Annotated in this window: 45 protein-coding genes and 1 tRNA gene (1 of these 46 running past the window's edge); 13 read left to right on the plus strand and 33 right to left on the minus strand. The window is 60.7% G+C overall.

Annotated features, from left to right (window positions below):
* From FGQ61_RS04285 to FGQ61_RS04345, 13 genes are all read right to left on the minus strand, one after another.
* The coding region (locus FGQ61_RS04285; RefSeq protein ID WP_171021504.1) for a sugar nucleotidyltransferase at nt 1-448 on the minus strand (448 nt) is incomplete at its 3' end.
* 311 nt (nt 449-759) lie between these two features.
* Nucleotides 760-2,019: a nucleotide sugar dehydrogenase gene (locus FGQ61_RS04290; protein ID WP_138374680.1), complete on the minus strand. Its 1,260-nt coding sequence runs from the start codon at nt 2,017-2,019 to the stop codon at nt 760-762.
* 60 nt (nt 2,020-2,079) lie between these two features.
* Entirely contained in the window at nt 2,080-3,537 is a 1,458-nt protein-coding gene (locus tag FGQ61_RS04295) for an oligosaccharide flippase family protein (protein WP_138374681.1), read from the minus strand.
* Nucleotides 3,538-3,543: 6 nt separating this feature from the next.
* Nucleotides 3,544-4,839, minus strand: a complete 1,296-nt coding sequence (locus tag FGQ61_RS04300) for an O-antigen polymerase (protein WP_138374682.1) — start codon at nt 4,837-4,839, stop codon at nt 3,544-3,546.
* A gap of 1 nt (nt 4,840) precedes the next feature.
* The gene (locus tag FGQ61_RS04305; protein WP_138374683.1) at nt 4,841-5,983 is read right to left on the minus strand and encodes a glycosyltransferase family 4 protein; all 1,143 of its coding nucleotides are present in this window, start codon (nt 5,981-5,983) and stop codon (nt 4,841-4,843) included.
* On the minus strand, nt 5,980-6,834 hold the full coding sequence (locus FGQ61_RS04310) for a glycosyltransferase (RefSeq protein WP_138374684.1): 855 nt from the start codon (nt 6,832-6,834) through the stop codon (nt 5,980-5,982). The genes FGQ61_RS04305 and FGQ61_RS04310 overlap by 4 nt, the downstream gene beginning before the upstream one ends.
* Nucleotides 6,827-8,038, minus strand: coding sequence for a glycosyltransferase (locus FGQ61_RS04315; protein WP_138374685.1), 1,212 nt, complete (start codon nt 8,036-8,038; stop codon nt 6,827-6,829). The genes FGQ61_RS04310 and FGQ61_RS04315 overlap by 8 nt, the downstream gene beginning before the upstream one ends.
* On the minus strand, nt 8,039-9,241 hold the full coding sequence (cps2T, locus tag FGQ61_RS04320; protein ID WP_138374686.1) for a beta 1-4 rhamnosyltransferase Cps2T: 1,203 nt from the start codon (nt 9,239-9,241) through the stop codon (nt 8,039-8,041).
* Nucleotides 9,241-10,035, minus strand: coding sequence for a sugar transferase (locus FGQ61_RS04325; protein WP_212745436.1), 795 nt, complete (start codon nt 10,033-10,035; stop codon nt 9,241-9,243). The genes cps2T and FGQ61_RS04325 overlap by 1 nt, the downstream gene beginning before the upstream one ends.
* 54 nt (nt 10,036-10,089) lie before the next feature.
* Complete coding sequence (gene loaP / locus FGQ61_RS04330) at nt 10,090-10,635, minus strand: antiterminator LoaP (protein ID WP_249360935.1); 546 nt, start codon at nt 10,633-10,635, stop codon at nt 10,090-10,092.
* A 772-nt stretch (nt 10,636-11,407) separates the two neighbouring features.
* Nucleotides 11,408-11,483, minus strand: a tRNA-Ala gene (locus FGQ61_RS04335).
* Nucleotides 11,484-11,599: 116 nt separating this feature from the next.
* Nucleotides 11,600-12,241 (minus strand): thiamine diphosphokinase, encoded by a 642-nt coding sequence (locus tag FGQ61_RS04340; protein WP_138374688.1) that lies wholly within the window; start codon nt 12,239-12,241, stop codon nt 11,600-11,602.
* A gap of 9 nt (nt 12,242-12,250) precedes the next feature.
* Nucleotides 12,251-12,940 carry an HAD family hydrolase gene (locus tag FGQ61_RS04345; RefSeq protein WP_138374689.1) on the minus strand — a complete coding sequence of 230 codons (690 nt, stop codon included), beginning with the start codon at nt 12,938-12,940 and terminating at the stop codon, nt 12,251-12,253.
* 331 nt (nt 12,941-13,271) lie between these two features.
* Here FGQ61_RS04345 and glgB point away from each other — a divergent pair, with 331 nt between their 5' ends.
* The 7 genes from glgB (at nt 13,272) to FGQ61_RS04380 (ending at nt 26,893) form a co-directional block, all read left to right on the plus strand.
* Nucleotides 13,272-15,533 (plus strand): 1,4-alpha-glucan branching protein GlgB, encoded by a 2,262-nt coding sequence (glgB, locus tag FGQ61_RS04350; protein ID WP_171021506.1) that lies wholly within the window; start codon nt 13,272-13,274, stop codon nt 15,531-15,533.
* Nucleotides 15,534-15,627: 94 nt separating this feature from the next.
* On the plus strand, nt 15,628-18,054 hold the full coding sequence (locus FGQ61_RS04355) for a glycogen/starch/alpha-glucan phosphorylase (RefSeq protein ID WP_138374690.1): 2,427 nt from the start codon (nt 15,628-15,630) through the stop codon (nt 18,052-18,054).
* Nucleotides 18,055-18,162: 108 nt separating this feature from the next.
* Nucleotides 18,163-19,311 carry a glucose-1-phosphate adenylyltransferase gene (locus FGQ61_RS04360; RefSeq protein ID WP_006233920.1) on the plus strand — a complete coding sequence of 383 codons (1,149 nt, stop codon included), beginning with the start codon at nt 18,163-18,165 and terminating at the stop codon, nt 19,309-19,311.
* A gap of 4 nt (nt 19,312-19,315) precedes the next feature.
* Nucleotides 19,316-20,443: a glucose-1-phosphate adenylyltransferase subunit GlgD gene (glgD, locus tag FGQ61_RS04365; protein ID WP_138374691.1), complete on the plus strand. Its 1,128-nt coding sequence runs from the start codon at nt 19,316-19,318 to the stop codon at nt 20,441-20,443.
* A 90-nt stretch (nt 20,444-20,533) separates the two neighbouring features.
* Nucleotides 20,534-22,840 carry a glycogen synthase GlgA gene (glgA, locus tag FGQ61_RS04370; protein WP_171021507.1) on the plus strand — a complete coding sequence of 769 codons (2,307 nt, stop codon included), beginning with the start codon at nt 20,534-20,536 and terminating at the stop codon, nt 22,838-22,840.
* Nucleotides 22,841-23,271: 431 nt separating this feature from the next.
* Complete coding sequence (locus FGQ61_RS04375) at nt 23,272-26,568, plus strand: 4-alpha-glucanotransferase (protein ID WP_138374692.1); 3,297 nt, start codon at nt 23,272-23,274, stop codon at nt 26,566-26,568.
* Nucleotides 26,569-26,656: 88 nt separating this feature from the next.
* Complete coding sequence (locus FGQ61_RS04380) at nt 26,657-26,893, plus strand: FmdB family zinc ribbon protein (protein WP_138374693.1); 237 nt, start codon at nt 26,657-26,659, stop codon at nt 26,891-26,893.
* Between the two features lie 86 nt (nt 26,894-26,979).
* On the opposite strand, the gene FGQ61_RS04385 is transcribed toward FGQ61_RS04380, so the two are convergent.
* The 6 genes from FGQ61_RS04385 to gltX all read right to left on the minus strand — a co-directional run bounded on the left by FGQ61_RS04385 (nt 26,980) and on the right by gltX (nt 35,324).
* A complete protein-coding gene (locus FGQ61_RS04385; RefSeq protein WP_138374694.1) occupies nt 26,980-27,915 on the minus strand; it encodes a hypothetical protein in 936 nt (311 codons plus the stop codon).
* A gap of 190 nt (nt 27,916-28,105) precedes the next feature.
* Nucleotides 28,106-29,506 (minus strand): RsmB/NOP family class I SAM-dependent RNA methyltransferase, encoded by a 1,401-nt coding sequence (locus tag FGQ61_RS04390; protein WP_138374695.1) that lies wholly within the window; start codon nt 29,504-29,506, stop codon nt 28,106-28,108.
* The gene (fmt, locus tag FGQ61_RS04395) at nt 29,503-30,423 is read right to left on the minus strand and encodes a methionyl-tRNA formyltransferase (protein WP_138374696.1); all 921 of its coding nucleotides are present in this window, start codon (nt 30,421-30,423) and stop codon (nt 29,503-29,505) included. The genes FGQ61_RS04390 and fmt overlap by 4 nt, the downstream gene beginning before the upstream one ends.
* Nucleotides 30,424-30,750: 327 nt before the next feature.
* The gene (gene def, locus FGQ61_RS04400; RefSeq protein ID WP_138374697.1) at nt 30,751-31,287 is read right to left on the minus strand and encodes a peptide deformylase; all 537 of its coding nucleotides are present in this window, start codon (nt 31,285-31,287) and stop codon (nt 30,751-30,753) included.
* 18 nt (nt 31,288-31,305) lie between these two features.
* Nucleotides 31,306-33,759, minus strand: coding sequence for a replication restart helicase PriA (gene priA, locus FGQ61_RS04405; protein ID WP_229025847.1), 2,454 nt, complete (start codon nt 33,757-33,759; stop codon nt 31,306-31,308).
* Nucleotides 33,760-33,848: 89 nt separating this feature from the next.
* Nucleotides 33,849-35,324, minus strand: a complete 1,476-nt coding sequence (gltX, locus tag FGQ61_RS04410; protein ID WP_138374699.1) for a glutamate--tRNA ligase — start codon at nt 35,322-35,324, stop codon at nt 33,849-33,851.
* 322 nt (nt 35,325-35,646) lie between these two features.
* Here gltX and metK point away from each other — a divergent pair, with 322 nt between their 5' ends.
* The 6 genes from metK to FGQ61_RS04440 all read left to right on the plus strand — a co-directional run bounded on the left by metK (nt 35,647) and on the right by FGQ61_RS04440 (nt 44,311).
* Complete coding sequence (gene metK, locus FGQ61_RS04415; protein ID WP_138374700.1) at nt 35,647-36,927, plus strand: methionine adenosyltransferase; 1,281 nt, start codon at nt 35,647-35,649, stop codon at nt 36,925-36,927.
* A 344-nt stretch (nt 36,928-37,271) separates the two neighbouring features.
* Nucleotides 37,272-38,879, plus strand: coding sequence for an L-serine ammonia-lyase, iron-sulfur-dependent, subunit alpha (gene sdaAA / locus FGQ61_RS04420; protein ID WP_138374701.1), 1,608 nt, complete (start codon nt 37,272-37,274; stop codon nt 38,877-38,879).
* 149 nt (nt 38,880-39,028) lie between these two features.
* Entirely contained in the window at nt 39,029-40,762 is a 1,734-nt protein-coding gene (locus FGQ61_RS04425; RefSeq protein WP_171021508.1) for a L,D-transpeptidase, read from the plus strand.
* 131 nt (nt 40,763-40,893) lie between these two features.
* Entirely contained in the window at nt 40,894-42,327 is a 1,434-nt protein-coding gene (locus tag FGQ61_RS04430; RefSeq protein WP_138374703.1) for an efflux RND transporter periplasmic adaptor subunit, read from the plus strand.
* On the plus strand, nt 42,327-43,100 hold the full coding sequence (locus FGQ61_RS04435) for an ABC transporter ATP-binding protein (RefSeq protein WP_138374704.1): 774 nt from the start codon (nt 42,327-42,329) through the stop codon (nt 43,098-43,100). Before FGQ61_RS04430 ends, FGQ61_RS04435 begins: the two co-directional genes overlap by 1 nt.
* Complete coding sequence (locus FGQ61_RS04440) at nt 43,097-44,311, plus strand: ABC transporter permease (protein ID WP_138374705.1); 1,215 nt, start codon at nt 43,097-43,099, stop codon at nt 44,309-44,311. Before FGQ61_RS04435 ends, FGQ61_RS04440 begins: the two co-directional genes overlap by 4 nt.
* Nucleotides 44,312-44,522: 211 nt before the next feature.
* Here the strand turns inward: FGQ61_RS04440 and cobK are convergent, their stop codons facing one another.
* The 14 genes in view from cobK to FGQ61_RS04505 are tightly spaced (each overlapping or abutting the next) and all read right to left on the minus strand, a layout consistent with a single transcriptional unit that may run on beyond the window.
* Nucleotides 44,523-45,296: a precorrin-6A reductase gene (gene cobK / locus FGQ61_RS04445; RefSeq protein ID WP_138374706.1), complete on the minus strand. Its 774-nt coding sequence runs from the start codon at nt 45,294-45,296 to the stop codon at nt 44,523-44,525.
* On the minus strand, nt 45,293-45,934 hold the full coding sequence (locus tag FGQ61_RS09635) for a precorrin-8X methylmutase (protein WP_055310664.1): 642 nt from the start codon (nt 45,932-45,934) through the stop codon (nt 45,293-45,295). The genes cobK and FGQ61_RS09635 overlap by 4 nt, the downstream gene beginning before the upstream one ends.
* Nucleotides 45,935-46,450, minus strand: coding sequence for a cob(I)yrinic acid a,c-diamide adenosyltransferase (locus tag FGQ61_RS09640; RefSeq protein ID WP_055310663.1), 516 nt, complete (start codon nt 46,448-46,450; stop codon nt 45,935-45,937).
* Nucleotides 46,447-47,946: a cobyric acid synthase gene (locus tag FGQ61_RS04455; protein WP_249360938.1), complete on the minus strand. Its 1,500-nt coding sequence runs from the start codon at nt 47,944-47,946 to the stop codon at nt 46,447-46,449. The genes FGQ61_RS09640 and FGQ61_RS04455 overlap by 4 nt, the downstream gene beginning before the upstream one ends.
* Nucleotides 47,939-49,162, minus strand: coding sequence for a pyridoxal phosphate-dependent aminotransferase (locus tag FGQ61_RS04460; protein WP_161144929.1), 1,224 nt, complete (start codon nt 49,160-49,162; stop codon nt 47,939-47,941). The genes FGQ61_RS04455 and FGQ61_RS04460 overlap by 8 nt, the downstream gene beginning before the upstream one ends.
* The gene (gene cbiB, locus FGQ61_RS04465) at nt 49,159-50,133 is read right to left on the minus strand and encodes an adenosylcobinamide-phosphate synthase CbiB (protein ID WP_138374722.1); all 975 of its coding nucleotides are present in this window, start codon (nt 50,131-50,133) and stop codon (nt 49,159-49,161) included. Before cbiB ends, FGQ61_RS04460 begins: the two co-directional genes overlap by 4 nt.
* Complete coding sequence (locus FGQ61_RS04470; RefSeq protein WP_138374708.1) at nt 50,133-51,134, minus strand: histidine phosphatase family protein; 1,002 nt, start codon at nt 51,132-51,134, stop codon at nt 50,133-50,135. Before FGQ61_RS04470 ends, cbiB begins: the two co-directional genes overlap by 1 nt.
* Entirely contained in the window at nt 51,131-51,898 is a 768-nt protein-coding gene (cobS, locus tag FGQ61_RS04475) for an adenosylcobinamide-GDP ribazoletransferase (RefSeq protein ID WP_161144930.1), read from the minus strand. Before cobS ends, FGQ61_RS04470 begins: the two co-directional genes overlap by 4 nt.
* The gene (locus FGQ61_RS04480; RefSeq protein ID WP_138374710.1) at nt 51,895-52,443 is read right to left on the minus strand and encodes a bifunctional adenosylcobinamide kinase/adenosylcobinamide-phosphate guanylyltransferase; all 549 of its coding nucleotides are present in this window, start codon (nt 52,441-52,443) and stop codon (nt 51,895-51,897) included. The genes cobS and FGQ61_RS04480 overlap by 4 nt, the downstream gene beginning before the upstream one ends.
* Nucleotides 52,440-53,582 carry a nicotinate-nucleotide--dimethylbenzimidazole phosphoribosyltransferase gene (locus FGQ61_RS04485; RefSeq protein WP_138374711.1) on the minus strand — a complete coding sequence of 381 codons (1,143 nt, stop codon included), beginning with the start codon at nt 53,580-53,582 and terminating at the stop codon, nt 52,440-52,442. The genes FGQ61_RS04480 and FGQ61_RS04485 overlap by 4 nt, the downstream gene beginning before the upstream one ends.
* Nucleotides 53,575-54,957 carry a cobyrinic acid a,c-diamide synthase CobB gene (locus FGQ61_RS04490; RefSeq protein WP_238022974.1) on the minus strand — a complete coding sequence of 461 codons (1,383 nt, stop codon included), beginning with the start codon at nt 54,955-54,957 and terminating at the stop codon, nt 53,575-53,577. Before FGQ61_RS04490 ends, FGQ61_RS04485 begins: the two co-directional genes overlap by 8 nt.
* A complete protein-coding gene (gene cbiE, locus FGQ61_RS04495; RefSeq protein ID WP_138374712.1) occupies nt 54,954-56,303 on the minus strand; it encodes a precorrin-6y C5,15-methyltransferase (decarboxylating) subunit CbiE in 1,350 nt (449 codons plus the stop codon). Before cbiE ends, FGQ61_RS04490 begins: the two co-directional genes overlap by 4 nt.
* Nucleotides 56,291-57,034, minus strand: coding sequence for a precorrin-3B C(17)-methyltransferase (gene cobJ / locus FGQ61_RS04500; RefSeq protein WP_138374713.1), 744 nt, complete (start codon nt 57,032-57,034; stop codon nt 56,291-56,293). Before cobJ ends, cbiE begins: the two co-directional genes overlap by 13 nt.
* Nucleotides 57,034-57,671, minus strand: partial view of a cobalt-precorrin 5A hydrolase gene (locus tag FGQ61_RS04505; RefSeq protein WP_249360940.1) — the 3' portion only. Its footprint extends 448 nt past the window's final position; 638 of the gene's 1,086 nt are visible here — the last part of the coding sequence; the start codon falls outside the window, past its right edge — the gene reads right to left on this strand; its stop codon occupies nt 57,034-57,036. The genes cobJ and FGQ61_RS04505 overlap by 1 nt, the downstream gene beginning before the upstream one ends.

A 57,671-nucleotide genomic window follows, 5' to 3' on the forward strand; every position in this document is an offset into this window, starting at 1 on the left:
ACTCCACGACGCCGAAGCGCTCGGGGTCGTCCACGTGGTAGCCGAAGACCGTGGCGCGGCCCGACTCGGCGTTCTGGACGGCGCGCGTCAGGTGGCGGGACAGGCCGTTGCCGTAGAAGATGTTGTCGCCCAGCACCAGGGCGCACGGCTCGCCGGCGATGAACTCCTCGCCGATGGTGAAGGCCTGCGCGAGGCCGTCAGGGCTCGGCTGCTCGGCGTAGGAGAGGTTCACGCCGTAGCGCGAGCCGTCCCCGAGCAGGCGCTCGAAGTTGGGCAGGTCGGTCGGCGTGGAGATGACCAGGATGTCCCTGATGCCCGCCAGCATGAGAGTGCTAAGCGGGTAGTAGATCATGGGCTTGTCGTAGACCGGCAGCAGCTGCTTGCTGGTGACGAGCGTGAGCGGGTACAGGCGCGTGCCGGAACCTCCGGCGAGGATGATGCCTTTCATATAATCTGTCCTCTACAATCGAAATGCGTTTAAATCGTGCGATAAATAAGACTTAGATATCCTATTTTGCTAAACGACTGAGGCTTCGGTAGTTTGTGTGGTTAGGAAGCTGACTCACTAAGCCGCTTTTCTTATCGACGTCGACTGATTCCACGGCAGCTGCGGTTTCGCGTCCGAGCATCTCAACATCAGCAGCGCTATGAGATTGTCCGTGCTCCTGAAGCCGTAGTCCATCTTCACCGTGGCTTTTACTCCTGAAGCCTCTAAATAGTTCATGTAAAAGCCCGGCAGGAATCCCAGGCGGGGACTATCTAGTCCCTCCTGAAAAGGTCCCTCGTGTAGACCTTGGCCGAGACGTCCGCGAGCTCGTCGCTCCAGCGGTTGGCGACGATGACGTCGCAACGCGACTTGAAGTCCTCCAGGTCGTGCGTGACCTCGCTGCCGAAGAAGTCCCCAGCGTCCAGCGTGGGCTCGTAGACCACCACGGGCACGCCCTTGGCCTTCACGCGCTTCATGATGCCCTGGATGGAGCTCGCACGGAAGTTGTCCGAGCCGCTCTTCATCGTGAGTCGATAGACGCCCACCGTGGGCGCCGCGGTGCCGGAGTACACGAGCTGGTTGACGCGCTGGAGCACCTCGTCGGCCACGTGGTCCTTGCGCGTGCGGTTGGAGGCCACGATGGCGCCGATGAGGTCCTGCGGCACGTCCCTGTAGTTCGCGAGCAGCTGCTTGGTGTCCTTTGGCAGGCAGTAGCCGCCGTAGCCGAACGATGGGTTGTTGTAGCCCTCGCCGATGCGAGGCTCGAGGCACACGCCCTCGATGACGTCGGCGGTGGCGAGGCCGCGGAGCTCGCAGTAGGTGTCGAGCTCGTTGAAGTAGGAGACGCGCAGCGCAAGATAGGTATTGGCGAATAGCTTCACGGCCTCCGCCTCGGTGGAGCCGAGCACGAGCTCGGGGATGCCCCGCGTGCCGTCGGCGTTCTCGCGGGAGCGCTCCTCGGGAGCGGCGCCCTCGGCAAGCAGCGCCGCGAAGCCCTTGGCGGCCTCGACCGCTGCGACATCGTCCTTGTCGCAGCCGACAACGATTCGGCTCGGGTGCAGGTTGTCGTAGAGCGCCTCGCCCTCGCGCAGGAACTCGGGAGAGAAGAAGATTCGCGAGTCGCCACGCTCCTCGCGCAGCTGCGCGGTATAGCCGACGGGAACCGTGGACTTAATGACAATCCAGGCGTTCGGGTTCACCGAACGAACTGCGTCGACGGCCGCCTCAACGGAGCTGGTGTCGAAGAAGTTCTTGTTGGGGTCGTAGTTCGTGGGCGTGGCCACCACGACGTAGTCCGCCCCCGCGTAGGCCTCGGCCGGGTCGAGCGTGGCGCGGAGGGACAGCTCCCTCTCCCCCGCCTCCGCCTCGCGCATGAAGCGCTCGATCTCGCGGTCCCTGATGGGCGAGCGCCAGGAGTTTATCTTCTCCACCTTCCCCGGCACGATGTCGAGCGCCCTGACCTCGTTGTGCTGCGAGAGCAGCACCGCCATCGAGAGACCGACGTATCCGGTGCCTGCGACTGCTACCTTCATTGCTGGTTCCTTCCTATACGGTTATCAAGTGAAAAACAAAATTGTGGTGCCAGTGAGTGCTCACGCCTTGCGGCGGAACCTCGAAACGGTCCCTTTGAGCATGGGCAAGACGAAGTCGAGCCAGTAGCGGTTACCGCTGGCCGCAAGCCACGCCCAGGAGAGCAGGGCGAAAAGCATCCCGCCGACGAGAACCTGGGCCGCGAGCGTCGCGACACGCAAGCCCATGAGAGAGCCGAGCCAGCGCACCGCGACGAACATCGCGGCGCCGACGGCGACGAAGGGCAGGTTCTCCCCGAGCCAGCGCCGCTGGGGGAGCATCCCCCTCACCTCAACCACCTGGACGACGCAGACGGCGACCTCGGCGAGCGTGGTGCCCCACGCCGCCCCGAGCGCGCCGAGCCTGGGGATGAGGGCAACATTCGCGGCCACGTTGACCGCCGCCCCGACGACGACCGAGAGCACGTAGGCTCTGTCCATGCCCTTGGGGATGAGGTACTGTGTCCTCAGGACGTTGGCCCAGGCCATGAAGGGCATGTTGAGCACGAGTACGCAGAGAACCGGCACGCACGCCTGGTAGCCCGGCCCGAAGTAGACCGGCGCAAGGACCGGAGCCACCCCGGCGATGCCGAAGGAGAACGCCAGGGAAAGGCCGAGCGCGAGCCACATCGACACGCCCAGGTAACGCCTCCCCTCCCCCTCCCTGCCGGACGCGATAAGGTTAGACATCCTGGGGAGCATCACCGTGCCGAGAGCGGTCACGAGCGTGAAGGGCATCTGGGAGACCTTGAGGGAGTTCTCGAAGAACCCGGTCTGCTCGAGCGTGCTCATGTGGCCGAGCATCACCTTGTCGAGGACCGTGTAAAGGGAGACCGCGACGACCGGGACAAATAAAACAAGGTTTGGAACTATATGTGTTGTCACCCCACGAATTGTGGGACGAACCCATATTATTCGCGCTCTCAGAAAGGGCCAAAGAATTAATACAGATACGAGAGTGGACCCACTAATTAGCATGCAATAAGCAAAGACGGCATGCTCACCGCGAACCACTATAAACATTAAAACAAATGTGAATAATTTAATTAAGAAATTACGACCGACTGTTACCTTAAACTCTTCAAGGCCAAAAAAGAACCAGTTAATATCAAAAATAGAAGAGATGACGTAGAATATCCAAGAAAATGCAATGGACCCAAACGAAGAGCTTAACGAGTACAACAAATAAAAGAATACAGCAATTAAACCTAGTAACGCCTGAAGCGTCCAGACTTCCCAGAAAGACTTGCTCATCTTAGTTTTGTCTGATCTAAGCCTAGCGATTAAGCGATTGCCATAGTTATTAATGCCAAGCATCGCAAACAAAACAAAGTAATAAGAAACAGAATAGGTAAATGAATATGTTCCCAAACCAGAAGGACCAACTACACGTGATAAATAGGGGGCGGTGATTAAGGGAAGAAGGAGCAATAGAACTTGATAAGCTATATTATAAATAAAGTTCTTTTTCACTGAAGGCATAAGGAATCACCTAGTCGTTAATTGTCTTGAGGAACTAGTATTTCCTTGCTTTGATCCTCGTCCGTAAAAAACAAAAACCAACAGGACAATCATCAAAGCATAATTCGGCAGGGTAAACTGCAAACGAACAAAGGAAAAGACGATAGTGCTAAACATGAGTAGGCAAAGAGAGAGCTCGAAAGATCCTTTATTATTTAAATAAGAAAGGTAACACCAGTTGCACCACATGCCGAATAAAAGCGAGCCTAGAAATACACCGAAGACACCGAGATCGGCGTAGAAATACCAAAACAGACTTACATATGCATTAGCGGGAACTCCTGAACCGACAATAATCCAATCAGAAACTGTAGAATTTACCAGGTCATATACCTCTTGAAAGCCAAGCGGCATTAAAGGTAGCCTTAGTAGCAGCTGAACGGGATAGAGAATAATAAAAAAGAAACCACCTAAGGATGCTTGCCCAAATGAATAGCCAGTAACGCTGTCGGACCATTTCTGAAACATGATTGGAGGAATGGCTAAATCAAGATAGAGACTTCTCCAAACTTGCATATTGCGAGAAAGCGTCATTGCGACGAACAATACAATTCCTAAAACAAGAACCGCCAATAGCTTTAGGCTAATTCCTTTTTTTATCCTCTTTACTTTATAAACTTTTTCTACATTTTTGTTGATATTGTAGGCGATAATACCGTACATAAAAAGGAACAGAAGTGTTGAGCGACTGCCAGTCGCGAGCATTTTAATAGTTAAAAGCAGAGCGGTCTCTACAATTGATCTGCTTTTAATTCCTTCGGTAAAAAATAGAGCTATAACAACGATTGGGGCTAAGCTAGATACCGGTCCCGCAATAAATGATCCAAATAATCTTATCGAAGATGAAGATATTAAAGACTCGATATCCATAGTCCTGTTATATCTTTGGATTGAGTAGAGATCAATGCTGCCAAGGTCAATGTATATCCTGTATAAGAGGTAGGCATAAAAAAGGATTGATAAGCATATGAGTATTTCAACAATCTCTGTCCTGATATGGTAGCTATGAGTGTTGGCATTGCGCTTTACTGTAATTGGACGAGCAATGCCGCATCCCAACGAGAATCCAAACAAACCTAAGGCGATCAAGAGGTATGACCGCGTCTCTGTTTCATAGAGACCGTAGAGATGTATGTAGGAGAAGAGGGAGATAATCATCCACAGTATTGCGAATACTCCTAAAGGTGTCAAAATAGTTCTATTAAAATAAGTCGTCAAAATTATGCTAGTCAAGCAGACCAAGCTGATAAAGAGCAGCTCCATTTTATTTATCCAGATTAATTATAATTGTTGATATATCATCATAAGTATGCGAAATTGAAAAGTTACTCGCATATAAGAAGGCAGCATCTGACAATCTTTTTCGTAAACTATCATCGAGCAGCATGTGTATCTTTAGAGCCAGATCATTTTCGTCTTTATTCTTATAAAGCAGACCATTCATGCCATTAATGATAAGCTCTCCCGTGCCAGCAGTATCAGCACCAATAACCGGCAGGCCGCTTAGCATCGACTCAAGTGTGACCCTTCCAAAAGCTTCTGATGAGGAGCAGACAAGTGCTGCATGCATATTAGCTCTAACTTCTGCCAGGTTTTCAACCTGCCCAAGATAGTGAATATAATATGGACTTCCTGCTTTTTTCATTTCTGATTGCAGAAAGTACTGGTCTCCTCTACCAGCTATAAATAGGCTAGCTTTGTAGTTCGGAGAGTATTTTTCATTAAATAATTTGACGGCTTTGATTGCCTGATCTTGTCCTTTGTTCTTAGAGAGCTGTCCGACAATTAGTAGGTTGAGACTATTATCTACCCTTGGTATAAACTTATTTTTAAATAAGCTAATGTCAAGTCCATTATAGACAGTCTCTATATCACAGCTCGAACTAATTCCCTTGTAGTAATCACTTATCGAATTCGAAACTGCTATCAACTTACCATAATTAAGCCTGTTAACAAAACTACTTCGCGGCAACAGCCTCCTAAAATTAAAGTCTTTGTCCCCAAATTCTCTTAAGTGCCAGACATGTGCAACATTGGCCTTTTGCGCAGCCCTTGATGAAAAGGTAATCGTACTCGTATTTGTATAGACAACCCCTATATTCTCGTCTTTAATTAGTTTGACAAGCTTTCGAACTGCGACTTCATTTTGCAGAAGCCTCAGATAGCCACGGGAAATAACTGCGACATTGCGCGCCACCGATGACCTCGTTGGCACACATGACCACCAGTAACGCATTCTTACTACCTGTATGCCCAGCTTCTCCAGGACATCAGGCAGATTCCCCTCAGTCTTGTTTACAAGAACTACAACTTCGTAATCTTTATTGAACCGCTCAATTAGACTTATAATCGAACGGTTTGCCCCACTCTTTTCATTATTGTTATGAGTAACAAAGAGTATTTTCATTCCATGCTCGTATCATTCAAAATATCTTTAAGAACCCGCAACGACTTGATCTCATTCTTGAACACGAACAGGTTCTTCTCGCGCTTGTTCTTAACCGTGCTGTTTGTCGAAGAATCCTCTGCGTGCCAAATGCGCAGGTTGGGGTTATAGACCATCTTGAGACCCGTCTGCTTCGCACGCCAATAGAGGATGTCCTCCTCAAAGTACAGGAACGTCTTATCGCAGAAACCCTCATACCTCTCGAAGTACTTATCCGAAAAAATGAGACAAGCCCCATGAAGCTTCACGTCTTCATACCGGCAGTTATAGTCATAGAACACATCGACCATCTTGCCAGTACCAGCTTCCTTTACAAGTCCCTCAAGGTGTGCCAAGCACAGCGCGTACTTAATCATTCTCTTGTAAATAAGCTTGAGAGCTTGCTGACGACTTGTGATAAGCCCCGGCGCCGGACTGGAATCCACCTTGCCGTCCCAGGTCTCAATCTGGGGTCCCAATACGGCAAATTGGCTTTGAGCGTATTCGTCGTTGACGAGCTTCTCGAAGTCATCCTGCAAGAGCTTTGTGTCGTTGTTGAGCACGACTACAAAACGCACACCCGGAATGGAACGCGCAACCTTGATGCCCACGTTGTTACCGCGGGCAAACCCCAGGTTCCGCTCTTCAAGAATTACCCGTACATCCTCATCAGCCTTGTACTCTGACGCAAGCAATTTGCCAGATCCGTTACCAGAGCCGTTGTCCACCACGACAACATGGGCACCTGGAACATGCTGTCGAATAGACTCGACGCAGGCCCGCGTATCATCCGCCGTCTTGAAGTGCAGAATCACAAACCCGAGGTTAGACATTCGCCGCACCCCCAACTGCAGCCTCGAGACAATCGACAATCTGTCCGGCACGATGCTCCCACGTGCACTCTGACGGAATCGATGCCGCTACCTTGGCAGGATTGACGCAGCCAACTCTCACCGCAGCAGCAACCTCGCCAACAAACTTTACAAAGGTATCCGGCGAGCCAGCAACCTTCACAAAATCAGAAATGTCGGATACGCCCGCAACGCTCGTAGACACTACAGGCTTCCCTGCCGCAAGATACTCATAGAGCTTGAGCGGGTTCATGCTTGCCGTAAACTCATCAACCTTGTGGGGGATGAGCGCGAAATCGACCTCCTGCAGAGCCTCGGGCAGGTTCTCATACCGCACGTCACCGGTAAAACTGATGTTGGCATAGCTCCTCTTCAGCCCGTCAATAACATCTTGTTGGGAGTAAGCCGGCCCGATGAATTTAAAACTGATATCAGAATAAGTCTCGAGACACCGACGCACAAGATCAAAGTCCACACGATCCTGGATTTTTCCCATGTAGCCAACAGTAATTGGACCGCCTTCGTAGGCATGTCGAGCCGGAGCGAAGAAGTCCGGATCCACGCCATTGGGAATCCAGTTCACCGACTTGGTGTGTGCGTCAGAGAAATCGTCCGCAAGGGCTTTGGAGACGGTCGTGATAACGTTCGCACACTCACGAATGAACTCGTAGCTCTTCACCACTTGCTCATGGTTCGACTTCATCTGCGGGTGGTGAAGCCAGTTGTCTATGGCATCAAACGCCAGTAGCGAGTGGCCAAGGTGCGGAACGACAGCGACAGACATGGGATTCTGAAGCAGCAACACGGGCTTTTCGATACCGAGCTTGGCCATTGCCCACTTGATGGCCTCAATCGTCTTTGGATTCTCCAGTGCAGAGAACCACCACGCCTTTTTCTCGCGAGCAACCCTAAGGAAGTCGGGAAGCTTAGAATCCAAGCAATAGGTCTTGTCGCCAAGCTGCGAGAGGGCTCGAGAGGACTCCTCGGCAATTGCTCGCGTACCTGGGGCTCTCCAGTCCTGCCTCTTGACCACTATCTCCGCCAGGGAAACCGGCCGTTCCACGACAAGCATCTTACCAATGCGTGGGTCCTTCTGGAAATGCTCCACAAGGTGGGCATCGCGCGTTCGCCATCCCTCGCTGGCCCACTTTTTTGCTCCCTGGAAGGGGAAGATGACGAGGTCCATCTACTCCTCCCCCTCGCCCTTGACCGCCAGCGGCCCCTCGAGGAACAGGCGCTCGTACTCGTAGGCGATGTGCTGCCAGCTGTAGGCAATGGCGACACGTGCCTTGGCGCGGCGACCCAGTTCGGAAATCTCGACCGCGTCCATGGCATCCGCACGCGCAATCAGCGCGGCAAGATTGCCAGGCTCCTTGGTCCAGTACAGGGCCGCGCCCTCGGCCACCTCATGGTTGAAGCCAACCCCAAGTAGCAGATTCAGGTCGGTGGAACCCAGAGCCTCGAGCAGGCTCGGGTTCGTGCCGCCCACCTCGTGGCCGTGGAAATAGCCGTAGGCCTGCTCACGGATCTTCGCGAGGAGGTCACGGTCGTAGACCGTGCCCACGAACTTAATGCGGGAGTCGCGGCTGTAGTGCGTCCGCTCCTCAAGCTCGGCGAGGAACTTGTCGTTGACGTTGGTAATCAAGGCGAAGTCGCGCTCGGTGCTGCTAGACATGAACTCGCGGATCATTGTCTCGTAGTTGTTCTCCGGCACAAAGCGGCCAACCACGAGGTAGTAGCCCTTGGGCGAAAGCCCGTGCTCGGCACACCAGCCAGTAAAATTCGGGGCGTCGTCCGCAAGCGGGCTCCTATGTGTATCCGCACCGTAAGCGATAAACTTAGTGGCCGGTCTATAGGTCGGCGAATCGTACTCCTCGTGGATGTACCTCTCGATGTTCTTAGAGTCGCAGACCAGCAGATCGCAATTGCGGACCATCATGGACTCGGAGACCTTCCAGTAGCGGCGCACGGGGGCGCTCCACTTGGCGCGCTTCCACTCGTGCCCGTCTGGGTTCACGTAAAGTCTTCCACCCAAAGCGTGGATACGCTTCTGGAAGTGGGCGCAGAAGGGCCCGATGCGGCACGCCAAGACGTAAACAATCGGGTGCTTGACGTGGTTGTCCTCGACGTAGCGGCAGACGCGGCCGAGCGCCGCAACGTCGTACAAGATTGCCTGGGCGGGTCCCACGTCGGGAACCTTCACGTTGAAGCAGCGGGCGCCGTGATACTCGAACTCGCCATCCTCGCTGGCCTTGCAAGCCACATGGTACCTGATGCGAGGGTCGCCCTCGTGCGCCTCGGTCAACCGGTCGACAAAGGTCTCGTAGCCACCGTAATTGCCCGGAATGCCCTTAGAGCCTACAATGAAGATGTGTTGTGTTTCCGACATTAAGCTGCACCTTCCCCAGAGAGCATCGCCTTCAGCGTTCCGAATATCAACCGCAGGTCCTGGAGCAGACTGCGATTCTCTATGTAGCGAAGATCCAGCTCAACCATTTCGTTGAAGCCCAGATAGCTGCGGCCCATTACCTGCCAGGGCCCGCCGCAGCCGGGCTTTACGGCAAGGCGCTTCATGTCATGCTCGCTGTACAAGGCAACCTCGCGCGGCAGGCCGGGGCGCGGGCCAATGAGGTTCATTTGGCCCAAGAACACGTTGATAAGCTGGGGCAGCTCGTCGATACTGTGCTTGCGAATGAAGTTGCCCACGCCGGGAATAATGCGCGGGTCGTGCTTCATTTTAAACATGGGGCCGGTGGCCTCGTTTTGAGCCTGCAAGTCCTTGAGCATTTGGTCTGCGTTGGGCACCATGCTGCGGAACTTATAGATCTTAAACAGGTAGAATGTGCCGTCTTTGCGCACGCGGCCCACGCGCCACTGCGAATAAAGGGGGCTGGCGCCCGGGCTCTTAATGCAAATGACCATGCTCAGAATTACCCCGGGTATAAAGAGCAATACCAAGGCTCCGCCGGCGGCGACAATGTCCACCGTACGCTTAACAACGCGGTAGAGTCTGCGCCCAAGCTCGGGCTTCACGCCGGAGTTCGCACCGCGCAGCATCTCGGTGGCCTCTTCGTTTGTAAGGTAATCCCCCGCAGCACCCGCTGCGGCAGGGACGGAATTCGCCATGGCAGCGGCGCACGTCTCCCGTGCACCCTGCTCCATGGTCATTATCGTAGGCTCCAAGAGCCCCTCCCCCGATACTTTTTTGCTTTCGGTCGTCCGCTTGCGAGCTTGCAGCTAGGCGATCGCTTTTCTGTGATTGCGCATGACGCGCTGTTCGTTTGAAAGCACCGCGAGGCCAACGCGGGTGGTTACGCGTCGGCCGCACAGGTTGAGCTCCAGATAAGCAGTGCATTTACGTCTATTAATGGTTTTGATGAGGCCCTCGTGGCCCAACAGCGGACCAGCCGTCACTACGACCTGGTCGCCCTCTTTTAAGGCCTCGCTCATGGGCACCACGCGGTCTCCCCTATTGGTAAAACTGCCAATGAGCTGGGTCTCTTCTTTTGCCAACGGCACAAACTGACCGTCCTGGGAAAGCACCCGGGCAAAGTCATCCATGCGCAGCAGGTACTGTTGCACGGTACGGGGATCTGCCGTGTCGCAGATAAGATAACCGGGAAAGAGCGGCTTGGTCGTATTGACCCATTCGCCGTGTACTTTGATCTCCGTTTGATATTGGGGATAAAAGAGCTCTTGCATGGCACCAGCCGGCACCATACGCTCGATGCGCTCGCGCATTACGTCTTCGCGACCGTTAATGACCTGAATCACATACCACACGAGCACCACCCCCTTGCTGTCTTACGTGTGGCTCACGGGGTTTTGGTATGGCTTCGCCAGTGCGCTTGTGCGCGAAGGCGCTCCATATTCAAACCCTGAGCCCAGTCAGACAAGCACGTGGCTCTGCCCCACCGTGAACGGTATATACAAAAGCAGCGCTGAGGTTGTTGGCATGTATCGCAAATACACCAACGACCTCAGCTGGCTGCGTGCGATCCAGTCAAGCGAATTCGAAACTGGACCGCACGCAAACAGCTGAAAGACTGCTTCACTTTGGCATACAAGCTATTAATGCATCTTAGAATTAAAGCAATGCAAATTAATAACGTCGCATGACTTCTTTATTGGAGCTCGTGGTGTTTCTGGCACCGCCGTTACGGCCGGATGCTGATCGACCCTGCGCTTTGCAACTTGCTGGAGCCGCGAGCACAGTTGAACTCATGTAACGTTAGGTATCCTAGCACAAGCTGTTAGTGAAACTGATTTGGCTTGTGGAGGACAACTTATCGTTCATTTAACGTGTTCAAGGGGGTTGTTTTGGGATGTTGTTCACATTGATGCAGGTTATTGAGGTACTGACGGTGATTAGGCGCGTTCCTGATGCCCAAATGGAACGGCGATCTACACTGATAATCGCGTTTGGCTAACAAACTATGTACAGACACGGGAAAAAATTTGTGCAACTTTTTGTTGGCGTAGTTGGGGTTTGTGGCGCATGGTGTTTTGGCATTAAAAAAGGCCTTCGGAATTCCGAAGGCCTTTGCATTCACAATGGTGGAGACGAGGGGGATCGAACCCCTGACCTCTTGACTGCCAGTCAAGCGCTCTCCCAGCTGAGCTACGCCCCCGTGACGAGGTAGTACTATAGGGGAAGATCTTCGGGGATGCAAGTGGGAATTTTGGATTGATTTTCCGTCTTACGGGTTTTCCTGGGGCGGCGGTTAAAACCCTGATGCGATAGACCTTACTTGTAGAGGTAAGCGATGGCGGTACCGGTGTGGACTTGGATCTTTGCTGTACCCCTGACGACGTTGCTAATGCCCATGTCGGCTAGCAGGCCCAGGGGGCTGTGGTCAAGCTCCCATTCTAGGCCGTGTTCGCTTACCACCGTTCCGGGGGCAATGGCGATGATGGAGAACGTCTTGCCTTCGGCACCCTCGATGGTCCACGTCTCACCTGCGTGAAGGATGCGGGCGACCACCTTGTCCTCGGCGATCCAGATGGGGGCATCCTCATAGCCTGCAAGCAGCCCCAGTACGGAAAGCGCCATATCCGGGCGGCCGCCGGTGGCGCAAGTCGCAACTAATTCGGCACCAGGCCAGCGGCGGCGCACGGACTCCAAAGCCAACGCTAGGTCGGTATAGTCCTTATAGGGGTCGTGGCGCTCAACTTCAAAGTCGGTGGCGGCATCGACCAACGCACGACCCGCATCACTCACCGTGTCGGCATCCCCCACATACACGTCGCAGCCCAGGCCGGCGCCCAGCAGCGCGTCGAGTCCGCGGTCCACGGCGACAACGTGGTCGCACTCCCCTGCTAGCCTACGCAACAGACCCGCGCTTGCCACCACGGGCGAGCCGCAGACCACTAATACTTTGCAAGCCACAGCCCTCGCCTATCCCTCAAACGAAAGCACACGGTCAAGGTCCAGCTCTTCATAGCTGTCGATAAAGATATCGCAGTTGGAACGCACCTCGTCGCGCTTCATGCGGCCGTGCGGGTCATAGATGCCCACGCGCTTAAAGCCGGCGACCCCAGAGCTCTTAAGGCCAAAAACGGCGTCCTCAAACACCCATGCGCGCTCAAACTTGTGCCCATGGCGCTCTTCCAGGCGGCGCAGCGCCAGCTCGTATACGTCGGGGAACTGTTTGGAGCGTCCTGCCTCGCCCGTCGTGGTAACAAATTCCATGTAAGCGTCGAGCCCGGCACCAGCGAGCGCGGACTGCACCAGCTCGGCCGGCGTGGACGTAGCCACGCACATGGCAATGCCCGCCGCCTTCGCCTGCTCCAAAAATGCCAGGAGACCCTCGCGCGGCGGCACCTTGGAGTACCCATCAATCAAAATCTCGCCCAGCTCGCGATACAGCTCCTCGCCATTCGCGCCAATGCCCCACGTGTCGTGGTAGGCCTGGCACTCGTCCTCCAGCGACAGGTGCTCAAATTGGGCAAAGTCATCCACGGTCACGTCGACACCGTGGCGGTGCAATAACTCGGGCTGTGCATAGGCCCAAACGGGGGTGCTATTAACCAGCGTGCCGTCGCAATCGAAAATAAAAGCAACCTTGGGAGCGGCGGTATGGGACATAAACGAACCTTTCGATATCAAATGGTAAACATCCTGCTAAAAACGTTTTACCAAACGTCAGCCAAACAATTTTGAAACCCAAATTGGTAAAACTGTCAAGAGTTTTACCACGTCAATTCTGCCAGTGGTATAAACATGTCGCTTACCGATTAAACGCCCCCGCAAATCCGCTTTCGTCCATAAAACTAACGCACAGGTGTTATCGTAGTTTCTGCCGAAAGTTCCACCGAGCACGCGAGGTGGAACGAATCATAGAACTATCGCCGTCCCTTCGATTCGTGCAGCCTTGGACCTTTCGCATCTAGTCACCAAGGCAACACGCTGCCGCGTCATGATGGGATCAAACGTGAGCGATACAAAGCTAAAGCCAGCAACCAAAAAGCCTGCTATCCGTAAAGCCGCCCCGCACGCGCCGGAGCTCACCAAGGACGATGTCTATCTGTTTGGCATCGGTACGTGGGAGCGCAGCTGGGAAAAGATGGGCGCGCACCCCGACACGCAGAACCGTACGCGCGGCTGGCGTTTTTGCGTTTGGGCTCCCGACGTAAAGAGCGTCCATGTCATTGGTGAATTTAACGACTGGGACGAGGAAGCCAACCCACTGGCGCCCATGCATACGAGTGCTATTTGGGAAGGTTTTATTCCTGGCGCCGAGCAGGGCCAGCTCTATAAGTATCTCATCGAGACCAACGAGGGCGAAAAGCTCTACAAGGCCGATCCGTACGCCTTTAAGGCCGAGTGCCCTCCGGGTACCGCGAGCGTGCTGTGGACCCTCGATGGCTACAATTGGAACGACGCCGCATGGCTCAAGCGCCGCGCCAGCCATAACCACATGTCGCAGCCCCTTAACATCTACGAGGTGCATATTGGCTCGTGGAAGCGCCACGGCGACGCGCCGCAGGGCGAGCCCGACGAGTACGGCAACTACCCCGGACCCATGGATCCCTTCCCCGCGCAGCGCGGCGAGTTCTATACCTACGACGACCTGTCGGTGGAGCTCGTGGACTACGTACGCGACATGGGCTATACGCATATCGAGGTCATGCCGCTTATGGAGCATCCCTTCGATGGCTCCTGGGGCTACCAGACGTCCGGCTATTACGCCGCAACGTCGCGCTACGGCAACCCGCAGCAGCTCATGCACTTTATCGATGCATGCCACGAGGCAGGCATCGGCGTGATCATGGACTGGGTACCCGGCGGTTTTTGCGCCGACTCCCACGGCCTTGCCACCTTTAACGGCCACATGCTGTTTGAGCACGAGATTCACCCCAACTGGGGCACGCACAAGTTTGACTTCGCCCGCGGCGAGGTCCGCTCCTTCCTGGTCTCCAACGTGCTGTACTGGCTTGAGAACTTCCACGTGGACGGCATTCGCATGGACGGCGTGTCCAGTATGCTGTACCTCAACTTTGGCATTGACGATCCCAGCCAAAAGAAGTTCAACAAGTACGGTACCGAGGAGGACCTGGACGCCAGCGCGTTTATCCGTCAGGTCAACTGTGCCGTAGAGGCGCACTACCCCGACGTGATGATGATGGCCGAGGAATCCACCGCATGGCCGCTCGTGACCTATCCGCCGCAGGACGGCGGCCTGGGCTTCCACTACAAGTGGGACATGGGCTGGATGAACGACACCCTGCACTACATGCAGACCGATTTTCCGTGGCGCCCCGGCAACCACGGCCTGCTCACGTTCTCCATCATGTACGCCTTTACCGAGAACTTCATCTGCCCGCTGAGCCACGACGAAGTCGTGCATGGCAAGTGCTCGCTCATCGGCCGCATGCCGGGCGACTGGTGGCGCCAGTTTGCCGGCCTGCGCACGCTGGCCTTCTACCAGATGACGCACCCCGGTGCCAAGCTCAACTTTATGGGCAACGAGATCGGCCAGTTTATTGAATGGCGCTACTACGAGTCCATTCAGTGGTTCTTGACCGAGGAGTACGAGACCCACCGTCATCATCAGGCGTTTATCAAGGCGCTTAACCACCTGTATACCGCCGAGCCCGCCCTGTACGAGCGCGGCTACACCGACGATGGCTTTACCTGGATCGACGCGGACAACTCCAAGCAGTCCATCGTGAGCTTTGTCCGTCAGGGCGAGGACGTCGATGACGACCTGGTGATCCTGATCAACTTTGACCCGGCGAGCTATGAGAGCTTCCGCGTGGGCGTGCCGCGCGAGGGCGATTGGGAGGTCATCTTCGATTCCGACCGTCCCGAGTTTGGCGGCAGCGGCTACGCCGGCGAGGAGCCCTACACCTGCTCGAGCGAGCCCTATCCCTGGAACGGGCAGATGGACTCCATCGAAATTAAGGTGCCCGGCCTGGCAGGCGTGGTGCTTAAGCGCCGCGGTCCCAGCAGCTATAAGCCGCCCGTGGTTAAAGAGCCCAAGAAGGCGACGCGCAAGCGGACGTCCTCGGTAAAGCCCAAGACCGCGGCTGCTAAGAAGGCTCCGGCTAAGACGAAGGCTGCCAAGTCTGCTGCCAAGGCTTCGGCCAAGTCCAGCACGGCCAAAAAGGCATCCACTAAAAAGGCTGCTCCCAAGGCCAAGGCAGCTGCTGTTAAGCCATCTGCCAAGGATGCGTAACAAAAGCGTTACAGCTGTAATTACCCGCCCCGCGGGGGCGTAGGATACAAGTCATAACCGTTCCGGGAGAAACATCCCCGGGGGAAAGGAACGTATGAATAAGATCTTCGACAACAAGCAGGAGTTTACCGAGCTCTATCGCGATGCCGTCATGAGCATCAGCGGCAAGAGCGTCGAGGCTGCCAGCGATCTGGACCGCTTTAACGCCCTGGCCAAGCTCGTGGCCGAGAAGGCACGCACCGTTGCCACCAAGAGCGACGCCCGCGTCACCGCCGAGGGCAAGAAGCGCGTGTACTACTTCTCGATCGAGTTTTTGATCGGCCGCCTGCTTGACAACTACCTGCTCAACTTTGGCGTGCGCGACATGGTCGCCGAGGCGCTCGACGACATGGGCTTCGACCTGTCCGTCATCGAGAACCAGGAGCCCGATCCGGCTCTGGGCAACGGTGGCCTGGGCCGTCTGGCCGCATGCTTCCTGGATTCCATGGCAGCCGAGGGCATTGCCGGCTACGGCAACGGCATGCGCTACCGCTACGGCCTGTTTAAGCAGGAAATCGTCAACGGCAGCCAGGTCGAGGCCACCGACGAATGGCTCACCCACGGCTATCCCTGGGAGGTCCGCCGTCAGGACAAGGCCGTGACCATCAAGTTTGGTGGCCATGTTGAGGGCTTTGAGGAGAACGGCCGCACGTTCTACCGCACGGTGGACACGCAGGATATCCTGGCCGTTCCCTATGACATCCCCGTTGTGGGCTATGCCGGCGAGACCGTCAACAAGCTGCGCGTCTGGGCCGCCGAGCCGGTTGAGGAGCACTTTGACCTTGAGGCCTTCAACCGCGGCGACTATGCCCTGGCCGACGCCGAGCGCGCCGAGGCCGAGGCCATCAGCGCCATCCTCTACCCCAACGACGCCGGCGAGCACGGCCGTCTGCTGCGCCTGAAGCAGGAGTACCTGTTTGTCTCGGCCGGCATCTACAGCCTGCTCGACACCTTTGAGAAGGAGCACGGCGAGAACTGGGACCTGCTGCCGCAGTTTGTGGCCATCCACACCAACGACACGCACCCCGCCATGTGCGGCCCCGAGCTCATGCGCATCCTCATCGACGAGAAGAAGCTCGAGTGGGACGACGCCTGGAACATCGTGACGCAGGTCGTGAGCTACACCAACCACACCATCCTGCCCGAGGCCTTGGAGAAGTGGCCCATCGGCACGTTCTCCAAGCTCCTCCCCCGCGTGTATCAGATCATCGATGAGATCAGCCGTCGTTGGCACGAGTCGTTCGACACCACCCAGGAGGGCTGGCAGGAGCGTTTGCGCCAGACCGCCATTCTATGGGACGGCGAGATTCGCATGGCCAACCTGTCCGTGATCTGCAGCCACAGCGTCAACGGCGTGGCCAAGATTCACTCCGACATCATCAAGAACATCGTGCTCAAGGACTTCTATGCCCTGACGCCCGAAAAGTTCAACAACAAGACCAACGGCATCTCGCACCGTCGCTTCTTTGCCGAGGCCAACCCCACCTACGCCAAGCTCGTGACCGAGGCCATTGGCGATGGCTGGCTGAAGGACGCCTTTGAGCTGGAGAAACTCAAGGAGTTTAAGGACGACACCGAGTTCCTGAAGGCCGTTGGTGCCTCCAAGCGTGCCAACAAGGAGCGCCTGGCCGCCTACGTTAAGGCCGAGACCGGTCTGGTCATCGACCCCAACACCGTCTTCGATGTTCAGGTGAAGCGCTTCCACGCCTACAAGCGCCAGCTCATGAACATCATGAAGGTGATGGACATCTACAACCGTCGCATCGCGGATCCCAACTTCCACGTGACGCCGACGACCTTCATCTTTAGCGGCAAGGCTGCCTCGAGCTACACCTTCGCCAAAGAGACCATCCGCCTCATTAACTCCGTGGCCGACGTCATCAACAACGACCCGCGCGTCAACGAGGTCATGAAGGTCTGCTTTATCCCCAACTTCCGCGTGAGCAACGCCCAGCTCATCTACCCCGCCGCCGAGATTTCGGAGCAGATCTCCACGGCCGGCAAGGAGGCCTCGGGCACGTCCAACATGAAGCTCATGATGAACGGCGCCATTACGCTGGGCACCCTCGACGGCGCCAACATCGAGATCGCCGACCTGGCCGGCCGCGAGAACGAGGCTATCTTTGGCCTGACCGCTCCCGAGGTCGAGCAGCTCTGGGCATCGAACAGCTACTTTGCCTGGGATACGCTCAACAACGATCGCGAGCGTCTGGGCCGCGTGATGGACGAGCTCAAGGACAACACCTTTGCGGGTCTTTCGGGCAACTTCGAGAGCATCTACAACGAGCTCATGAACAACAACGACCCCGACCTAGTCATGGCAGACTTCCGCAGCTACGTGGATGCGTGGGAGAAGCTCACCGGCAGCTACGGCGACCAGGAGACCTGGAACCGCAAGGCCCTGCTCAACACCGCCTCGAGTGGCTGGTTCTCGAGCGACCGCACCATTCGCGAGTACCGCGACGAGATCTGGCACGCGTAAAGGCGCGCGAGCTCCCCTATGCCAGCACGGCATTACTCGACGGGCGTGACGTTGCGCCGCGCCCGTCGCTAATGGGTTTAGGAACATCGATGACAGAAGGAGAAATCGATGAGTAAGAAAGAATGCATCGCGATGCTCCTCGCAGGAGGACAGGGCAGCCGATTGGGGGCACTCACCCAAAAGATCGCCAAGCCGGCGGTTAGCTTTGGTGGCAAGTTCCGCATTATCGACTTTTCGCTCTCCAACTGCTCCAACTCGGGCATCGACACAGTGGGCGTTCTGACGCAGTATCGCCCCTACCTGCTGCATGCCTACGTGGGCTCCGGCGAGGCGTGGGATCTGGACAGCCGCGACGGCGGCGTGTCGATCCTGCCGCCGTACGAGACGCAGACCGGTGGTGCCTGGTATGCGGGCACGGCCGATGCCATTACGCAGAACCTCGACTACATCAAGGCCAACGACCCCAAGTACGTCCTGATTCTTTCGGGCGATCACCTGTATCGCATGGACTACCGCAAGATGCTCAAGACGCACATCGAGAACAACGCCGACCTCACGGTGAGCGTTATGCCCGTGCCGTGGGAGGAGGCCAGCCGCTTTGGCATCCTGACCACCGACCCCGAGGACGGCCGCATCACCAAGTTCACCGAGAAGCCCGATAAGCCCGATTCGAACCTCGCGTCCATGGGCATCTACATCTTCTCGGCCGACGTGCTGATCGAAGCACTCGAGGAGGACGCTCTGGACCAGCGCTCGAGCCACGACTTTGGCAAGGACATCATCCCCAAGCTGCTCGGCGAGGGCAAGCGCCTGTACAGCTACGAGTTCCACGGCTTTTGGAAGGACGTCGGCACCATCGCCAGCTTCCACGAGACCTCGATGGACCTGCTGGGCAACAACCCTGAGTTCGATCTGTTCGACAAGCACTTCCCCATCATGTCCAACATCACCACGCGTCCGCCGCACTACATTGGCCCGGACGGCCGCCTGGATGACTGCCTGGTCTCCAACGGCTGCAAGATTTACGGCACCGCTCGCCACTCAATCCTTTCGACCGATGTCATCATCGAGGAGCGCGCCGTGGTCGAGGACTCCGTGCTGCTGCCGGGTGCGCACGTTAAGAGCGGTGCGCACATATGCCGCGCTATTCTGGGCGAGAACTCCACGGTCGAAGAGGGCGTGAAGCTCGGCTCTGTCGATACCACCAAGGATACGGCCGTCGTTGGAAATGACGTCGTTATCGGGAAGGGGGAATGATCCGATGATCAATCGCAAGGCCATCGGTTATATCACCGCTAACTACTCTTCGACCTACGGCAGCGTGCTGCTCAAGGACCGCCCCATTGCGTCCGTACCGTTTTTGGGCCGCTACCGCCTGATCGACTTCCCGCTGTCCAACATGATGAATGCCGGCATCAAGACCGTCGGCGTCGTCATGCCGGGTAACTACCGCTCCCTGATCGACCACGTGGGCTCGGGCAAGGACTGGGGCCTGGACCGCAAGAAGGGCGGCCTGTTCATGGTGCCCGGCAACGCGTATGGCACCACCAAGGGCGGCATGCGCTTCTTGCTGCGCGACATCATCTCCAACAAGACGCTGTTCCAGCGCTCGGACAAGCCCTATGTTGTGATGATGGGCACCAACATCATCTTTAACATGGACCTCAACACCATCATCGAGGCGCACGAGAACTCCGGTGCCCAGATGACCGTGGTGTACTGCAAGGCCACGCGCAACGTCGATGACGAGACCAAGCTCGAGATTAACGAGAACGGCCGCCTGACGGGCGTGAGCGCCGGCGTCGTGTACGGCGACAACGCCTCTATGGACTGCTGCATCGTCAATCGCGAGACGCTGCTCGAGATCATCGACCACTACCAGGCCGCCGACTATCTGGACCTGCTCGAGGCACTCCAGGGCGACTTTGGCAACATCGACGTGTGCAGCTACGAGTACAAGGGCGAGGTCGTGGGCGTATTTAGCGAGAAGTCACTGTATCGCCGCAGCATGGACCTGCTCGACCAGACCGTCGCCGACCAGCTCTTTGATCCCGAGCGCCCGATCCTGACCAAGGCTCACGACGTGCCGCCTTCGCGCTATGCGACCGGCAGCCACGCCTGCAACTCGATCATCTCGGCCGGCTGCATCATCAAGGGCACCGCGCGCAATTCGATCCTGTCGCGCGGCGTTGTGGTTGAGGAGGGCGCATCGGTGACCAACTCGATCATCAACCAGAGCTGCATCATCAAGAGCGGCGCCCGCGTCGAGAATGCCATTCTGGACAAGAACAACGTGGTTCCCACCAACACCGAGCTTCGCGGCACGCCCGAGAACATCCTGGTGCTGGGCAAGGCTCCGTTAACTTCCGACACCACCATCGTACGTTAACGTTGGCACCGCAACATCGCTCGTAACATGTAGAATAGCCGCCCGGTTAGCGCCAGGCGGCTATTCTCGAATTGCAACATGGGAGACAATATGGCTGATTCCAGCAAAAAGATGCAGATCGTGTTTGCCTCGGCCGAGTGCGCACCGTTTGTGAAGACCGGTGGCCTGGGTGACGTGGCGGGCTCGCTGCCTGCGGCGCTTGTGCGCGCCGGCGCCGAGGTCATCGTGATGGTGCCCAAGTACGCCACCATCAAGGACGAGTACAAGGCGCAGATGGAGCACTTCTCCGACTTTTACGTGAGCCTGGGCTGGCGCAACGAGTACTGCGGGCTCGAGAAGCTCGAGCACGACGGCGTCACCTATATGTTCATCGACAACGAGCGCTACTTTGCGCGCGACTATCCGTACGGCTTCTTTGACGACGGCGAGCGCTTCGCGTTTTTCTCCAAGGCCATTACCGAGAGCCTGCAGCACCTGCCCGAGGGCTTTGAGTGCGACATCCTGCACTGCAACGACTGGCAGACGGCATTGGCGCCCGTATTCTTGCGCGAGTTCTACCAGGGTCTGCCGCTGTACGAGCGCGTCAAGACCGTGTTCTCGATCCACAACGTGGCGTTCCAGGGCCAGTTTAGCGACACCGTGATGGAGGACATCCTGGGTGTGGCGCATATTCCGGCGGCAGCTACGCAGTTGCGCTGCGACGCCTGCAGCATCAACTACATGCTGGGCGCGCTGCACTATGCCGATGCCATCACCACGGTGAGCCCCACCTACGCGGGCGAGATCCAGACGCCCGAGTTTGGCGAGGGCCTGGACGGTGTGCTGCGCGAGCGCTCCTATGCGCTGCAGGGCATTTTGAACGGCATTGACGTGGCGGGCTTTGACCCCGCGACCGACAAGCGTATTGCCGCCAACTACACGGTTGACGACCGTTCCGGCAAGGCCGTGTGCAAGGCCAAGCTGCAGGAAGAGCTGGGGCTCGAGGTTCGAGACGACCGCCCGCTCATGGTGATGGTCACGCGCCTGACGCGTCAAAAGGGCATGGACCTGGTCATGTACGCGCTCGACCGCATCCTGGCCGGCGGCGTTCAGGTGGCCGTGCTGGGCACCGGCGACCGCGACTACGAGGACGGACTGCGCTACTTCCAGGACAAGTACCCCGGCACCATGGCCGCGCGCATCGAGTTTGACCCGGCGCTGTCGCAGCGCATGTATGCCGCCGCCGACATGTTCCTGATGCCTTCGAAGTTTGAGCCCTGCGGCCTGTCGCAGATCATCGCCATGCGCTACGGCACCCTGCCCATCGTGCGCGAAACCGGTGGCCTGAAGGACACCGTGCAGCCGTATAACGAGTTTACCGGCGAGGGCACGGGCTTCTCGTTTAGCAACTTTAACGGCGATGAGATGGGCGACGCGGTGTTCCGCGCGGCTCGCCTGTTCTGGGATAACCGCGAGGCATGGAATCAGCTGGTCACGCAGGCCATGAGCCAGGACTTTAGCTGGACGCGCTCGGCCGATAAGTATCTTGATCTGTACTTCTTTATGCACCCGGAGATTGAGCGCCCGGCGGCTGTGGAGGCTGCTGAGGCTGTCGAGGAGCCGGTTGCTGCTGAGGCCGAGCCTGCGGCGCCCGTTAAGGAGCCCGCTGCTGCCAAGGAGTCCAAGGCCGAGGAGAAGCCCGCTGCCGAGGCCGAGGTTAAGCCTGCGGCGAAGCCTGCCGCCAAGAAGACGACGGCCCGCAAGACGACGGCTAAGAAGGCCACGACCACGAAGGCCGCTGCGAGCAAGACCACCGCTGCCAAGGCAACTACCACACGCAAGCGTACCACCGCAGCCGCCAAGAAGGCAGCCGAGGCCGAGGCCGCTCACGAGGTAAAGGACGAGGCCGCCGAGGCTAAGCCTGTGGCAAAGGCTCCGGCTAAGACCCCTTCCAAGAAGACGACCGCGCCCAAGACCGCAACCGCCAAAAAGGCCACGACTACGAAGTCGACGACGACCAAGGCTACTACGACGAAGGCTACCGCAAAGATGACCCCGAAGGTTGCTGCAAAACCAGCCGTCAAGGTCGAGGAGGCGGGTGCCGAGCCCAAGGCCGAGGCAGCTATCGAGGCAAAGCCGGCCGCCAAGACCACCGCGCGCAAGCGCGCCACGACGACGGCCAAGAAGACCACGACCAAGGCTGCTGCTCCCAAGGCGGAGGCCAAGGTCGAGGAAAAGCCCGCAGTAAAGGCCGAGCCGACCCCGAAGACTGCCGAGGTTAAGGCCGCTCCCAAGGCTAAGGCAAAGACCGAGTCCGCCAAGGAGGCCCCGGTCTCCCCCGCCGCTCCGGCCGAGGAAAAGGCTCCTACCAAGAAGACCTCCGTCCGCAAGGCTACGACTGCCCGCAAGCGCCGCTAATCCGGACGATTAAAACTTAATCATCAACGCAATAGAGGGCGCCCCAACCAGGCGCCCTCTATTGCGTTGAACTTCTCTATTAAATAAAGGGCCGGTTTACTACGACAAAATGGCTCCGGCCGACCACGGAGAGTATTCTATGAAATTGGCAACGCTTCTACCTGCGGTTTTAATATCATCATAATGACCGTGGTTGAGATCATCCAATTCATCGTAGTAAACCGAGGTACTTTTGTTTAACTACAAATAGTATCGGTATAGACGTTTTTGAATATCGCGATAATTTGGGTGGTAAAACGATTTTCTAGGACAACCGTTCGCCGATGGTAAACGGATGTTGTTTATACAGCCTGTGTACAACAGATATACTTACATCCTGTGCGTAAAGCCCATGGCCCTCAGGCCGTGATTCTATTGAACTGGACCGTATTATGAGATTGATTCACAACAGCCGTCTACCGCAGTTTCGTACTCCGTTTGGCGCTGTGACCACTGGAACTTCCGTTTCGCTATCGGTGATTTTGGAGGATGCCGACCCCAACCAGGCAACCCTTACCCTGCGTACCTGGGTCGATGAAATCGGTGAGTCTCTGTATCCCATGGCGCACGAGGGCGACGGCATATTTACTGCAGAGCTTGAGTGCACCGAGCCCTGTCTTATCTGGTACAGCTTTATCTGCAATATCGAGGGCCAGCCCGAGGTCCGTTTGGGTGCACCGCAGGGTCGCACCGGTGGCGAGGGCGTAACCTACGACTACGCCGAGGTTCCATCTTTCCAGATTACCGTCTATAAGCAGCGCGAAAACCGTCCCACCTGGTACGAGCGCGGTATGGTCTACCAGATCTTCCCCGACCGCTATGCCCGCGACGAAAACTGGCGCGAGCGCACGCTGGCCGAGGTCGAAAAACCACGCAACGGAATCCAGCGCCGCATGGTCGAGGACTGGAACGAGCCGCCCGTGTACGAGCGTGCCGAAGATGGCTCCATCAAGACCTGGGACTTTTACGGCGGTTCGCTCAAGGGTATCCAAAATGACCTACCTCGCATTGCCGAGCTAGGCTTTACGGCCATCTACCTCAACCCCATCTTTGAGGCCGCGAGCAACCACCGCTACGATACGGCCGACTACACCAAGATTGACCCGATTCTGGGCACCGAGCAGGACTTTACGGAGCTGTGCGAGGCGGCTGAGAAGCTCGGCATTTCCATTATCCTGGACGGCGTCTTCAACCATACGGGCGACGACTCGATCTACTTTAACCGCTACGGCAACTACCCCGGCGTCGGTGCATGGCAGAGCGAGGACTCGCCGTGGCGCGATGCGTTTTACTTCCATGAGGACGGTTCGTATGACTGCTGGTGGGGCGTGGGCAACATGCCCGCCATCAATGAGAGCTCCGAGCTGGTACGCGAGCGGCTCCTGGGCAAGGACGGCGTGATCCGCAAATGGCTGCGCGCCGGCGCCCATGGCTGGCGTCTGGACGTGGCCGACGAGCTTTCCGACGACTTCCTGGCCGAGATTAAAAAGGCCGTGCTCGCCGAGAAACCCGATGCGCTGCTGCTCGGCGAGGTCTGGGAGGATGCCTCCAACAAGATCAGCTACGGCCATCTGCGCCGCTACCTGCAGGGCTCCGAGCTGGACTCTGCTATGGATTACCCCTTCCGCGACATGGTCATCGGCTTTTTGATGGGCTACAAGAACGCCTACCAGGCAGCCGAGGATATCGAAACCCTGCGCGAGAACTACCCGCGCGAGGCACTGGCCTGCGCACTCAATCTGCTTTCGAGCCACGACCGCCCGCGCATTATCTCGGTGCTCGGCGGCGGCCCCGACGAGTCGCAGCTACCCGAGAGCGAGCGCAGCAAGTGGCGCCTGGACGAGAATTCCATGGGCTTGGCCAAGAGCCGCTTTTGGTTGGCGACGCTCATGCAGATGACCTTCCCGGGCGTGCCTTCGATCTATTATGGCGATGAGTACGGCCTGGAGGGCCTCACCGATCCGGGCAACCGCCGCACCCTGCCTTTGAAGGAAGACCTGCACGACTTCGATACGCTGGCTATCGTTAAGAACGCGTCTGCCGTGCGTCGCGCGCTGCCTTTTATGGTCGATGGCGAAATCAAGGCCTTTGCGCTCAACGACGACGTCTTGGCCTACACCCGCACGGGCAAAGACGGCGAGGCCGCGACGGTTATCATCAACCGCAGCCTGCGCAATTCGCACTGCGTGACGATCCCAGCGCTCGGCGAATGTGCGAGCGACGTGATTAGCGGCCACGAGTGCGAGATCCACAACGGCACGGTTACGCTCGACCTGTACCCGCTGGGCTCTTCGATCATCTATCACCATGCCGAGAAGCGCCTGCAGGAGCCGCTCGATCACGGCGCGGGCGTCGTGTGCCACATCACCTCGGTGCCGACCGATGACGGCAAGCCTGGCACAATCGGTGCGCCCACGCGTCGCTTTATCGATCACCTAGCCGCCATGGGCATGCGCTACTGGCAGGTCCTGCCCGTCAATCCTACGGACTTTTTCCGCTCCCCTTATGCCGGCCCTTCGGCCTTTGCAGGCAATATCGACCTGCTGCCCGAGAGCCACGAGGAGCTGGCTGCCGACTTCGTCACCTGGAAGGCCCGCGGCGGCGAGGATGCCGACCCGCTGTACACGGCGTTTAAACATCGCAATGCCGATTGGCTCGAGAAGTACTGCGTCTACATGGCGGTAAAGAAGTACTTTGAGGGGCTGTCGCGCCACGATTGGCCGGCGAATGTCGCGCGCTACAACGAGCATCTGATCGATGACAAGCGCTTCCACGACGAGGCCGAGCTGCAGGCGTACATGCAGTATCGCTTTGACCTTGCCTGGTGCGAGCTTATGAACTATGCACACAAGAAGGGCATCGAGGTCATCGGCGATATCCCGATGTATGTCTCGGACGATTCGGCCGACGCGTGGAGCGAGCCCGAAAACTTCTGGCTATCCGACACCGGCAAGGCGATTGAAATTTCGGGCGCGCCGCCCGACAACTTTGCGCCCGAGGGCCAGGTGTGGGGAAACCCCACCTTCCGCTGGGATCACATGAAGAAGAACGGCTATCGCTGGTGGATGGATCGCCTGCGTCGTGCGTTCGCGCTCTACGACCGTGTGCGCCTGGACCACTTCCTGGGTTTCCACAGCTACTTTAGCATCCCCGCCGGCGAGGCCTGTGCCGACGGCCGCTGGCTTGCGGGACCAGGCAAAGACCTGTTCCAGACCGCCTACGACGAGCTGGGTCCGCTCAACTTTATCGCCGAGGATCTAGGCTATCTGACGCCTGGCGTTCGCGCCATGGCTTCGACCTGCGGTTTCCCCGGCATGGACGTGCTGGAGTTTAGCAACTACGACGTTCGCTGCGGAATTCATCCCACGCCTGGCAAGATCCTGTACACCTCGACGCACGACACCTCAACGCTTGCCGGATGGTGCACGCATTCCTTTGCGGGCGGCGACGACCCGAGCGGCATTGCATTGGCAAGCGAGCTCATGGGCGATGCCCTGGCAAGCGATGCTCCGCTCGTGATGATGCCGCTGCAGGACGTGCTGGGGCTGGGCGACGATGCACGTATGAACGTGCCGGGCGTGGCCACGGGCAACTGGACCTGGCAGGCGCAGGAGGCCGACATTGCTGCGGCTGAGGAGAAAACTGCGGAGCTCCTGCGCAGCACCCATAGATTCTGGGGCGAAGCGTGATAAAACCCCGGATATAGGGTACAGTTACAGCTGTTTGAATTTTTGCGGGCAGAGTGATCTGCCCGCTTTGTGCTGAAAAGGAAGTATTATGGCGCGCTACGATTACAAGTGCACGAGCTGCGGCAACGTGTTTGAGGTTGAGCATCCCATGACCGAGACGCCCGAGGTCGTATGCCCCAGCTGCGGTGCCCCGGCATCCAAGACGTTCTCGGCCAGCGGCATTAAGTTCGACGGCAGCGGTTTCTACAACACCGACCAGCGCAGTGGTGGCTCCAGCACCAGCGCCACCAGTGGCTGTTGCGCCAACTGCCCGCATAACCACTAGTGACAAGCGGCCCCGCGATCAACTCCGATCGCGGGGCCGCTTCTTTGCGCTATGGGTCGATAATTATTTTTAAAAATTAGTATATTTTAAAATCCGCCCATACCAGCAGAATAGGGATCGTCACAGGTACCATCGCTATACCAATGAGTAGACCCCACATAATTGCCATTTTCGTCATAAACATCCAGAGTTTTAATGACTACTTTACCGCCGCCGTTAGAGGAGCCTCCCGAATAGCCGCTTCCACCAGAATAATTATTACCGCTATAAGAATTGTTGGAATAATTATTTTGCTGAGAAGCCTGCTGCTGAGTCTGCGCCACTTCCTCTTGAGTCTTCGCCTCAGCCTCTGCTTTTGCCTTATTTACATCATCAATACGAGTTTGATAACGACTAATCTGTTCATTGATTTGATCAATGAACAGATTAGAATCCTTTTTGGCATCTTCAAAAATAAGCTTCTGATTATCTTTATTAGAAATATCATTAAGAAGACCATTGAGGCTATTAATATGCTGTTGGAGAGAGTCAGTATCTTCAGTAGAATTTACATCAAAATTAACATGGTCAGTTACAGAAGTATTCCACTCATTATTTTGAGCCTTACGGCAGCCTTTAATAATGGAATCGTATTTATTGAGCAACTTCGTCCAATCAGGGGAAGTGCCATCCGCATACTTAAAACTGTCATTAGAGATTTCTTTATTCAAAATCTCTTTATTATTTTGAGCATTTTTAATGGTATCAAGACGTTGCTCAAAAGTTAGTAGCCCAGGATCAACCTTAAAGGCAGCAACACTATCGCTAGCCTTTGAATACAAAACTTCAACCTGCTGATTATGTTCACTACATGCTTGTTTGTAATTGTAACCAGCATAACCACCGACACAACCAGCAATGAGCAAAGCAACAATACCGGCACCAATAATTACCCGCTTTTTAATCGAAGAATTCTCAACCTCTTCATTTTCCTGAGTATTATCTTCAGGATTGTCAATCTTGTCACTATTAAGTTCGTTCATTTTAACCCCTCAATATTAAATCTGCGAGCGGTTCATGCATCCAGAAACTTACCAAACCCAACCGCTTACTTTCATACCCGATTTATTAATCCCAGTTCCAGAAAAATCTTCCTTATGAGTTGCGGTGAAATAAGGACTGTTTGGCGGGCAGAAGCCGCTATTCAATCCCTATTTCACCGCAACTTAGTAGTTACTTGTGGACCAGACGAGCGCAGAAGTGACCGTCGTAGGAGTCGGCGTTTACGGGGACGCTTTGGAAAAGTCCACGGTCGTTTTGGCGTACGGAGACGAGCTTCTTGGCTTGTTCGAACTCGGGTAACTGCAGAATCTGGGCTTCGGAGAGGGGTGCCACGGTAAAGCCGGCACCCTCGGGAGAAGCAAGGAAAGCGTCCACGACCTGCGTGTTCTCCTCGTCGAAGACCGAGCAGGTGGCATAGATAAGCTCGCCGCCGGCAGCCACGCGCGCGGCTGCTTCCTTGAGCATCGTCAGCTGCAGGCGGGGCAGCTCAGTCGTAACGTCGTTCTCGGTCAGACGCCACGGAATCTCAGGATGACGGCGCATAGTGCCGGTGCCAGAGCACGGCGCATCGATAAACACCGTGTCGAACAGGGCAGGCTCGCCGAGCATGGCATCAAAGGTCGTGAGCACCTCATTGAGCTCGCAGGCATCGCCCGACACCGTACGAACACCCGAGATACCCGCCTTGTGCAGGCGCGCGAGATTCTGATCGCACTTGCGATCGTGCAAATCGAGCGCGGTATGCTGACGCTCGTAGCCGGCACGCTTGGCCTGGCACATCATCACATAGGTCTTGGTGCCGCGACCGGCGCCAATCTCCAGGCAGCGACCGGGACGTGTCGCGGCAGTAGCGATAAGCTGGGCGTTAAGGTCCGAGGCCACGGCCGCCGCGCGTTCAAACACACCCGACGCAACGGTGGCCTGCGCATCGACCGGCGCATGGCAGCCCGGGAATACCGGCGCCACAAGCTGCGATAGGTACGGATCAGGCTTAGTTGCAAAGGCATTCTCGTGCAAAGCGAGCGGCGCGGGCGCCAGATTTCCGGCAAAGTTGAGCGCGCCCTCGGGCGTATCAAACGAGGCCATAATGCGAGCACACAGCCAGCGCGGCATACCCATCAGACGAGACAGGCGAACCAAACGGCGCTCGGACTCATCGGCACCCGCGGCGGCGGCAAAGTCCTCAACGTTGTCCGCGACCTTATACAGCACGGCGTTCGCCAGACCGGCGGCCGACTTAGCGCCGCTACGAACCAGCTCAACACCCTGACTCACGGCAACGCGACCTGGGGTATGCAGGTAGAGCATCTCGAAGGCCGAGATTCGAAGCGCCATGCGAACGCGCGGCGCGACCTTTTTGGGCTTATCGAGAAACTGATCGAGCAGCTCATCCAAAATTCCCTGCGTGGCGGCAACACCGAGCGCCAAACGCGCGGCAAAAGCGGAATCGCGCTGGTCAATGGCCTTGGCGGAAGCACGGGAAGACAACACGTCGCGTGCGTATATACCGCGACGGTCGGCCTCCATCAGCACATCGAGCGCGAGCTTACGCGCGGGGGAAAGCTTGCTCATGACAAAGCACCCCACGTCAGATCGGCGCCCTGCAGGCCGGCAGCCCAGGCAGAAGCAGCCATAGCGCGCTTGCCATCGGGCTTAACCTCAAGCAGCTCGACCGCACCATCGGAAAGTCCCAGGTAGACACGCTTGCTCTTAACGGCAACAGCGCCCTCGCCAAGCGACACATCCGCCAGCGCAGCATCGAGCACGCGAACCGACTTACCGGCAATCACGCAGCGAGCGGGTGCAGTGTCGGACGAAGCCAACACGTGACGCACGCAATCGAGCGCCGCCATCTGCGGATCCAGACGCATCTCCTGCTTGGAAATCTTGGCAGCATGCGTGACGAGCGACTCATCCTGCTCGGTCCACACCGCTGTATCATCGGCAAGCGAGGGCAGCGTATCGGCCAGCAGCTTACCGCCCAGCTCGCCAAGCTCCATCGTCAGTGCCTCGGCATGCTTGCCGGCAACCGACGTGGAAGCCTGAGCACAATAAGCACCAGTATCCACGCCATGCCCAATGCGCATAATGGAAACGCCAGCAACCTCATCACCAGCAAGAATGGCACGCTGAATGGGAGCAGCCCCACGCCAACGAGGCAACAAGGACGCATGAACATTCACAATACCAAGCGGCGCCATATGCAGCACTTCATCAGGCAAAATGCAACCGTACGCGGCCACACAGAAAATATCAGCCCGCGCAGCCTGGAGAGTATCAACTACCTCAGGCGTCATACGATTAGCCTCAACAACCGGCAGGCCAAGCTCGAGCGCCTTGGCCTTAACAGGAGACGGCTCAAGCTTCTTACCACGCCCACGAACAGCATCAGGACGAGTAATGGCAAGCGCAATCTCATTCCCAGCCTCAACAAGCGAAGTCAGCGAAGGCACAGCAAAATCAGGCGTACCCATAAACACAATACGCATAAAGGACGTCTCCCCTCAACCAAAGCCGAGACGGCTACAAATAACAGCGGAAAGCCAATTACCAAGCCCATCCGCAATAACAATTCAACAAGAACAAATATACCCAAAAACAAAGAAAGAGCCGCATAAAAGCAGCCCTCCCAATAAAGCACCTATCAGCGAAGACGCCCCTCCCTGGCCCGACGGCACCCGGGCGAGACAAGCAGCGTCAACGTAGTCCCTGGGATGGGCCCACACATATCGTCCCGCGCGCAGTTTCGCAGCAAAGCGAGAATGTTTGAGCACGGGATGATATGTGTGGGCCCATCCCAGGGACGGACAATTAACCTATTCAGTCTCGCCCGGTCGAGCGCCGCGGGCCAGGGCGTCCTGGTACTCCTTGACGGCCTTGATCCTCTGCATGGGCTTGAGTCGCTCAAACATGGTATTGCCGTGCAGATGATCGATCTCGTGCTGCAGGCACACGCAGAACAGGTCGCCCGAGGCCTCGTAGCGAATCAGGTTGGCATCCAGGTCGTACGCCTCGACGACGACATGGTCGGGACGCTCGATCTCGCAGCTAATACCAGGAATGGAAAGGCAGCCCTCGCTAAACGGCACCAGATGGTCGCTCTGCTCCACGATCACGGGATTAATGAGCACGTACGGATCGTAGTCGCTCTTGTCGCTGTAGTCGCAGTCGATGGTGACCAGCTGAATGAGCTCGCCGATCTGCGGGGCAGCCAGGCCGCAGCCGCCGTTCTCGAACATCATCTTCTTCATCTTCTCGGCAAGTGCCTCGATCGCCGGGGTGATCTCCTCGATGACGGCGCACTCCTGGCGCAGACGAGGGTCAGGCGACAGTACGATTCCGTTGGCTTCCATGGCCATCCTTTCGGGTTGTTACATCAAATCATAGGCGTCGACGTCAACGCTCACGCTCACGCCGCGCACGGAGCCCACCTCTTTGAGGCAGGCGTCGATATCATCAGAGACATGGTACCCCACGGGCGACTTCACAAGCAGATGGAAGCGGTAACGGTCCTTGGCTCTCTCGATTACACACGAAGCCGGGCCCAGCACCTGCGGCACGGTACTCCCCGCCCGCAAAAAGTCGGGCGCGGCGGCATGCCAGCGGCGCTTAAGAAGCTTTGCGATACGTCCGATGTAGTTCTGCGCGTCGTCTCGGTTCGCCGACCACACCAAGATGTTGACCAGGCGAACAAACGGCGGGTACAGCGCGTCGCGGCGCTGATCCAGGTCGTAGTCGGTAAAGATCGAACGATCGTGCTCAGCGACGGCGCGAATGACCGGATCCTCGGGCAGGTAGGTCTGGATGATAACCTCGCCGGGGCGATCGCCGCGGCCGGCACGGCCTGCAACCTGCTCCAGCAGATCGTAGGCGCGCTCCCCCGCTCTAAAATCGGGCAGCTTTAGCGCAAAGTCGGCATTGACCACGCCCACCAGCGTGACCTCGGGAAAGTCAAGGCCCTTTGCAATCATCTGGGTGCCCAGCAGCACCGCGCAATCGGCGGCATCGAACTGCTCGAGCAGCTTTTTGTGCGCGTCCTTGCCGCGCGTGGAATCGGCATCCATGCGAATGATGGCGACGTCGTCGGGCAGCATCTGGTGCAGTGCGTCCTCGATCTGCTGAGTGCCCAGGCCCATTTTTGCCAGGTAGCGACTGCCACATTTGGGGCAACGGCTCGTGGCCGCCGGATAGGGCTGCACGCGCCAAGACGAACCGCATGTGTGACACTGCAGCGTGTGTGTGCGCTCGTGATACGTAAGCGCGGTGGAGCAGTGGTTGCAGGTGGGGACGCAGCCGCACTCGCGGCACATCAGGAACGGCGCAAAGCCACGGCGGTTATGCAGCAGCACGGCCTTCTCGCGGCGCTCGACCACACGCTCAAGGCCTTCTGTAAGCGGTTTTGAGAACATGGAGCGGCTACCGTGCGAGAACTCGCGACGCAGATCGGCAATGCGAACCGTGGGCAACACGGCGTGTCCCGGGCGCTCGGGCATCTCGACGCGCGTCCAGGTGACACCGTTATACGTGCCACGGCGGCAGCGGTCGAGGGACTCGGCAGATGGCGTGGCGGAGCCCAACACGAGCGGGCAGCGGTAGCGCCGCGCCATCTCGGCTGCCACCTCGCGCACGTGGTAGCGCGGACTGGAGCCCTGCTTATAGCTAGTCTCGTGCTCCTCGTCGATGATGATGAGACCAAGGTCGCTGAGCGGGCAAAAGAGCGCCGAGCGGGCGCCGACGACCACGCGGGCCGCACCGCTGGCGACCATATCCCACTGGTCCAGGCGCTCGCCGGCCGAAAGGCGCGAATGGAACACGGCGACCGTCTCGCCAAAGCGCGAACGGAAGCGGCCGACGGTCTGGGCCGTCAGCGAGATCTCGGGCACCAGCACGCAAGCCGAACGGCCGGCCGCCAGCACGCGCTCGATGGCGGAGAGGTACACCTCGGTTTTGCCGGAGCCGGTGACGCCGTCGACCAGCACCACGTCGCCATGAGCGTCCAGACGGGCGCGCTCAATCTGCGCGAGTGCCTGCTTCTGGCCGTTGGTAAGGGAGACCGGCGCCTTGCCGCTTGCCGAGGACAGCGTGGTCTGCTCGCTGCAGCCACGCCACGCACGACGCTCCTTCACCACGACGACGCCGCGTTTTTCGAGCGCCTTGATGGTCGCCGACATGCTGTTATAGAGAAGGTTGAGGTCGCGCGTCGTGACCGGGCCGCACTGGAGCGCCTCGATGAGCTGACGCTGACGAACGGCGGTCTTGGGCGGCGTATAGTCGAAACCCTCAGGCGTGAGCATGACCCAGCGGTTTTGAATAGGCTTGACGGCTGGGCGCTCAACCGTCCACGCCCCGTCATCGCCCTTCACGACACGCGGGCTGCCGCCCGGAGGCAAAAACAGACGCAGGCATTCGGAAAGCGTCGCGACATACTCGCGGCTCATCCAACGCGCAATGCGGGCGGCCTCGGCGCCAAAGAGCGGTTTGCTGAGGATGGCCTCGACGGGCTTGATGCGCACTGGATCAAGGACGGTGTCTCCTTGCAGCTCGCCCAGCCCAGACGCAATGTCGACGATATAGCCAGCGGCCGCACGGTTTCCAAAATGAACTAGGACGGTGGAGCCGATCTGGGCCTCATTGGCAAGGGACTGCGGAATGCCGTAGGCAAAAGGCTCGGACAGCGCACGGGTGGGAATGTCCAGGACCACGCTCGCGTAGGCGGCAATGGGCTCTGGCGCAGGCTCAGGTTTGGCCTGCTCGGCCGTGCGGGCATGCTTCATGGGAGCTTGCTCCGGTTCGGGCGAACCAAACAGCGACAGTTGCTCGGCCATGGCGCCAGCACCTCCTATCCCATACGTCTACAGAAACAAGAGCCCCACTCGCGGTGAGCGGGGCTCGGATACATACGTTTGCGCAGCGATTACAGCGCCATCGTGCGGGCGCGGTCGATGCGCGCCAGGCAGTCGTCGCGGCCGACGAGCGCCATGGTCTCGCCCAGCGGAGGGCTCACCATGTTGCCGCAGACGGCGACGCGCACGGCCTGGAACACCACGCGCTTCTTGAGGTCCATCTGCTCGGGCAGCGGCTCAAGCGCGGCATCGATGGCCTCGGCCGTCCACTCGGTAACACCCTCAAGCGCGGCCTTGGCGGCATCCAGAATGGCACCCATGCCCTCCTTGGCCAGGCCCTTGTTGACAGACTTCTCGTCATACTCGAGCGTCTCGGCCGTGGCAAAGATGGGAGCGGCAACGGTCACGGCGTCGGCCGGCATCTTGGTGCGCGGCTTAACGATGGCGGCAAGCGCGTCGATCCAGTCCTCGCCGTACTCGACGTTACCCTCGATGAGACCCGCCTCGTGCAGCTCGGGGACCATGATCTCGTCGGCAAACTGGGCGTCAGACATGCCGTTGATGTACTCGGCATTGACCCAGTCGAGCTTCTTAGGGTCGAAGGTCGCCGGGTTCTTGGAAATGCGGTCGAGCGAGAACTTGCTGGCCAGGACGTCGCGCGGGATAATCGTGGTCTCGCCGTCGAGCGACCAGCCGAGCAGCGCCAGGTAGTTGACGAAGGCATCGGACAGGTAACCGGCGTCGCGATACTCCTCCACCGAGGTGGCGCCGTGGCGCTTGGAGAGCTTTTTGCCGTCGGCACCCAGAATCATGGAGATGTGGGCGAACGTGGGCACGGGCGCGCCGAGGGCCTCGTAGACCATGACCTGGCGCGGGGTGTTGGACAGGTGATCGTCGCCGCGGATGACGTGGGTGATCTTCATCATGGCGTCGTCGACGACGGTCGCGAAGTTGTACGTGGGCGTGCCGTCGGAGCGGAAGATGACAAAGTCGTCGAGCTCCTTGGCATCGAAGGTCACCTCGCCGTGGACGGCGTCGTGGATGACGACGTCACCGCGGTCCTCGGGCACCTTGATGCGCAAGACGTAGGACTCGCCGGCCTCGATGCGGCGACGGGCCTCCTCGGGATCAAGATCGCGGCAACGACGCTGATAGCCCTGGAAGGGGTCCTTGCGCTCTTGCGCGGCCTTACGGTCGGCGTCGAGCTGCTCCTTGGTGCAGAAGCAGGGATAGGCCTTGCCCTCGTCCCAAAGCTTCTGGGCGGCCTGCTTATACAGGTCCAGGCGCTCGGTCTGGGCGTAGGGGCCATAGTCGCCGCCCACCTCGGGACCCTCGTCCCAGTCCAGGCCCAGCCAACGCATGGCGCGCAGAATGATCTGCGTGTTCTCGTCGGTGGAGCGGGTGGGGTCGGTGTCGTCGATGCGCAGGATGAACGTGCCGCCGTTTGAGCGGGCGAAAGCCCAGTTATAGATAGCGGTGCGGGCGCCGCCGATGTGCAGCTTGCCCGTCGGTGAGGGTGCAAAGCGGACGCGAACGTCTGATGCCATGGATATCTCCTCGATTGCAGGATGGATGTCTAACTGCACCAGTATAAAGCATCAAAGCAACCTCCGCACAAAGGGCACCGACCCAGTCATTGGGTAGCTAATTTTGGGACGGGGCTTTTTTAGCTACCCTATATCGAGATTGGTCTTAGGCTCCGAAGACTCCGGATTGGGTAGCTAAAAAAGCCCCGTCCCAAATTAGCTAACCAATGGCTCGGTGCGGAAAGGGTGTGAATGTTGGATTTACGCGCTATGATGTGCCCTTGCATACAGAGCCCGGCGGAATGGTAACGGTCGCCGGGACACGTTATTCGAAAGGACAATCATGTCAGAAGAGCTTCGTTCCATCCCGCCCCAACACGGATCGTTTGTGTTTACGTCGGAGTCGGTGACCGAAGGCCATCCCGATAAGATCGCCGACCAGATCAGCGACGCCGTACTCGACGCAATCCTCGCCAAAGAAATAGAGCTCCAGGAGCAGGGCTATATTGCGCCCAACGGCGTGCCTGCCAACGTGGAGAACGTCCGCTGCGCCTGCGAGACCCTCGTGACCACCGGCACCGTCATCGTCGCCGGCGAGATTCGCACCCAGGCCTACGTCGACGTGCAGGAAATCGCTCGCGGCGTTATCCGCCGCATTGGCTACAACCGTGCCAAGTTCGGTTTTGACTGCGATACCTGCGGCGTTATGAGCCTCATCCACGAGCAGTCGCCCGATATCGCCCAGGGCGTCGACGAGTCCTTCGAGACCCAGACCGGCGCTACCACCGACCCGATCGACCTGATCGGTGCCGGCGACCAGGGCATGATGTTCGGTTATGCCTCCAACGAGACCAAGACCCTCATGCCCATGCCACACTACCTGGCAAGCCGCCTGGCCGAGCGCCTGGCCACGGTGCGTCACGACGGTACCCTCGCCTATCTGCGCCCCGACGGCAAGACCCAGGTCACCGTGCGCTACGAGGACGGAAAGCCCGTCGAGGTCACGACCATTGTCATCTCCACGCAGCACGCCGCCGAGATCGAGGACATGGGTAAGATCAAGGCCGACCTCATCGAGCACGTCATCACCCCGGTCATGGCCGCCGAGAACATGCCGTGGGATAATGCCGACATCTATGTGAACCCCACCGGTCGCTTTGTCGTGGGCGGCCCCATGGGCGACACGGGCCTCACCGGCCGCAAGATCATCGTCGACACCTACGGCGGCTATGGCCGTCACGGCGGCGGTGCCTTTAGCGGCAAGGACTGCACCAAGGTCGACCGCTCCGCCGCGTATGCCGCGCGCTGGGTCGCCAAGAACGTGGTCGCCGCCGGTCTGGCCGACCGCTGCGAAGTCGAGCTTGCCTACGCCATCGGCGTTTCCAAGCCCCTCTCAATCATGGTCGACACCTTCGGTACCGCACATGTTGCCGAGGACAAGATCGTCGAGGCCGTAGAGAAGACCTTCGACCTGCGCCCGGGCGCAATCATCCGCGACCTAGACCTGCGCCGCCCCATCTACGAAAAGACGGCAGCCTACGGTCACTTTGGCCGAGAAGACGCCGACTTCACCTGGGAGAAAACCGACCGAGTCGAAGAACTCAAAGCAGCCTGCGGCCTGTAATTGGGAACCGCTAAGGTCATAACAACATATGCACTTTCAAAAGAAGTACCGGTCCCAAACGGTACTTCTTTTTTATTTAAAGGTGGTGAAGATGAGCCTACCTGGGACATGGAATAAATCACAGGCCGATAAATTTTGCAGCAGAGCGACTCCAACCATGTATCCTAAGTTCCGAGGGCTTTAGTATTTGGTCGATCGCGAGTTCCGCACGAGCCGGAGGCCACTTAATGTGGCCTCCGTGCGAGCAGGACTGTCCGAGCAGGCGACCAAATACTAAAGCCCTCGGAACGGCGGGACAGAGTATGCCCCGCCCCTCGGGACGACGGGATAGATAAGGAGCACCCATGGCAGGCAAGCCGCAAACACTAGCTACGACCTCGGCATTCGAGATCTTGGGCCCCGTCATGGTCGGCCCCAGCTCATCGCACACCGCCGGCGCCCTGCGCTGCGCCCAAGTTGCCGCCAGCCTGCTGGAAGGCCGCATCACCAAGGTCACCTTTGGCCTGTGGAACTCCTTCGCCCACACCTACCGCGGCCACGGCACCGATCGTGCGCTCGTCGCGGGCATCCTGGGCCTCGACACCGATGACGAGAACATCAAGCAGGCCTTCGACCTCGCGCGCGAGCAGGGCCTCGAATATCACTTTGACATCAAAGGCGACGACGCCTCCATCCACCCCAACACCGTCGACATCGAAATGGTCGACGACACGGGCGCCACCGCCCAGGTTCGCGGCGAGAGCCTGGGCGGTGGCAAGATGCGCATCAGCCGCATTAACGGCGTCGGCGTCGACATCTCGGGCATGTATTCCACGCTCTTCGTGGCGCACAAGGACGTCCCCGGTGTACTCGCCGCGCTCACCAACCTACTCGCCTACGCCCACGTAAACATCGCCTTCTGCCGCACCTACCGCACCGAAGTGGGCGGCCAGGCCTACTCCGTCTTTGAGACCGACGGCGCGCCCGACGACACCGTCGTCCCCATGCTGCGCAAGCTCGACAATGTCGATTACGCGACCTTTATCGAGCTCCCCGGTTCTGCCTCGTCGCTCTCCCCCGGCGTCTCGGCAAAGGAGATCTTCGACGACGGCGAGCAGCTGCTCGATGCGTGCGAGGAACTGGGACTCAGCATCGGTGCCGTCATGGCCGTTCGCGAGGCACGTCTGACCGGCGAGGCCCACGCCGTCGCCGCCATGCGCCGCGTGCTCGACGTCATACGCGAGGAGACAACGGCCCCCATCGCCAATCCGCAGCGCTCGCTCGGCGGGCTTATCGGCGGCGAGGCCAAGCTCGTCGAAGCAACCCGCTGCAACGATTTGAGTGAAAGCCTGATGGGCCCCGTCCAGACCGAAGCCGTGGCCCGCGCCATGGCCGTGCTCGAGCGCTCCGCCACCATGGGCGTGATCGTCGCAGCTCCGACGGCAGGATCCGCGGGTGTCGTGCCCGGCTGCGTGCTGGCGCTCGCCGATCACCTTCAGCTCGACGACGAGCAAGTCATGGACGCGCTCTACTGCGCAGCCGCCATCGGCCTCAACCTCACCACAAGCGCCTGCGTTGCCGGCGCCGAGGGCGGCTGCCAAGCCGAGGTCGGAAGCGCCGCCGCCATGGCAGCCGCCGCGCTGGTGCAGATGCTCGGCGGCACGCCCGAGCAGGCGCTTGACGCCAGTTCCATCGCGCTGAGTAACCTGCTGGGCCTCGTTTGTGACCCCGTCGGTGGCCTCGTGGAGGTGCCCTGCCAAAACCGCAACGCCATCGGCGTGGCAGCGGCCTTTAGCTCGGCACAACTCGCCCTCGCAGGCATTAAGAGCCTGGTGCCGTTTGACCAGATGGCACATGTCATGCTCTCAGTGGGCCACGCGTTGCCGGCCACGCTGCGCGAGACGGCAAAGGGCGGCATCGCGCAGGCTCCGGCCGCACTTTCGGCCTGTGCAAAATGCGGTGTGTGCGGATAGCGGCAAAGAACGACTCAAAGGTGGGACAAATGTCCCACCTCTTTTGAATGCCACCGTTTCCGTACCACAAACAGCAGGGCAATCGCTATAATGCAAGCCCAGTAAAAACACGATGAACCGCAAGGCGAAAATCGAAGGATATGCATACGATGTCGCAAAACGATCGAACTCAACTGATTCCCGATCCGCAGCAGCCGAGCAGGCACACCGGCGGCGTTCAGTCGCCGCGTCCTATCGCGCCGAGCCACGGTCAGCAGCGTGGTGCGGCAAACGCTTCCCAACGCCCGAACCAACAGCGACAGCAGCGTCAACAACGTCAGCAGCGCCAGGCAAACGGCAATGCGCCCAAGCAACCCCCCACGCACGCTCGAGGCGATCGCGGCCCCGCGCGCAAACCCGCCGAGAACAATAAGTCGGGCAAAAAGACGACGCTCTTTGTCGTCTTGGGTCTTATCGTCATTGTCTATATCGTGGGCGTCGTAGCGTTTTCGCAGGTAGCCTACCCCAACACCACCATCGCCGGCGTCGACGTCTCGTTCTCCAACGCTTCGTCTGCCGCAACCAAGGTCAACTCGGCATGGAAGCACTATAAGCTCACCGTGACAGGCGATGACTTTAGCTGGACCTATCAGCCCGACTCCGATGAGCCCATCGTCGACGGCGAAGCTGCCGCAAAAGAGATTATCGGCCACAACGAGGCCTTTATATGGCCGGTCCGCCTTGTGGAATCCTTAAGCGGCAAGACCAAAACAACCGCTACCTCCAACGAAGTCGATCTTGATCAAGACGTCGACCTGTCCATGATCTCCGGCACCTTTGACCATAAGAAATTTGAGAAGGATCTGGGCGCCGCCATCGACGAGTTTAACGAGGGGCGTTCGGGCACGTTCGAGGCCAATAGCTCCTATGACGAGCAAGCGGGCAAGTTTACCGTCGAGAAGGCGCGCTCCAACGAAAAACTCAACCGCGAGCACGTCATTAAGTATGCCGAGCTCGAACTTGCCTCGCTGGCCGAGACCGTAGATCTTTCCAAGCTCGGCAACGATGCCTATGAGCCGCTCAATGGAACGCTGACCGATGATCAGATTCAGGCCGCATGCGATGCCGCCAACAACTTCCTAGGCGTCAACGTGACCCTCAAGCTCAACGGCGAGGATGCCGGCAAGGTTGATGGCAGCTCCGTATTGCAGTGGATCAGCTTTGCCGATCCCGCCAACCCCACACTCGATACGACGCAGATCAGCAGCTGGGCAGCCGAGCTCGCCAACGGCTTTAATACCGTGGGCTCCACTCGCTGGTGGACGTGCGCCGATGGCAAGCAGTGCGCCGTCGAAGGCGGTGACTTTGGTTGGTCCATCGACAGCAGCTCGCTCGCCAAGCAGGTCGAGGACGCCATTAACAACAAACAGACCGGCGAAATCGAGATCAAGTACTCCCAGAAGGCCGACACCTTTACCGCAAAGGGAGAGCCCGACTGGAAGGCGTATATCGACGTCGACCTGTCCGAGCAGCACGCGCGCTACTATGACGAGAACGGTAATATCGTTTGGGAGGCCAACTTTATTTCCGGCAAACCGGGCGAAGACGCAACCCCCGAGGGCGTGTGGCAGATCAACAGCAACGACGGCGGCAGCACCCTGATTGGAGCCAAGGACCCCGAAACCGGTAAGCCCAAATACGAGAGCCCGGTGAGCTACTGGATGCCGTTTGAGGGCAACATGATCGGCTTCCACGATGCCACCTGGCAAAACGACAAGAGCTTCGATAACGCCGAGTCGTACAAGTGGTGCGGCAGCCACGGCTGCATCAACCTGCGCCTGGCCGACGCCAAGGCACTTCACGACTGCATCAAAGTCGGCCTGTGCGTGGTTGTCCACTCGTAGTGCAACGCGCGCATTCCTACAACGTGGAACTGCTGCGACCAATCTAACAGTTCCGAAAGAAACCGTCCTATGCGCCCGCCCCAACCGGTGGGCGCTTATAATTATCGAGGTTTTTCTATAAAGGAGACGCTATGCCGAATGTCCCCACGATCACCCCGGGCCCAGATGATACCGAGTGCACGCCCGAAGGTGCCACCGAAACGATTCCTCTGATTACAAACGTACATGCCGACAAGCAGAGCGAACGCACGAACGATACGGCCGAGATTTCCGATGAAGAGGCATATGCCAAGCTCAAGGCAAAACGCGCCGAACGTCGACACAAAAAGCTGATTCGACACGGTATTGCCGCCGGCGTCGTAGGTGCCATCGCACTCATTGCCATTGTCGCAACCTTGGTTATCAATGCGCAGCCACAGGGCGCTAGCGGGGCTGTGACCGACATGGTGACCGAGGGCACGTTTAGCACAACGGTCGAGGCGAAAGGCCAGCTCAAACCCATTTCATCCTCAGTGGTCTCCCCTTCTGTCGACGGCACGGTCGATTCGATCAACGTGCAGGCAGGCCAATCCGTCAGCGAGGGCGACGTGCTTATGACCATTAAAAACGACGAGCTCGATCGCAACGTTGCCGAGGCGCAGCGTGCAGTTGCAGCCGCCCAGGAAGACCTCACCAACGCGCAGAAAGCCGCCGCTGTCGCGCAGGCCACCCCAACGACGGACGTCGATGGAGCTTCCGCAGCGGCTGGCGTCTCCGCTGCATCAGTGGACACGAACGCCGTATCGGCCGCGCAGCGCAGCCTCGCTTCGGCCCAGGCAAACCTAGACCAGGCGAACGCCAAGGCCGCCAGTCGCACGGTCACGGCCCCGAGCTCGGGTAGCATCGTGGAGCTCAACGCCAAGGTGGGCGCCACGGTAACAGGCGGCATGATCATGGGCGAAAGCGATACGAGCGGCGGCAAGCAGTGCATGCAGATCGCCGACCTATCCAAGATGAAGGTGACCGTGCAGGTGGGCGAAAAGGACATCGCCAAGATCGCCGTTGGGCAGAGCGCCAACGTCACGTATCCCGCTTTTCCCGATATCGTGAGCCAGGGCACCGTCACGGCTATCGCGTCGGTGGCAAACTCCGACGCCGCCAACGGCGGCGGCAGCGTGACCTTTAACGTCGACATCCTCATCGAGGCGCCCGACGCGCGCCTGAAGCCGGGCATGACGGCCGAGGTATCGGTGGTGACCGAGCAGCTCGACGACGTGGTGATGGTGCCGACGATGGCGCTCATGACCGAAGACGGCGAACACTATTACGTCAACGTGGCAACCGATGACGAAGGCAAGGAAACGCGCCGCGTCAAGGTGACCGTCGTGACGCAAAACGACAACGAAGCCGTAGTCGGCAAGACACAGGTCAAGCGCGACGACCAGGGCAACGAGATCAACCCCAACGTACCGGTTACCAAGCTGCGCGATGGCGACACGCTCGTCATGGACACCGGAGCGGACGCAACGGCTGACGGCGGCTACAGCGCGGATTCGGGCAGTATGTCTGCCGATGAGGACATGTAATGCGTCCCGTTATCGACATCCGCAACGTGCACCGCATCTTTGAGAGCGAGGCGGGTTGCGCCCACATCCTGCACAACGTGAGCCTGGCGGTAAATCCCGGCGAATTCGTCGCTATCACTGGCCCCTCGGCCTCGGGCAAATCAACGCTCATGAACATCCTAGGCTGCCTGGATAAGCCGACGGCGGGCGACTACTACCTGCAAGGGCTCAACGTGGCCGAGCTTGACGATGACGAGCTCACCGAAGTCCGCGGCCTGAGCATTGGCTTTGTCTTTCAGAGCTTCAACCTGCTGCCGCGCCTGTCGGTTATCGAAAACGTGATGCTGCCGCTGGCCTACACCAATGTGCCCCGTAGCCAGCGCGAAATGCGCGCCGTGCATGCGCTGCAGGCTGTCACGCTGCCCGTCGACCACTGGGACCACCGCATATCCGAGCTCTCGGGCGGCCAGATGCAGCGCGTCGCAATCGCGCGCGCCCTCGTCAATGACCCGCCCATCATTCTGGCCGACGAGCCTACGGGAAACCTGGACTCCGCTACCGGAGCGCTTGTGATGGAGACCTTCCATAAGCTCCAGAAACGCGGCAAAACCATCGTGCTTATCACACACGACCCCGGCATCGCCGCCGAGGCCGACCGTGCCGTGACCATCCGCGACGGTCGCATTCACGACGGCGCGTATATTCCACATGCACCGCGGACCCTGCGCAGCGCCGTAGATAGCCTGCCCATGATTTCCGCCTCCGCCAACCCGCCGAAAGGAGTGGTGGCATGAGCGCCCGCGATCTCATCCAGGAAGCCCTTCACTCGCTCGAGGCCAACAAGGGGCGCAGCCTGCTCACCATTCTGGGCATTGTCATCGGCATCGCCTCGGTTATCGCCATGACTTCGCTCATCGGCGGCATCCAAAACAGCCTGGTCAACAGTCTGGGCCTCAATGCGGCACGCATGGTGCAAATCTATTCGTCGCAAGAACTCACCGAGTCGGACATCGAGAAGCTTCAAAAACTGGTGCCGCAGATAGAGCAGATCGGCATTGTCGACAGCGCGTATACCGAGTATAAGACCGGCGATAAAAGCTATACCGTCATGGCACAGGGTGTCGATAGCGACATGCTCGACGCCGTGGGGGCCAGCAAGCTCGTTGCGGGGCGCACCTATTCCCAGGCCGAGTCCCAATCAGGCTCGCGCGTGGCGCTCATCAGCCGCAACGGCGCCGATCAGCTTTACGGCAACGAACAGGATGCGCTGGGGAAAACCATCAAGGTGTCCAACGGCGAGGTGCAGATTGTAGGCGTGATTGATGGCGGCAGCGACTCCATGGGCTCGCTCACGCTGTATATGCCACGCGAAACTATCTCCGGACTGTTTGGCGACGAGAATCCTTCATTCCCCAGCGTGACGGCACTTGCCGCCGAGGGCACGGACATGGATGAGCTCTGCAAAACCATCGAGTCCAAGGTGCGCGCGATGAAGGGCATCGAGGAGGAGGACGAGTACGACAGTGTATCGGCAACCTCCATGAAAAGCGCTATCGATGCACTCAACTCCTTTATGGGCGCATTCTCGCTCATCATGGGTGCTGTCGCCAGCATCTCGCTGCTTGTCGGCGGTATCGGCATTATGAATATGATGCTCACCAACGTATCTGAACGCATCCGTGAGATCGGCATCCGCCGTGCTCTGGGCGCAAGTCGTCGCGATATCACCGCGCAGTTTTTGGCCGAATCCTCGGCGCTGTGCGTCACCGGCGGACTGCTAGGTGTCCTGATTGGCTATCTGCTGGCATGGGGCCTCGCGATGTTTGCCTCCGGATCCGGGATTCTTGGCGAGCTCGGTGCCAGCGGGCAAATCACACCGAGTTTTTCAATCGCCACGGTGATGCTGGCCTTCGCCGTCTCCGTCGGCATCGGCGTGATCTTTGGCTTCTACCCCGCTCGCCGCGCGGCGAAGCTCGACCCGGTGGAGTGCCTACGCTACCAGTAAGCCACCACCAACAAGTTGCGGTGAATTAGGGACTAAATATGCTATCTAGCAGCAAATACAGACACTATTTCACCGCAACTTATTGAAGGGCTGCTTGCGCCAGTTCCGGGCGTCGTCCTCGAGCTATTGGCGGATGACGGTCTTGTACGGTTCGAGCTTGCTCGGGGCGCTCCTCCTCGCAGGCGGGAGGGCACGCATGCGCGGCGAGCACCTAGCGCGCGAACTCCCGTAAGAGCGCGTCTTTCACTTCCCGAAGCGAAAGGGCCCCGCCTCCCTCGGCGGGACGGGCGACCACGATACAGCGCGCTCCCACGTCGTGCGCGGAGGCGATCTTCTCGGCCGTGCCGCCTACGGTTCCCGAGTCCTTGGTCACAAGCCACTGGGCGCCCACCTGCCGAAGCATCGCCACGTTGAGCTCGCGGGTGAAGGGCCCCTGCATGCCGATGACGTGCGACGGCGAAAACCCCGCGTCGATGCACTTCGTTATAGCACCGGGCAGCGGGAGCACACGCACGAAGAAGCGCTCCGCGAAATCGGCGACGCGCGTGTAGGGAGCAAGCTCCTTGCTCCCCGTCGTGAGAAGCGCGCGACCCGGGTTCTCGGAGAGAAAGCGCGCCGCGCAGGCGATCGACTCGACCGAGACGACGCCTTTGGGCAGCGCCTCGACCGGGCGCGCAAGGCGCAGGCATCGTGCACCCACGGCGAGCGAAGCGGCCCGGATGTTGCCGCTGGCGAGCGTAGCGAAGGGGTGCGTGGCGTCGACGACGATGCGCGCGCCGGAAAGCTCGCGCTCCATGTCGGCCTCGTCGAGCCTGCTCGCATGCACCTCGATGCCCGGAAGCTCGCCCAAAAGCTCGCCTCCGTACTCGGTTGCCGCGTAGGCACGGGCGGGGATGCCCGCCCCGCTCGCCCATTCGCACAGAAGGCGGCCCTCGGTGGTGCCGGCGAAGATGCGCAGCGCCGGCGCAGATGCGGGCGCCGTCACTTCGGGCCGCCTGGGCGCGTGATCTGGTAGAGCAGCGCGTTCATAATGGCGGCCGCCACGGTCGAACCACCCTTGCGACCCCTCGCGACGATGGCCGGCGCGCGTCGCGCGAGTAGCTCCTCTTTCGCCTCGACCACGTTCACAAACCCGACCGGCACCCCAACGACGAGCGCGGGCGCGATCTTCCCCTCGTCCATGAGCTCGGCGAGGCGCAGAAGTGCTGTGGGAGCGTTGCCGACGGCCACGATGAGCGGACCCTCGATGCCGCAAGCTTTGTCCATGCTCGCAACGGCGCGAGTCGTGCCCGCGGCGCGCGCAGCCACGGCGACATCAGGGTCGGCCATGTAGCACACGGCCTTGCAGCCGAGCTTCGCGAGCGCAGGCTTGCTTATGCCTGCGAGCGCCATGTTCGTATCGGTGAGCACCGTGGCCCCTGCGCGCAGTGCGTCGAGCGCACAGTGCGCGGCGTCATGAGTGAAAACGAGGGAATCGGCGTACGAGAAGTCGGCAGTGGTGTGGATGACGCGCTTCACGACGGGTTCTTCGAGCGGCGGGAACGTGCGGCCGCCGAGCTCTTCGGTGATGATCTCGAAGCTGCGCCGCTCGATGTCGCCGGGCGCCATCTCCTTGGAATCCATCTAGTACTCCACTCCTTCCCTTGCACATATCCCCTGCTCGTAGGGGTGTTTCTCGCACCGCATCTCGGTTATGTAGTCGGCCTTCTCCACGATCTTGCGGGAAGGCGCGCGCCCGGTGAGCGCTACTTCGACGCCGCGCGCGGACATATCGAGCGCGCGGTCCACGAGCGCCTCGTCGACAAGCCCCTTCGAAAGCGCATCGAGCGCCTCGTCGAGCACGAGCAGCCCCTCCTGCGCGCCCTCGAGCTCGGCAAGCGCGGAAGCGAGGTTCCCATCGTGCAGCTCGCACGTAGCGGCAAGTTCTTCCGACGACATCGACCAGGTAAACTTGTCCGACACCTTCCCCGCGAACACGGGCACGCCGAAATGCTCGGCGAGCAGGCGCGCCTCCCCGCTTTCGCCGTCTTTCAGGAACTGCACGACGACGACGCGGCGGCCTGCGGCGAGCATGCGAAGGGCGAGGCCCATCGCCGCCGTGGTCTTGCCTTTGCCGTCGCCATGATACACGTGAATCATACGCCCTCCTCGATAATGCGGTAGACATACTCCATGTCGAGCGCTCCGCGCACGACGTCGGCCAGGCGGTCGAACTCGCGCGCACGGTGATCGGCCGCGGACGCCGCGCCCGCAGCACCCACGACGCTCTCGGGCAGGCCGCGCATGCGCGCGAGCGAGCGCGCGAGGGCGAGCGCCACCCCCGGTTCGTCGAACAGGCCGTGGAGATAGGTTCCGAACACGTTTCCGCAGGCCGCGCCTTCTGGTTTGCCGCCAATCGTGCCCGCAGGGGCGCAGGAGACGGTCGTTTCGCCGTCGTGAATCTCGTACCCACGCGCCGTCATGCCGTTCCACACCGAGAACGCGCCTTGGGCGCCCGTGATGCGCAGCTCCGACTGGGCGAGGCGCTTTTCCTCCTTGAACACCGTACTTGCAGGGATGAGCCCGAGCCCGCGCGCGGTGCCAGCGCCTTCCCTGCCGTGCGGGTCCGAAAGCTCGTCTCCCAAAAGCTGGTAGCCTCCGCATATGCCGAGCACCGGCGTGCCCGCGCCCGAAAGCGCGCGTACACAGGCTCCGATGCCGCTAGCCGCAAGCCAGCGCGCGTCGTCGACCGTGGACTTCGAGCCGGGAAGCACCACCAGGTCGGGTCGGCCCAGATCGGTCGTCGAGGAAACGTAGCGCACGCCCATGCCGGGCACGCGCGAAAGCGGGTCGAAGTCGGTGAAGTTCGACAGATGCGGAAGGCGCACGACGGCGACGTCGATGACGCCGCGCGCCTCGCGGGCAGTTAGGCGCGGCGCGAGCGAGTCCTCGTCGTCCAGGTCGAGCGTAAGATACGGCACGACCCCCACGACGGGAACCCCGCACATTTTCTCGAGCGGAGCCAAACCCGGACGCAGGATTTCCACATCGCCGCGGAACTTGTTCACCATAAGCCCCCGCAAAAGCGCGCGGTCCTCGGGCGCAAGGAGCGCGACCGTGCCGTAGAGCTGGGCAAACACCCCGCCTGGGTCGATGTCGCCCGCGAGCAGCACGGGGGAGGACACGGCGCGCGCGAGCCCCATGTTGACGATGTCGTTTTCGGCAAGGTTGATTTCGACGGGACTGCCGGCGCCCTCGATGACGATGACGTCGTTTTCCTCCGCGAGCGAATCGAACGCCTCCAAAATCTGCGGCATGAGCGCCTTCTTTCGCGCGAAGTAGTCCCTCGCAGCGAAGGCTCCCTGCGCCTTGCCGGCCACGATGAGCTGGCTTCGGTGATCGCTTTCGGGCTTGAGCAGGATGGGGTTCATGCGCACGTCGGGCGCGATGCCGCACGCCTCGGCCTGCATGATCTGAGCGCGCCCCATCTCGAGCCCGTCGGCCGTGACACCGCTGTTGAGCGCCATGTTCTGGCTCTTGAAGGGAGCCACGCGCAGGCCGTCCTGCGAAAGCACACGGCACAGCCCCGCCGCAAGCAGGCTCTTCCCCGCGTTCGACATGGTGCCCTGGATCATGATGGGCTTCGCCCTACCCACGGGTATCGACCTCCTTCGCCGAGCCTCGGCCATCCGCGCCCGCCATAGCGCCGCTGCAAGAAGCGCCGCCCCGTTCGTCGGGTTCGCCTTCGCCCGATGCGCCTTCCGCCCGAAGCGCGCGGCTGAACGCCATCGCAAGCCGGGCATTCTCCTTGTGCGTGCGCACGGCGACGCGGCACCAGAAACGGGACAGTATCGAAAACGAGTCGCACGTGCGGACCAAAAGCCCCTGTTTATACAGGCGCTCGGGGATGTCTTTCGCCGGCGTGCGGACTAAAAGGAAGTTCGCATCCGACGGCACGACGGAAAGCCCGAGCGAGGAGAGCTCGTGGGAAAGCCACGCTCGCTCGCCCGCCAATACATCGCGCGTGCGCGAGACGTATTCGACGTCTTCCAGGGCGGCGATGCCCGCGGCCTCGGCGACCGAGGAGACGGGCCACGCCTGCCCCGCCCGACGAATCCCCTCGATGAGTTGGGCGTTTCCGCTGATCAGATACCCCAACCGCAACCCTGCCATTCCGTAGAGCTTGGTGAACGCGGAGAGCACGGCCACATGGTGCGAACACGCGGCGCGTGCGGCCACGCTCCTTTCGCGGGCGTCGGGCGCAAATCCGAGGAAGCACTCGTCCACGACGAGCAGCGCGCCCACCTGCTCGCAGCGGCAAGCCGCGGCATCGATCACGCGGGGGTCGACGAGGCGCCCCGTCGGGTTGTTCGGATTGCAGAGGTACGCCACGTCTCCCGGCCCCTCGATCGCGCGGGCGAAGGAGGCGGGCACGTCGAAGTCATCCGCCTCGGAGAGCGGGAACTCCTGCACGCATGCACCGTAGTACGATGCCGCCTCCGCATATTCAGAGAACGTCGGCGCGCACACGACGATGCGTTTCGGGCGCACCGCCGCGGCGAGCCGCCAGATGATGTCAGACGCGCCCGCGCCGCAGACGATAGTATCTTCGGGAATGCCCTGGGCGCGCCCTAGGGCGCGAACGAGTGCGAGGCTTTCCCTATCGGGGTAGGCGTCGATTCGAGAAAGCGCCTTGCAAGCTGCGGCGACGGCGCGCGGCGAGGGGCCTGCCGGATTCACGTTCACCGAGAAGTCAATGAGGTCGGAGGCGCCCCCCTCGCAAGCGATGCCGAGCGATTGCGAGCTGCCCCCATGCGTACGGGCGCGCAGGATTCCCCCGGCAGCCTGGGGCGCGGCGTGGTCTTCCCTCATGCCATCGCCCCCACGGCGAGCACGACCGCCGCGCGCGCGGCGCCGAAGACGACGAGCGCGCATACGGACGCGGCGAGCATGAGCCTTGTCGCCCGTGCGATGTCGCCCCACTCGATTTCGCGGGACGCGTCGCCTATCGTCGGTTTCTCAACGAGCTTGCCGAAATACACCGCGGGTCCCGCCAGGCGCAGCCCGAGCGCGCCCGCGCACGCTGACTCGGTCTGCGCCGAGTTGGGGCTCGCATGGCGACGCCTGTCGCGGCGCCAGATGCGCGCCGCCCCGCGCGCGTCGAGCCCGACGATCGGGCACACGGCGATCATGAGCAGGGCCGATAAGCGCGAGGGAATCCAGTTCACCGCATCGTCGAGGCGCGCCGAGGCGCAGCCGAAGTCGATGTAGCGCTCATTTTTGTAGCCCACCATGCTGTCGAGCGTGTTCACCGCCTTGTACGCCATGCCCAAGGGCGCACCCCCGATCATAAGGTAGAAAAGCGGCGCGATGACGCCGTCGCTCGCGTTCTCCGCCACCGTTTCCACGGCGGCGCGCGCAACGCCCTGCTCGTCGAGAACAGACGTGTCGCGTCCCACGATGAGCCCGACGGCTTCGCGAGCCGCGACAAGGCCGCCCTTCGAGAACGCGCGGGCCACGGCCAGGCTCTGGCGGCGAAGCTCGCATGCCGCGAGAATCTGATAGCTTGCCCATGCCTCGGCCACGAAGCGCAAGCCGGAGTGAACCATGCCGCAAAGATGCAGGATTCCCCAGGTCAAAAGCCCACACGCAAGCGGAAGCGCCACGGCGAGCACAAGCCCTGCGGCGCGCGTGCCCGCGGACGTTTGCGGGAATGCGCCCCGCAGGCGGCCTTCGGCCCACGTGATCGCGCGCCCCATGGCGACGACGGGATGGGGAAGCCAGCGCGGGTCGCCGAAGGCAAGGTCGGCCGCTAACCCGGCGGCGACGGCAAGAATCGTCATCACCGGGCATCGCCCCCCGAAGCGGGCCGAACGTCGCGAAGGCAGCGCCCATCCCAGGTGGCGGCCCATGCACCACCCGGCTCGGTATGCACGTCGAAGTATCCCATTTTCGGGACAGCTAGCTCGGAGAGCAGCGCTTTCACGGTACCCGCGTGAACGACGAAGACGGCGCGCCCACTCCCCTGGGCGCGCTCCGATTCGCACGCCTCCCGAAACGCCGCGACGACGCGGCGGGTGAAATCGCTCTTGCCCTCGCCATGCGGGCAGCGCGTCTCACACCAGGAGTCTACCCAGGCGCGGTAACGCGCATCCTCTTTAAGTTCGGCGGCGCTTCGCCCCTCGAAGTCGCCGAAATCTATCTCGCGCAGACCGGGGCACGCCATAAGCTCCGCGTTCGGGAAGAGAATGCGTGCCGTCTGGTCGGAGCGGGCCATGCCGCTCGTGATAACACGGAACACGTCACGATCGCACGCGAGGTCGCGCAAAGCGCGCTCGCCCGCGCTCGACAGGGGCTCGTCGGTGCCCGCCCCGCTGTAGCGATGGTCTTCCGTGCCCGCCGTGGCACCATGGCGCACGAAGATGACTTCCAAAGGCGCGCCCGCGCCCAGCGTCCCTCGAGGCGCATCGGCAAGGTTTCCTTTGATGACCTGGGGAATCCCGCACGTCATGCGCACGACGACGTCGGCGCGCGCAGCGAGCGCGCATCCCAGGCGCCCCGCGCGCTCGCGCCATTGGGCGTCTTCCGCACGCATAGGGACGACCCCCGAGCCGACCAAGGTCAGAATCACTGCGTCGAAGCCAATCAGCCGCTCGAGCGCCCGGTCAGCGTCGAGCGTGCGTACGAGTTCCTCAGCACGGTACGCGACACGGCCGGCAAAAACCGCGGGCACGACGCCCTCCGCAAGCTGCGCCGCGTCGACGAAATCGTCCGCCGCGAACCCGAGCTTTTCGCGCACGAAGGTCCTCTTCCCCGAATGCGCGCCACCTACCACGAGCATCATAGGAGCATGCCCCCCGCCACCAGCATGGCAAGCATCGCGAGCTCGGCCCATTGCAGAAACCATCCGGCCAAATCCCCCGTCACCCCGCCGAAGCGGGACAGGGCAACATGGCGATACCACGCGAGCGCCAAAAGCCCCGCCACCGCCATAAGGGCGCCGACGGCCCGAGCGCACGCGACCATCCCTGCAGCCGAAGCCGCAGCGAAAGCGCAAAGCGGCACGACGATCGCCGCGCGCTTCTTCGAAGGCGAGAGTCCCGCGGCCATGCCGTCCGCCCGCGCGGCAGGCCAGCATTCAACGGCGAGCCCCGAAAGCGCGCGGGAGAACACGAGCGAGCACAGAAGCGCGAGGAACGCCCCCGCCGTAAGCGGCAGCGCGGTGAACAGGGAAAACTGCAGAATAAGGTACACGACAACACCGATGACCCCGAAGGCGCCCGCCCGCGGGTCGTGCATGATCTCGAGCTTTCGCTCGCGCGGGGCCCAACTTGCAAGCGCATCGGAGGTGTCGCAGAGCCCGTCTAGGTGGATGCCACCCGTCACCGCCACAGGCAGCGCCACGAGCACGGCCGCGACGATGGTCGCGGGCACGACAAGCAGGTTAGCCACGTACCCCCACGCCGTCATGAGGAAGCCTTCCGCAAGGCCCACCAGGGGAAACGCGGCAAGCGCATGGGTTGACCCGAAATCGGTCCAGGCCGATTTCGGGACGGGGATGCGCGAGAACGTTCCGAACGCCGCGCCGATTGCCTCTGCTATCTTCACCTTGTAGGTCCTTCGCCTTTCATCCACACGGGAATCCCGCATACCACTTCGACTGCGCGGTCGGCCATCGCCGTCACGCCCTCGTTCACGCGCGCGAGCGCGCGCCTCCACGCCTCGGTCCCCTCATCGTAGCGCATCCCATCGGCGAACACGTCGACGGTGACCACCACCGTATGCACAGCGGCCTGAGCGAGCCGTTCGATGCCTCCGAGCACCTCGCGCGCCGCAGCATCGGGGTCACGTGGGGGCAAGCCGCCTTCCGGGAAGAGCTCGTTCGCAACCAGGTTGCCCACGTCCTCCAAAAGAAGCGTGCAGCCGCGCGGAAGCCCGGGCACTGCGGCGCCCACGTCACGCGTGCGCTCGAGGGTGGAAAACCCCTTGCCCTCGCGCAGCGCCCGATGGCGCGCGATGCGGCGGGCGCCCTCTTCCCCGAAGGGCTCCATCGTTGCCAGGTACACGCGGGGCCCGTCGTGCCCGAGGCACAGGGACTCGGCGTAGGCGCTCTTGCCGCTCGCGGCGGCGCCGATAACGAGCGTCACCGTCATTTCCAGGCCTCGAAATGCTCGTAAGCAGCCATGCCGGTCGCCGTGAACGTCTTCCCATCCCGGTACACGCGCAGCGCCGAATCCAGAAGGGGCAGATACGCCATGGCGCCCGCGCCCTCGCCCAAGTGCATGCCTGCGTCGAGGGGTGCCTTTATGCCGAGCTCGCGAAGGAGCTCCTGGCTTGCGGGTTCACTTGATGCGTGGGTGCCCACGAGGTAGCCCAAGGCGTTGGAGCACAGGCGCGCCGCGCACAGGGCCGCCGTGCAGGATACTACCCCGTCGAGGAGCGCCGGAGCCTTCGAGGCCGCGGCCCCCAGGTAGAAGCCGCACATCGCCGCGATGTCGAAGCCGCCCACCTTCGAGAGCACGTCGATCGGGTCGGCGGGATCGGGCGAGTTCGCGTCGATAGCGCGCTCGACCACGTCGCGCTTGCGCGCGAGTGAGGCGTCCGAGAGCCCCGCGCCGCGCCCGACGAGGCTCCGCGCGTCCGCCCGGAGGAGCACTGCGGCCACCGCCGCCGAGGTGGTCGTGTTGCCGATGCCCATCTCGCCCGCGACGAGAAGGCGCACGTCGGCGCGGGCAAGCCCGCACGCGACGGCGATTCCGACCTCGATTGCGCGCACGGCCCCATCGCGAGACATAGCGGCGCCGTGCGCGATGTTGTCGCTCCCCCGCCGCACGTTCGCGCGCACCATGCGCGCGTCTTCTATGCCCCGGGCCATACCCACGTCGACGGGCACGACCTCGGCACCCGCGAACGCCGCCATGCGGCAGGCACTCGTGGCCCCCTCGCACATGTTGCGCGCGACGGCTCGCGTCACGTCTTGCCCGCTTTGCGACACGCCTTCGGCAACGACCCCGTTGTCGGAGAAGAATACCGCGAGTGCACGGGGAAACTCGGCCACCTCGGCGCTCCCCTGAGCCGCGGCGATACACGCGACGGCGTCTTCAAAGTCGCCCAATCCCCGCAAGGGATGCGCGATGGAGTCCCACTCGGCGTACGCGGCGGCGCGGGCGCACTCGTCTGCGGGCGCGATCCGGGAGAGCGCGGCTTCGAGCACGGCGCCCGGCGCCGACGAGAACGCGCGCTCGACTTCCTCGCGGATGCAGGCCAACGCGGTTTCGGTTGCTTCAGCCATGCCGTCTCCTCTCTGCGAACGACGCTGCGGCAGACGCGAACGTGCGCGCAACGTCGGGGTTCGCAGGATAGTACACATGCGGGAAGCCCGCAACCAGGGACGGGGTGGTCGTCATGCACGGCCAGCCCTTGTCGCGCCGGGGCTTCTGCGCCCAGAAGTCGCCGCCCGGGCAGGTGGACTGCCAGTAGTGGAACTCGTGCGCGCGGATGCGTGTGCCGCGCGGCCCGTAGAGCCCGTCGCGTTGGGAAGTGAGCTCCACGTACCCGAAATGGGACAGCCTTCCCCCGTTCTCGCTTGCGCCTTCAAGGGCGCCCGCAACAGGCCAGCGCCGCCCCTCGCTATCGGCGATTTCACGCTGCAGGTACAGAAACCCACCGCATTCGGCGACCGTCGGCATGCCGGATTCCACCGCGCGCCGCACCGCCTCGCGCATAGGCGCGTTCTCGGAGAGCTGCCGCGCATGGAGCTCCGGGTAGCCGCCTCCCAGATAGAGGGCGCTTGTCCCCCGGGGCAACTCACTATCACACAAGGGGCTGAAAAAGGCCAGCTCGCAACCCAGGTCCTCGAGCGCGCGCAGGTTCTCCTCGTAGTAGAACGAGAACGCCTCGTCACGGGCGACGGCGACGATGGGCCGCGCTCCCGCGATCGGCTCCAACCGGTAAGGTTCCTCGCGGATATCGGGTGCCGTCGCCGCTGTTTCGAGCAAGCGGTCGACGTCGACGGTCTTTTCCACCAGCTCGGCCATCTTGTCGATGCGCGCGGAGAGCTGCTCGACCTCGTCGGCGGTCACAAGCCCCAGATGCCGGCTTTCGAGCGAGAACGCCTCGTCGGCGGGGATATTCCCCAAAACCGCGACGCCCGTGTGCTTCTCGATCGCAGGCGCCGCGTAGGCGCAGGCAGCGGCGCTCGTCTTGTTCAACACGACGCCGCGCACGTTCGCACAAGGCAGGAACTCGGCGATGCCGCGGATTACGGCGGCGAGCGATAAAGACGCCCCGCGCCCGTTCACCACTAAAACGACCGGCGTTTCCGTGTCGCGCGCAACCTGGTAGCTGCTCGCGTCGGCCACGCCGGGCGCCATGCCGTCGTAGAAGCCCATGACCCCCTCGAGCACCGCGACATCCGCACTCGCGGCGCCGCGTGCGAGCAGGGCGCGCAGCGTCGGGGCGTCGGTGAAGAAGCCGTCTAAGTTGCCCGAGCGCGCACCCACGACGCGACGATGAAAGAGCGGGTCAATGTAGTCGGGGCCGCATTTGAAGGCCGCGCATGCAAGGCCGCGGCGTGCGAGCGCGCGCAGGAGCGCGCACGTAACGACCGTCTTGCCGCTCCCGCTCGAGGGCGCAGCGACCATGAAGCGCGGGATGGTCGTGCTCACCGGGCGCCGCCTTCCCCACCTGCACCACGCGCGCTGACGAGGAACACGGGGTTTTGCGCCTTCATAAGATGGTGCGAGCCTACAGCCTCGGCGCGGGCGGCCGACACCTGGCACGCCTCGAACCCCTTAAAGCGCGAACCCGAGAGGAGCGCGCACGCCTCGGTGAGCGTCTCAACGGTGACGCATGGCACACACAGGCGAACCTGCGAGTTTTTCTCGAGCGCCGCCTCCACGATGGAGGGAAGCTCACCCGCGCTCCCGCCGACGAACACGGCGTCGGGGACGGGCAGTTTCGCGAGCGCTTCGGGGGCGACACCGGGGACCGCATGCACGTTGCCGCAGCCGAATGCATCCGCGTTCTCTCGGATGAGCCGCACGCCGGCCGCGTTGCGCTCGACCGCCCATACCGACCCCACTCGCGCGACGAGCGCCGCCTCGATCGACACGCTCCCCGTGCCGGCGCCGACGTCCCACACGGTGTCGGTCGCGGTAAGGCGCAGCTTCGCGAGCGCGACGGCGCGCACCTCCTGCTTGGTCATGGGAACGTCGCCGCGGATGAAGAGCTCGTCGGGAATGCCCGAGGAAGCGTACGGCCAGCGGGAGCTCGCGGCGCGGGATGCGCCCGCAGAGTCCGCCGCGGAAGAAGCCGCCGTGGGCGCAGACGCACCGGCAGGCGCCTCAGAGGCTACGCTAGAGCCCGCGGGCGAGCCGGCGCCGCCTGCGAACTCGATAAGCATCACGTTCAAGTCGTCGAACGTCTGACCTGCAATTTCACTTGCGGTCGCGCAGGTGATGCGCTCCTCGGGGTACGACAGGCGCTCGGCCACCGTCACGCGCGCGTCCCCGAAGCCCGCATGCACAAGCTCACCCGAAAGCCGCGAGGGGTCTTCCCCGCCCGACGTGACGAGGAAGAGTTCACCTGCGCGCTCGGCCTCGGCCACGATGTCGCACGCCACGCCGTGAGCGCTCGCGAAGCGCCAATCCTGCCATGGACGCGCGAGGCGCGCGGCGAGATACGACGCTGAGCTTATGCCGGGAATGACGCGCACGTCCACCTGCGCGTCGCCGGAGAGCGCCTCCACCAGGCGGCGCGCGCCACTGAACAGCCCCACATCGCCCGTCATCACGACCACGGCGCGCTGCCACGACGCCGCATCGGTGAGCGCGGCGACGATGTCCGCCGTCTTCACGAGCTCGCATCTCACCACGTCGGGCGGCACGTCGATGCCGGCAAGCGCGCGATGAGCGCCGATGACCACATCGGCGATGTCGATCGCGTCGAGCGCCGCGCGCGAGAGCAAGTCGGGGTTTCCGGGCCCCGCCCCGATTATCGTTACCTTTCGCATGGAATCTCCCGATACCCGCGCGGCGTGACCATACGGCCGCCTACGCGCTTCGTGTCCGCGTTGCCGACGAACACGGTGGTGAACATGTCGGCGTCGAGCTCCCCCAGCTCGGAGAGCCTGCACATGCCCGACTGCTGCCCCTCGCGCCCGATGTTGCGTACCCAGCCGCAGAGCGTGTCGGGGGCCTTCCATTCGAGCATAATCTTCGCCGCGCGCGAGAGCCTGTCGGCGCGCTTTCTGCTGCGCGGGTTGTACAAACAGATGCAGAAGTCGGCGCTCGCCACGGCGGCGAGCCTGCGCTCGATGACCTCCCACGGCGTGAGCAGGTCGGAGAGCGACACGACCGCGAAGTCGTGGGCAAGCGGGGCGCCGAGCACCGCCGACCCGCTCTGAGCCGCGGTGGCCCCGGAGATAACTTCCACGTCTACATCGGGGTAGTCCTCCGCAAGCTCCAGCACGGGGCTCGCCATGCCGTAAACGCCCGCGTCACCGCTGCACACGAGCGCCACGGCTTCTCCGCTCTGCGCGCGCGAAAGCGCCAGACGGCACCGTTCGACCTCGTGCATCATCGGCGTCGCGAGATGCGCCGCGTCGGGCACGGCGGCAAGCGCGAGCTCCACGTATTTCGTGTACCCAACAACGATGTCGGCCGCCTCGAGCGCGCGCCGAGCCGCAATCGTCATGCCGTCGGGGCCGCCCGGGCCGATCCCCACCACGAAGAGCTTTCCCATCACCGCTCCTTAAACGAAAGTTCGATAGATACTTTGGAAAACGCGACGGTCACGCCGCCGTGAGCGAGCTTCGGGAAGATAAGTTTGCCCCCGCCCGCGAGCGCCGCGCGCTCGCACACATTGTCGACCCCCACCGTCGCGCGCACGAAATCAGATGGCGAAACGCTGCCTTCGACCTGCGACAACTCCTCTGCGGAATACGTCGCAAGCGGGATATTGCGCGCGCGGCAGAAGGCGAGCAGACCCTCCTCGTGCGCCTTCACGTCGATCGTCGCCGCCTCGCGCACGGCCAAAGGCGAGATGCCCGCCTGCCCGCACGCGAGAAGAAACGCCTCCCCGATCGCTTCGGCGCACGCACCGCGACGGCACCCTATGCCCGCAACGATACAGGGCACGACAAGGCGAAGCGGCTCGGGCGCAGGCGCCTGCACCCGCATGCCCGCCGGCATCCCCGTCTCACCGGCGGGCACGACCTCGTCCGTTGTCTCCGCCGCGCGAACGAACGCGCCTGCATTCGCGCCAGCGAACGGCGACACGATGATATCGGCCCGAGCGCGGTCGGACGCAATGTCTACCCCCTCAGGCGGCTGTCCCGAAATCGGCATGTCGGAATAGAGTGCCACGCGCCCGCCCGAAA

This window comes from Collinsella aerofaciens (assembly GCF_005844325.1).
Lineage (GTDB): Bacteria > Actinomycetota > Coriobacteriia > Coriobacteriales > Coriobacteriaceae > Collinsella > Collinsella aerofaciens_G.

What these genes read in the sequence shown, in the direction of transcription:
- priA (WP_229025847.1), bottom strand. Translation starts at nt 33,759, where the DNA reads ATGGCCGAGCAACTGTCGCTGTTTGGTTCGCCCGAACCGGAGCAAGCT.
- cbiE (WP_138374712.1), bottom strand. Translation starts at nt 56,303, where the DNA reads ATGCGAAAGGTAACGATAATCGGGGCGGGGCCCGGAAACCCCGACTTG.
- FGQ61_RS04425 (WP_171021508.1), top strand. Translation starts at nt 39,029, where the DNA reads ATGTCGCAAAACGATCGAACTCAACTGATTCCCGATCCGCAGCAGCCG.
- FGQ61_RS04480 (WP_138374710.1), bottom strand. Translation starts at nt 52,443, where the DNA reads ATGACGGTGACGCTCGTTATCGGCGCCGCCGCGAGCGGCAAGAGCGCC.
- FGQ61_RS04355 (WP_138374690.1), top strand. Translation starts at nt 15,628, where the DNA reads ATGAATAAGATCTTCGACAACAAGCAGGAGTTTACCGAGCTCTATCGC.
- FGQ61_RS09640 (WP_055310663.1), bottom strand. Translation starts at nt 46,450, where the DNA reads ATGATTCACGTGTATCATGGCGACGGCAAAGGCAAGACCACGGCGGCG.
- FGQ61_RS09635 (WP_055310664.1), bottom strand. Translation starts at nt 45,934, where the DNA reads ATGGATTCCAAGGAGATGGCGCCCGGCGACATCGAGCGGCGCAGCTTC.
- cps2T (WP_138374686.1), bottom strand. Translation starts at nt 9,241, where the DNA reads ATGTCGGAAACACAACACATCTTCATTGTAGGCTCTAAGGGCATTCCG.
- FGQ61_RS04345 (WP_138374689.1), bottom strand. Translation starts at nt 12,940, where the DNA reads ATGTCCCATACCGCCGCTCCCAAGGTTGCTTTTATTTTCGATTGCGAC.
- FGQ61_RS04435 (WP_138374704.1), top strand. Translation starts at nt 42,327, where the DNA reads ATGCGTCCCGTTATCGACATCCGCAACGTGCACCGCATCTTTGAGAGC.
- def (WP_138374697.1), bottom strand. Translation starts at nt 31,287, where the DNA reads ATGGAAGCCAACGGAATCGTACTGTCGCCTGACCCTCGTCTGCGCCAG.
- glgD (WP_138374691.1), top strand. Translation starts at nt 19,316, where the DNA reads ATGATCAATCGCAAGGCCATCGGTTATATCACCGCTAACTACTCTTCG.
- FGQ61_RS04390 (WP_138374695.1), bottom strand. Translation starts at nt 29,506, where the DNA reads ATGAGCAAGCTTTCCCCCGCGCGTAAGCTCGCGCTCGATGTGCTGATG.
- FGQ61_RS04290 (WP_138374680.1), bottom strand. Translation starts at nt 2,019, where the DNA reads ATGAAGGTAGCAGTCGCAGGCACCGGATACGTCGGTCTCTCGATGGCG.
- FGQ61_RS04310 (WP_138374684.1), bottom strand. Translation starts at nt 6,834, where the DNA reads ATGTCTAACCTCGGGTTTGTGATTCTGCACTTCAAGACGGCGGATGAT.
- FGQ61_RS04305 (WP_138374683.1), bottom strand. Translation starts at nt 5,983, where the DNA reads ATGAAAATACTCTTTGTTACTCATAACAATAATGAAAAGAGTGGGGCA.
- FGQ61_RS04295 (WP_138374681.1), bottom strand. Translation starts at nt 3,537, where the DNA reads ATGCCTTCAGTGAAAAAGAACTTTATTTATAATATAGCTTATCAAGTT.
- FGQ61_RS04380 (WP_138374693.1), top strand. Translation starts at nt 26,657, where the DNA reads ATGGCGCGCTACGATTACAAGTGCACGAGCTGCGGCAACGTGTTTGAG.
- FGQ61_RS04385 (WP_138374694.1), bottom strand. Translation starts at nt 27,915, where the DNA reads ATGAACGAACTTAATAGTGACAAGATTGACAATCCTGAAGATAATACT.
- FGQ61_RS04485 (WP_138374711.1), bottom strand. Translation starts at nt 53,582, where the DNA reads ATGGCTGAAGCAACCGAAACCGCGTTGGCCTGCATCCGCGAGGAAGTC.
- glgB (WP_171021506.1), top strand. Translation starts at nt 13,272, where the DNA reads ATGATGGGATCAAACGTGAGCGATACAAAGCTAAAGCCAGCAACCAAA.
- metK (WP_138374700.1), top strand. Translation starts at nt 35,647, where the DNA reads ATGTCAGAAGAGCTTCGTTCCATCCCGCCCCAACACGGATCGTTTGTG.
- FGQ61_RS04430 (WP_138374703.1), top strand. Translation starts at nt 40,894, where the DNA reads ATGCCGAATGTCCCCACGATCACCCCGGGCCCAGATGATACCGAGTGC.
- FGQ61_RS04470 (WP_138374708.1), bottom strand. Translation starts at nt 51,134, where the DNA reads ATGATGCTCGTGGTAGGTGGCGCGCATTCGGGGAAGAGGACCTTCGTG.
- FGQ61_RS04360 (WP_006233920.1), top strand. Translation starts at nt 18,163, where the DNA reads ATGAGTAAGAAAGAATGCATCGCGATGCTCCTCGCAGGAGGACAGGGC.
- cbiB (WP_138374722.1), bottom strand. Translation starts at nt 50,133, where the DNA reads ATGACGATTCTTGCCGTCGCCGCCGGGTTAGCGGCCGACCTTGCCTTC.
- FGQ61_RS04460 (WP_161144929.1), bottom strand. Translation starts at nt 49,162, where the DNA reads ATGAGGGAAGACCACGCCGCGCCCCAGGCTGCCGGGGGAATCCTGCGC.
- cobJ (WP_138374713.1), bottom strand. Translation starts at nt 57,034, where the DNA reads ATGGGAAAGCTCTTCGTGGTGGGGATCGGCCCGGGCGGCCCCGACGGC.
- FGQ61_RS04315 (WP_138374685.1), bottom strand. Translation starts at nt 8,038, where the DNA reads ATGGACCTCGTCATCTTCCCCTTCCAGGGAGCAAAAAAGTGGGCCAGC.
- glgA (WP_171021507.1), top strand. Translation starts at nt 20,534, where the DNA reads ATGGCTGATTCCAGCAAAAAGATGCAGATCGTGTTTGCCTCGGCCGAG.
- sdaAA (WP_138374701.1), top strand. Translation starts at nt 37,272, where the DNA reads ATGGCAGGCAAGCCGCAAACACTAGCTACGACCTCGGCATTCGAGATC.
- FGQ61_RS04440 (WP_138374705.1), top strand. Translation starts at nt 43,097, where the DNA reads ATGAGCGCCCGCGATCTCATCCAGGAAGCCCTTCACTCGCTCGAGGCC.
- FGQ61_RS04300 (WP_138374682.1), bottom strand. Translation starts at nt 4,839, where the DNA reads ATGGAGCTGCTCTTTATCAGCTTGGTCTGCTTGACTAGCATAATTTTG.
- fmt (WP_138374696.1), bottom strand. Translation starts at nt 30,423, where the DNA reads ATGCGTATTGTGTTTATGGGTACGCCTGATTTTGCTGTGCCTTCGCTG.
- FGQ61_RS04375 (WP_138374692.1), top strand. Translation starts at nt 23,272, where the DNA reads ATGAGATTGATTCACAACAGCCGTCTACCGCAGTTTCGTACTCCGTTT.
- gltX (WP_138374699.1), bottom strand. Translation starts at nt 35,324, where the DNA reads ATGGCATCAGACGTTCGCGTCCGCTTTGCACCCTCACCGACGGGCAAG.